This window comes from Sphingomonas rhamnosi (assembly GCF_036663615.1).
Taxonomy (GTDB): domain Bacteria; phylum Pseudomonadota; class Alphaproteobacteria; order Sphingomonadales; family Sphingomonadaceae; genus Sphingomonas.
This window is the reverse complement of record NZ_JAXOJJ010000006.1, coordinates 173,015-226,416: the sequence shown is the minus strand read 5'-3', so window position 1 is coordinate 226,416 and position 53,402 is coordinate 173,015. Positions and strand designations below refer to the sequence as shown.

Annotated in this window: 62 protein-coding genes, 2 tRNA genes and 1 pseudogene (2 of these 65 running past the window's edge); 32 read left to right on the top strand and 33 right to left on the bottom strand. The window is 66.8% G+C overall.

Translation table 11 applies throughout. From position 1 onward, the window contains the following. The 4 genes from recA to U1701_RS14390 all read right to left on the bottom strand — a co-directional run. Positions 1–335: the 5' portion of a recombinase RecA gene (gene recA / locus U1701_RS14405; protein WP_332783258.1), read on the bottom strand. It extends 739 nt beyond the left edge of the window; the window shows 335 of its 1,074 coding nt (coding positions 1–335); its start codon is at positions 333–335; the stop codon falls past the left edge of the window. Between the two features lie 242 nt (positions 336–577). Next, positions 578–1,402 carry a 4-(cytidine 5'-diphospho)-2-C-methyl-D-erythritol kinase gene (locus tag U1701_RS14400; protein WP_332783257.1) on the bottom strand — a complete coding sequence of 275 codons (825 nt, stop codon included), beginning with the start codon at positions 1,400–1,402 and terminating at the stop codon, positions 578–580. Further along, a complete protein-coding gene (locus tag U1701_RS14395) occupies positions 1,399–2,982 on the bottom strand; it encodes a tetratricopeptide repeat protein (RefSeq protein ID WP_332783256.1) in 1,584 nt (527 codons plus the stop codon). The genes U1701_RS14400 and U1701_RS14395 overlap by 4 nt, the downstream gene beginning before the upstream one ends. A 191-nt stretch (positions 2,983–3,173) precedes the next feature. Next, a complete protein-coding gene (locus tag U1701_RS14390; RefSeq protein WP_332783255.1) occupies positions 3,174–4,835 on the bottom strand; it encodes an electron transfer flavoprotein-ubiquinone oxidoreductase in 1,662 nt (553 codons plus the stop codon). 119 nt (positions 4,836–4,954) lie between these two features. On the opposite strand from U1701_RS14390, the gene U1701_RS14385 reads away from it, so the two are divergent. The 4 genes from U1701_RS14385 (at position 4,955) to U1701_RS14370 (ending at position 9,265) form a co-directional block, all read left to right on the top strand. Beyond that, the gene (locus tag U1701_RS14385) at positions 4,955–5,686 is read left to right on the top strand and encodes a uracil-DNA glycosylase (RefSeq protein ID WP_332783254.1); all 732 of its coding nucleotides are present in this window, start codon (positions 4,955–4,957) and stop codon (positions 5,684–5,686) included. After that, positions 5,683–7,533 carry a lytic transglycosylase domain-containing protein gene (locus U1701_RS14380; protein WP_332783253.1) on the top strand — a complete coding sequence of 617 codons (1,851 nt, stop codon included), beginning with the start codon at positions 5,683–5,685 and terminating at the stop codon, positions 7,531–7,533. Before U1701_RS14385 ends, U1701_RS14380 begins: the two co-directional genes overlap by 4 nt. Further along, entirely contained in the window at positions 7,523–8,050 is a 528-nt protein-coding gene (moaB, locus tag U1701_RS14375; RefSeq protein WP_332783252.1) for a molybdenum cofactor biosynthesis protein B, read from the top strand. Before U1701_RS14380 ends, moaB begins: the two co-directional genes overlap by 11 nt. 144 nt (positions 8,051–8,194) lie before the next feature. Further along, positions 8,195–9,265, top strand: coding sequence for a PA0069 family radical SAM protein (locus U1701_RS14370; protein ID WP_332783251.1), 1,071 nt, complete (start codon positions 8,195–8,197; stop codon positions 9,263–9,265). Positions 9,266–9,282: 17 nt separating this feature from the next. On the opposite strand, the gene U1701_RS14365 is transcribed toward U1701_RS14370, so the two are convergent. After that, positions 9,283–10,272, bottom strand: a complete 990-nt coding sequence (locus U1701_RS14365; protein WP_332783250.1) for an NADP-dependent oxidoreductase — start codon at positions 10,270–10,272, stop codon at positions 9,283–9,285. Positions 10,273–10,395: 123 nt separating this feature from the next. After that, positions 10,396–11,310, bottom strand: coding sequence for a DUF2171 domain-containing protein (locus tag U1701_RS14360; RefSeq protein WP_332783249.1), 915 nt, complete (start codon positions 11,308–11,310; stop codon positions 10,396–10,398). A gap of 212 nt (positions 11,311–11,522) precedes the next feature. Between U1701_RS14360 and U1701_RS14355 the strand changes: the two genes are divergently transcribed. Continuing rightward, positions 11,523–11,598 (top strand) — tRNA-Ala (locus tag U1701_RS14355). Between the two features lie 33 nt (positions 11,599–11,631). Here the strand turns inward: U1701_RS14355 and U1701_RS14350 are convergent. Continuing rightward, positions 11,632–12,237: a hypothetical protein gene (locus U1701_RS14350; RefSeq protein WP_332783248.1), complete on the bottom strand. Its 606-nt coding sequence runs from the start codon at positions 12,235–12,237 to the stop codon at positions 11,632–11,634. Between the two features lie 93 nt (positions 12,238–12,330). On the opposite strand from U1701_RS14350, the gene arfB reads away from it, so the two are divergent. After that, positions 12,331–12,753 (top strand): alternative ribosome rescue aminoacyl-tRNA hydrolase ArfB, encoded by a 423-nt coding sequence (gene arfB, locus U1701_RS14345; protein WP_332783247.1) that lies wholly within the window; start codon positions 12,331–12,333, stop codon positions 12,751–12,753. Between the two features lie 166 nt (positions 12,754–12,919). On the opposite strand, the gene U1701_RS14340 is transcribed toward arfB, so the two are convergent. Next, on the bottom strand, positions 12,920–13,654 hold the full coding sequence (locus tag U1701_RS14340; RefSeq protein WP_332783246.1) for an RluA family pseudouridine synthase: 735 nt from the start codon (positions 13,652–13,654) through the stop codon (positions 12,920–12,922). Between the two features lie 45 nt (positions 13,655–13,699). On the opposite strand from U1701_RS14340, the gene U1701_RS14335 reads away from it, so the two are divergent. Next, on the top strand, positions 13,700–14,440 hold the full coding sequence (locus tag U1701_RS14335) for a M15 family metallopeptidase (protein WP_332783245.1): 741 nt from the start codon (positions 13,700–13,702) through the stop codon (positions 14,438–14,440). A 116-nt stretch (positions 14,441–14,556) separates the two neighbouring features. Here U1701_RS14335 and wrbA read toward each other — a convergent pair whose 3' ends face one another. Together wrbA and U1701_RS14325 are read right to left on the bottom strand one after the other, a co-directional pair. Continuing rightward, positions 14,557–15,159 (bottom strand): NAD(P)H:quinone oxidoreductase, encoded by a 603-nt coding sequence (wrbA, locus tag U1701_RS14330; protein ID WP_332783244.1) that lies wholly within the window; start codon positions 15,157–15,159, stop codon positions 14,557–14,559. 151 nt (positions 15,160–15,310) lie between these two features. Next, the gene (locus U1701_RS14325) at positions 15,311–16,027 is read right to left on the bottom strand and encodes a pirin family protein (protein WP_332783243.1); all 717 of its coding nucleotides are present in this window, start codon (positions 16,025–16,027) and stop codon (positions 15,311–15,313) included. A gap of 181 nt (positions 16,028–16,208) precedes the next feature. Here U1701_RS14325 and U1701_RS14320 point away from each other — a divergent pair, with 181 nt between their 5' ends. Next, on the top strand, positions 16,209–17,099 hold the full coding sequence (locus U1701_RS14320; protein WP_332783242.1) for a LysR family transcriptional regulator: 891 nt from the start codon (positions 16,209–16,211) through the stop codon (positions 17,097–17,099). 54 nt (positions 17,100–17,153) lie between these two features. Here the strand turns inward: U1701_RS14320 and U1701_RS14315 are convergent. After that, positions 17,154–17,243 (bottom strand) — tRNA-Ser (locus U1701_RS14315). Between the two features lie 135 nt (positions 17,244–17,378). Here U1701_RS14315 and hspQ point away from each other — a divergent pair. Then, positions 17,379–17,756: a heat shock protein HspQ gene (hspQ, locus tag U1701_RS14310; protein ID WP_332783241.1), complete on the top strand. Its 378-nt coding sequence runs from the start codon at positions 17,379–17,381 to the stop codon at positions 17,754–17,756. Positions 17,757–17,958: 202 nt separating this feature from the next. Here hspQ and rplS read toward each other — a convergent pair whose 3' ends face one another. Genes rplS through U1701_RS14290 form a run of 4 tightly spaced genes read right to left on the bottom strand, consistent with a single transcriptional unit; the run spans position 17,959 to position 19,785 of the window. After that, the gene (rplS, locus tag U1701_RS14305; protein WP_332783240.1) at positions 17,959–18,351 is read right to left on the bottom strand and encodes a 50S ribosomal protein L19; all 393 of its coding nucleotides are present in this window, start codon (positions 18,349–18,351) and stop codon (positions 17,959–17,961) included. Further along, positions 18,348–19,079, bottom strand: a complete 732-nt coding sequence (gene trmD, locus U1701_RS14300; RefSeq protein ID WP_332783239.1) for a tRNA (guanosine(37)-N1)-methyltransferase TrmD — start codon at positions 19,077–19,079, stop codon at positions 18,348–18,350. The genes rplS and trmD overlap by 4 nt, the downstream gene beginning before the upstream one ends. After that, positions 19,076–19,441 carry a type II toxin-antitoxin system VapC family toxin gene (locus tag U1701_RS14295; RefSeq protein ID WP_332783285.1) on the bottom strand — a complete coding sequence of 122 codons (366 nt, stop codon included), beginning with the start codon at positions 19,439–19,441 and terminating at the stop codon, positions 19,076–19,078. Before U1701_RS14295 ends, trmD begins: the two co-directional genes overlap by 4 nt. 5 nt (positions 19,442–19,446) lie before the next feature. Next, a complete protein-coding gene (locus tag U1701_RS14290) occupies positions 19,447–19,785 on the bottom strand; it encodes an AbrB/MazE/SpoVT family DNA-binding domain-containing protein (RefSeq protein ID WP_332783238.1) in 339 nt (112 codons plus the stop codon). Positions 19,786–19,891: 106 nt separating this feature from the next. On the opposite strand from U1701_RS14290, the gene U1701_RS14285 reads away from it, so the two are divergent. Continuing rightward, positions 19,892–20,797 carry an NAD(P)/FAD-dependent oxidoreductase gene (locus tag U1701_RS14285; RefSeq protein ID WP_332783237.1) on the top strand — a complete coding sequence of 302 codons (906 nt, stop codon included), beginning with the start codon at positions 19,892–19,894 and terminating at the stop codon, positions 20,795–20,797. Between the two features lie 99 nt (positions 20,798–20,896). Here U1701_RS14285 and rimM read toward each other — a convergent pair whose 3' ends face one another. The 3 genes from rimM to ffh all read right to left on the bottom strand — a co-directional run bounded on the left by rimM (position 20,897) and on the right by ffh (position 23,661). Next, entirely contained in the window at positions 20,897–21,502 is a 606-nt protein-coding gene (gene rimM / locus U1701_RS14280) for a ribosome maturation factor RimM (RefSeq protein WP_332783236.1), read from the bottom strand. 85 nt (positions 21,503–21,587) lie between these two features. Then, complete coding sequence (gene rpsP / locus U1701_RS14275; protein WP_332783235.1) at positions 21,588–22,034, bottom strand: 30S ribosomal protein S16; 447 nt, start codon at positions 22,032–22,034, stop codon at positions 21,588–21,590. A gap of 112 nt (positions 22,035–22,146) precedes the next feature. Further along, complete coding sequence (gene ffh, locus U1701_RS14270) at positions 22,147–23,661, bottom strand: signal recognition particle protein (RefSeq protein ID WP_332783234.1); 1,515 nt, start codon at positions 23,659–23,661, stop codon at positions 22,147–22,149. A 298-nt stretch (positions 23,662–23,959) separates the two neighbouring features. Here ffh and U1701_RS14265 point away from each other — a divergent pair, with 298 nt between their 5' ends. From U1701_RS14265 to U1701_RS14250, 4 genes are all read left to right on the top strand, one after another. Further along, a complete protein-coding gene (locus tag U1701_RS14265; RefSeq protein WP_332783233.1) occupies positions 23,960–25,573 on the top strand; it encodes a putative bifunctional diguanylate cyclase/phosphodiesterase in 1,614 nt (537 codons plus the stop codon). Positions 25,574–25,723: 150 nt separating this feature from the next. Then, positions 25,724–26,977, top strand: coding sequence for a tRNA (N(6)-L-threonylcarbamoyladenosine(37)-C(2))-methylthiotransferase MtaB (gene mtaB, locus U1701_RS14260; protein WP_332783232.1), 1,254 nt, complete (start codon positions 25,724–25,726; stop codon positions 26,975–26,977). Next, a complete protein-coding gene (gene ftsY / locus U1701_RS14255) occupies positions 26,974–27,909 on the top strand; it encodes a signal recognition particle-docking protein FtsY (RefSeq protein ID WP_332783231.1) in 936 nt (311 codons plus the stop codon). The genes mtaB and ftsY overlap by 4 nt, the downstream gene beginning before the upstream one ends. A gap of 79 nt (positions 27,910–27,988) precedes the next feature. Continuing rightward, a complete protein-coding gene (locus tag U1701_RS14250) occupies positions 27,989–28,603 on the top strand; it encodes a septation protein A (protein ID WP_332783230.1) in 615 nt (204 codons plus the stop codon). A gap of 114 nt (positions 28,604–28,717) precedes the next feature. On the opposite strand, the gene U1701_RS14245 is transcribed toward U1701_RS14250, so the two are convergent. Next, complete coding sequence (locus tag U1701_RS14245; RefSeq protein ID WP_332783229.1) at positions 28,718–29,329, bottom strand: superoxide dismutase; 612 nt, start codon at positions 29,327–29,329, stop codon at positions 28,718–28,720. Between the two features lie 197 nt (positions 29,330–29,526). Next, positions 29,527–30,552, bottom strand: a complete 1,026-nt coding sequence (gene pspF / locus U1701_RS14240) for a phage shock protein operon transcriptional activator (RefSeq protein WP_332783228.1) — start codon at positions 30,550–30,552, stop codon at positions 29,527–29,529. Between the two features lie 174 nt (positions 30,553–30,726). On the opposite strand from pspF, the gene U1701_RS14235 reads away from it, so the two are divergent. The 8 genes from U1701_RS14235 to U1701_RS14200 are packed head-to-tail and all read left to right on the top strand — an operon-like array spanning position 30,727 to position 33,349. Continuing rightward, positions 30,727–30,861: a hypothetical protein gene (locus tag U1701_RS14235; RefSeq protein ID WP_332783227.1), complete on the top strand. Its 135-nt coding sequence runs from the start codon at positions 30,727–30,729 to the stop codon at positions 30,859–30,861. Positions 30,862–30,896: 35 nt separating this feature from the next. Then, a complete protein-coding gene (pspA, locus tag U1701_RS14230; RefSeq protein WP_332783226.1) occupies positions 30,897–31,562 on the top strand; it encodes a phage shock protein PspA in 666 nt (221 codons plus the stop codon). Position 31,563: 1 nt separating this feature from the next. Beyond that, on the top strand, positions 31,564–31,854 hold the full coding sequence (pspB, locus tag U1701_RS14225; RefSeq protein ID WP_332783225.1) for an envelope stress response membrane protein PspB: 291 nt from the start codon (positions 31,564–31,566) through the stop codon (positions 31,852–31,854). A gap of 1 nt (position 31,855) precedes the next feature. Next, on the top strand, positions 31,856–32,239 hold the full coding sequence (gene pspC, locus U1701_RS14220) for an envelope stress response membrane protein PspC (protein WP_332783224.1): 384 nt from the start codon (positions 31,856–31,858) through the stop codon (positions 32,237–32,239). 25 nt (positions 32,240–32,264) lie between these two features. Next, the gene (locus U1701_RS14215; RefSeq protein WP_332783223.1) at positions 32,265–32,561 is read left to right on the top strand and encodes a hypothetical protein; all 297 of its coding nucleotides are present in this window, start codon (positions 32,265–32,267) and stop codon (positions 32,559–32,561) included. Between the two features lie 12 nt (positions 32,562–32,573). After that, positions 32,574–32,849: a hypothetical protein gene (locus U1701_RS14210; RefSeq protein ID WP_443026061.1), complete on the top strand. Its 276-nt coding sequence runs from the start codon at positions 32,574–32,576 to the stop codon at positions 32,847–32,849. A 27-nt stretch (positions 32,850–32,876) separates the two neighbouring features. Beyond that, a complete protein-coding gene (locus tag U1701_RS14205) occupies positions 32,877–33,101 on the top strand; it encodes a hypothetical protein (RefSeq protein ID WP_332783222.1) in 225 nt (74 codons plus the stop codon). Positions 33,102–33,112: 11 nt separating this feature from the next. After that, positions 33,113–33,349 carry a hypothetical protein gene (locus U1701_RS14200; protein WP_332783221.1) on the top strand — a complete coding sequence of 79 codons (237 nt, stop codon included), beginning with the start codon at positions 33,113–33,115 and terminating at the stop codon, positions 33,347–33,349. A gap of 97 nt (positions 33,350–33,446) precedes the next feature. Here U1701_RS14200 and U1701_RS14195 read toward each other — a convergent pair whose 3' ends face one another. Continuing rightward, complete coding sequence (locus U1701_RS14195; RefSeq protein ID WP_332783220.1) at positions 33,447–34,367, bottom strand: right-handed parallel beta-helix repeat-containing protein; 921 nt, start codon at positions 34,365–34,367, stop codon at positions 33,447–33,449. Positions 34,368–34,606: 239 nt separating this feature from the next. Here U1701_RS14195 and U1701_RS14190 point away from each other — a divergent pair, with 239 nt between their 5' ends. Then, the gene (locus U1701_RS14190) at positions 34,607–35,806 is read left to right on the top strand and encodes a cation:proton antiporter (protein ID WP_332783219.1); all 1,200 of its coding nucleotides are present in this window, start codon (positions 34,607–34,609) and stop codon (positions 35,804–35,806) included. A gap of 105 nt (positions 35,807–35,911) precedes the next feature. Here U1701_RS14190 and metH read toward each other — a convergent pair. From metH to U1701_RS14170, 4 genes and pseudogenes are all read right to left on the bottom strand, one after another. Next, positions 35,912–38,542, bottom strand: a pseudogene (gene metH, locus U1701_RS14185) (methionine synthase); the annotation flags it as partial. Between the two features lie 118 nt (positions 38,543–38,660). Next, the gene (locus U1701_RS14180; protein ID WP_332783217.1) at positions 38,661–39,719 is read right to left on the bottom strand and encodes a homocysteine S-methyltransferase family protein; all 1,059 of its coding nucleotides are present in this window, start codon (positions 39,717–39,719) and stop codon (positions 38,661–38,663) included. A 128-nt stretch (positions 39,720–39,847) separates the two neighbouring features. Beyond that, positions 39,848–40,789, bottom strand: coding sequence for a methylenetetrahydrofolate reductase [NAD(P)H] (gene metF / locus U1701_RS14175; protein ID WP_332783216.1), 942 nt, complete (start codon positions 40,787–40,789; stop codon positions 39,848–39,850). Next, positions 40,786–41,739 carry an ArsR/SmtB family transcription factor gene (locus tag U1701_RS14170; protein WP_332783215.1) on the bottom strand — a complete coding sequence of 318 codons (954 nt, stop codon included), beginning with the start codon at positions 41,737–41,739 and terminating at the stop codon, positions 40,786–40,788. The genes metF and U1701_RS14170 overlap by 4 nt, the downstream gene beginning before the upstream one ends. 134 nt (positions 41,740–41,873) lie before the next feature. On the opposite strand from U1701_RS14170, the gene U1701_RS14165 reads away from it, so the two are divergent. The 3 genes from U1701_RS14165 to U1701_RS14155 are packed head-to-tail and all read left to right on the top strand — an operon-like array spanning position 41,874 to position 43,353. Further along, positions 41,874–42,218 carry a hypothetical protein gene (locus tag U1701_RS14165; RefSeq protein WP_332783214.1) on the top strand — a complete coding sequence of 115 codons (345 nt, stop codon included), beginning with the start codon at positions 41,874–41,876 and terminating at the stop codon, positions 42,216–42,218. A gap of 2 nt (positions 42,219–42,220) precedes the next feature. Then, positions 42,221–42,409, top strand: a complete 189-nt coding sequence (locus U1701_RS14160) for a hypothetical protein (RefSeq protein ID WP_332783213.1) — start codon at positions 42,221–42,223, stop codon at positions 42,407–42,409. Next, entirely contained in the window at positions 42,406–43,353 is a 948-nt protein-coding gene (locus tag U1701_RS14155) for an aldo/keto reductase (RefSeq protein WP_332783212.1), read from the top strand. The genes U1701_RS14160 and U1701_RS14155 overlap by 4 nt, the downstream gene beginning before the upstream one ends. A gap of 36 nt (positions 43,354–43,389) precedes the next feature. Here the strand turns inward: U1701_RS14155 and U1701_RS14150 are convergent, their stop codons facing one another. Together U1701_RS14150 and U1701_RS14145 are read right to left on the bottom strand one after the other, a co-directional pair. Then, positions 43,390–43,737, bottom strand: a complete 348-nt coding sequence (locus tag U1701_RS14150; protein WP_332783211.1) for a response regulator — start codon at positions 43,735–43,737, stop codon at positions 43,390–43,392. Positions 43,738–43,911: 174 nt separating this feature from the next. Further along, positions 43,912–45,294, bottom strand: a complete 1,383-nt coding sequence (locus U1701_RS14145) for a helix-turn-helix domain-containing protein (RefSeq protein WP_332783210.1) — start codon at positions 45,292–45,294, stop codon at positions 43,912–43,914. A 167-nt stretch (positions 45,295–45,461) separates the two neighbouring features. Between U1701_RS14145 and U1701_RS14140 the strand changes: the two genes are divergently transcribed. Together U1701_RS14140 and U1701_RS14135 are read left to right on the top strand one after the other, a co-directional pair. Beyond that, entirely contained in the window at positions 45,462–45,620 is a 159-nt protein-coding gene (locus tag U1701_RS14140) for a hypothetical protein (RefSeq protein WP_332783209.1), read from the top strand. 92 nt (positions 45,621–45,712) lie between these two features. After that, positions 45,713–46,663, top strand: a complete 951-nt coding sequence (locus tag U1701_RS14135; protein WP_332783208.1) for a cation diffusion facilitator family transporter — start codon at positions 45,713–45,715, stop codon at positions 46,661–46,663. A 23-nt stretch (positions 46,664–46,686) separates the two neighbouring features. Here the strand turns inward: U1701_RS14135 and U1701_RS14130 are convergent, their stop codons facing one another. Genes U1701_RS14130 through U1701_RS14120 form a run of 3 tightly spaced genes read right to left on the bottom strand, consistent with a single transcriptional unit; the run spans position 46,687 to position 49,322 of the window. Continuing rightward, the gene (locus tag U1701_RS14130; RefSeq protein ID WP_332783207.1) at positions 46,687–47,307 is read right to left on the bottom strand and encodes a DUF4893 domain-containing protein; all 621 of its coding nucleotides are present in this window, start codon (positions 47,305–47,307) and stop codon (positions 46,687–46,689) included. A 58-nt stretch (positions 47,308–47,365) separates the two neighbouring features. Beyond that, positions 47,366–48,151 carry a 3-hydroxybutyrate dehydrogenase gene (locus U1701_RS14125; RefSeq protein WP_332783206.1) on the bottom strand — a complete coding sequence of 262 codons (786 nt, stop codon included), beginning with the start codon at positions 48,149–48,151 and terminating at the stop codon, positions 47,366–47,368. A gap of 34 nt (positions 48,152–48,185) precedes the next feature. Then, positions 48,186–49,322, bottom strand: a complete 1,137-nt coding sequence (locus U1701_RS14120) for a DUF3734 domain-containing protein (protein ID WP_332783205.1) — start codon at positions 49,320–49,322, stop codon at positions 48,186–48,188. Between the two features lie 121 nt (positions 49,323–49,443). On the opposite strand from U1701_RS14120, the gene ypfJ reads away from it, so the two are divergent. Both ypfJ and U1701_RS14110 read left to right on the top strand, forming a co-directional pair. After that, positions 49,444–50,358: a KPN_02809 family neutral zinc metallopeptidase gene (gene ypfJ, locus U1701_RS14115; protein ID WP_332783283.1), complete on the top strand. Its 915-nt coding sequence runs from the start codon at positions 49,444–49,446 to the stop codon at positions 50,356–50,358. Positions 50,359–50,482: 124 nt separating this feature from the next. Continuing rightward, the gene (locus tag U1701_RS14110; RefSeq protein WP_332783204.1) at positions 50,483–50,704 is read left to right on the top strand and encodes a hypothetical protein; all 222 of its coding nucleotides are present in this window, start codon (positions 50,483–50,485) and stop codon (positions 50,702–50,704) included. Between the two features lie 34 nt (positions 50,705–50,738). Here U1701_RS14110 and U1701_RS14105 read toward each other — a convergent pair whose 3' ends face one another. From U1701_RS14105 to thiS, 3 genes are all read right to left on the bottom strand, one after another. Next, on the bottom strand, positions 50,739–51,398 hold the full coding sequence (locus tag U1701_RS14105; RefSeq protein ID WP_332783203.1) for an HAD-IA family hydrolase: 660 nt from the start codon (positions 51,396–51,398) through the stop codon (positions 50,739–50,741). A 96-nt stretch (positions 51,399–51,494) separates the two neighbouring features. Further along, the gene (locus U1701_RS14100) at positions 51,495–51,677 is read right to left on the bottom strand and encodes a CsbD family protein (RefSeq protein WP_332783202.1); all 183 of its coding nucleotides are present in this window, start codon (positions 51,675–51,677) and stop codon (positions 51,495–51,497) included. 98 nt (positions 51,678–51,775) lie between these two features. Next, positions 51,776–52,783 (bottom strand): sulfur carrier protein ThiS, encoded by a 1,008-nt coding sequence (gene thiS, locus U1701_RS14095; RefSeq protein ID WP_332783201.1) that lies wholly within the window; start codon positions 52,781–52,783, stop codon positions 51,776–51,778. 117 nt (positions 52,784–52,900) lie between these two features. Between thiS and aroQ the strand changes: the two genes are divergently transcribed. Continuing rightward, positions 52,901–53,335 carry a type II 3-dehydroquinate dehydratase gene (aroQ, locus tag U1701_RS14090; protein WP_332783200.1) on the top strand — a complete coding sequence of 145 codons (435 nt, stop codon included), beginning with the start codon at positions 52,901–52,903 and terminating at the stop codon, positions 53,333–53,335. Between the two features lie 14 nt (positions 53,336–53,349). Continuing rightward, positions 53,350–53,402: the 5' portion of an acetyl-CoA carboxylase biotin carboxyl carrier protein gene (gene accB, locus U1701_RS14085; protein ID WP_332783199.1), read on the top strand. Its footprint extends 430 nt past the window's final position; the window shows 53 of its 483 coding nt (coding positions 1–53); it begins with the start codon at positions 53,350–53,352; its stop codon lies off the right edge, out of view.

The window sequence follows — 53,402 nt, the reverse complement described above, 5'->3', positions numbered from 1 at the left end:
AGCGCATGCTCGGCGTCGACGAACGCGGCGGTGCCGCCGCCCTTCTGCGCCTCGGCGATGACGTGAAGCGCGAGCGTGGTCTTGCCCGAGCTTTCCGGCCCATAAATCTCGATCACGCGGCCACGCGGCAGACCGCCGACGCCGAGCGCGATGTCGAGGCCGAGCGAGCCGGTCGAGATCACCTCTACCTGCATCGTTTCCTTGGAGCCCAGGCGCATTGCCGAACCCTTGCCGAACGCGCGGTCGATCTGGGCCAGCGCGGCGTCGAGCGCCTTCTGGCGGTCTGTGGTGGCTGTTGCCATACCGGTATCGATCACTTTCAGACTTGCGGCCATCGGGAAGCTCCTTCGCTAGACCAAGCGCGCGATCCGTTCAACGCGTCCCAGCCTGTGTACCGCGTTTGTTCTACAGGAACAAGAGCGGAACATCGGTTTTGGACCAGAAAAAGGGGCGGCCGGAATGCGGCCGCCCCTTCCGTCGGGAGCGTCTTGGGAACGCGGGACGCGCGAGCGGGTGACTGCGCGATCCCGACTGTACCAAAAACCAGATGCGCGCGTCGGGTTCAAGCCCTGGCCGCTCAGGCGAGTTCCGTTTCGAGACACCACCAGCCGCGCGACCGCGCCGCGGCGGCGGCATCGCCGCCGCGTCCGGCGTCATCGAACAGCGCGAAACAGGTCGCGCCCGAGCCCGACATGCGCGACAGGATCGCGCCCGGCGCGGCGTCGAGCAGTGTGCGGACCGCGCCGATCACCGGCGCGAGCGCCAGCGCGGGCATTTCGAGGTCGTTGCGCCCCGCGCGGGCGCGTTCGAGTAGGTCACCCTCGGCGATGCCACCACGATCGGTACCGTCCCAGGCGCGGAAAACCGCTGCGGTCGATACGCCAACGCCGGGGTTCACGAGCAGCAAGGGCGTTCCCGGCAGCCCCGCGATCGGTACCAGCGCATCGCCCTTGCCGGTGCCGATCGTGGTGCGGCCGTCCAGGCAAGCGGGAACGTCCGCGCCGAGCTCGGCCGCGATCGCATGCAGGCGCGGATCGTCGAGCGGGATCGCGTGCAGCCGCGCAAGCGCGCGCAACGTCGCCGCGGCATCGGCCGATCCGCCGCCGATCCCCGACGCAATCGGCAGGCGCTTGTCGAGTGTGATCGCGTGCCCGCCAGCGAAGCCGAACGCCGCGACGAACTTGGACGCAGCGCGCGTGACGAGATTGTCGCCTTCTGCCTCCAGCCCGGCGGCAAACGGCCCGGTGATCACGAATCGATCGTACTCTGCAGGTTCGACCGACACCACATCGCCATCCCGCGCGAACGCGAACAGCGTCTCGATGTCGTGATAGCCATCTGCCCGTCGGCGCCGCACGTGGAGCGCGAGGTTGATCTTCGCGGGCGCGGTCTCGACGATCATCGCCGTGCCCCCGCGGCAAGGCCACCCGCCAGCTTCTTCGCCAGCCGCGGCGCATCGTCGCCCGCGGCGGTCACCTGTGCCGCGCGCCACGCGTAGCGCGCCTCGTAACGACGGCCGAGCGTCCAATAGACGTCGCCGAGATGTTCGCCGATCTCGGTGTTGGTCGGCTCGGCGGCCGCAGCGCGTTCGAGCAGCGGCAGCGCGCGCGGCGTATTGCCGCTCAGATGATAGGCCCAGCCGAGCGAATCGACGATCGACGCGTTGTCGGGGTCGAGCGCCGCCGCGCGCGCGAGCATCCGCGTCGCCCCCGCGATATCCTCACCATGTTCGACCCGCGCGAAGCCCAGATAATTGAGCGCCAACGCCTGTCGCGGCGCACGCGCGACCGCCTTTTCGAGCGCCTCGCGCGCCTCGGGCCAGCGCCCCGCCTGATCGAGCGCGCCGCCATATTGCAGCCAGGCCGCCCAGCCATCACCCTGCTCGCCGGTGTCGATCACGCGGCGGTAATAGGGCACTGCGTCGGCGGCGCGGTCGGCGGTCACCAGCAAGTCGGCATAGCGCTGCCAGTCATAGGCGTTCGCCTCGGCGCGGCCGGCCCGCGCGGCGGCGACCGCCAACGCCTCGGCGTCGCGATCGGCGCCGGTGAGCACGATGATGCGCTCCGCCGCGGCGGCGCTGGCGAACGGGCTCTTGGCCCCCACCCCGTCGAGCACCGCGAGCGCCCGGTCCGGTGCGCCGCCCTTCCCCAACGCATCGCCCAGCAGCACGCGCGCCCGGTCATAATCGGGGTCGGCGAGCAAGGCGGCCTGCGTCAGCACAATCGACAAGGGCGTCGGCGAACCGCTTGCCAGGTCGCTTGCGAGTTCCGACAGCAGCCGCGACACGCCGAAGCCGAGCGTCGGCTTGGCGGAGGCGCCCTCGCGCAACGCGACGAAGGTCGGGTCGCGGCCCGCCAGCAGCGTCCGGGCGCTGTCGTCCTTGCCCCGGCCGAACAACAGTTGTGCGGCGGCGACGCGCAGGTCGGTCGGCATGCGCGGCTCGGTCGTCAGCGCGACGATGCCTTCGTCGGTCCGGCCCGCGGCGATCAGCAGCAGCGCGTGGGTTTCGCTCGCGAACCGGCGCGCGACCGGGTCGCCGGCGTCGGTCTTCGGCGCCGCGGGATCGCCGTCGCGTGCGAACGCGGTCCAGGCCGACAGCGCGGGGACAAGCATCGCAAGCGGGCCCGTGGCCAACCTGGCGGTCGCCGCCTCCATCGCCTTGATGTCGCCGCGCCGCGCCGCCTGCGCCAACGGTAACAATGCAGCGTCCGCGGGCGCAACGCCGGCGGCATCGAGCACCGCGGCCGCACGCGTCGTCAGCGCGATGTCGCCCGCTTGCAGCGCTTCGCGGTAAGCCCGGATCGCGATCACGGGGCTGTCGGGGGCGTCGGCGAGCGCGCGGGCGTAGTTGCTTGACGCTATTTCCACCGCGCCGTCCGCCTCGGCAGCGCGGGCTTTGACATAGGCCGAGAGGTCGCCGGTATCGGCGAATGCGGCGGTGGGGGTGAGCGTCATCGCGAGAATCAGGAGCGATCGGTACAACGTCAGACGCCTAACCGCCCGCTTTCCGGTTGTGCCAAACCGATCCCCGGCGAAGGCCGGGGCCCAGTCCGGCGACGTTCGGGGCGAAGTGCGGCCCTCCATTACTCTGACTTTCTCACCTGGGCCCCGGCCTTCGCCGGGGAACTCGTTCGTTGCGCGCCGCGCGCGTGACATCGTTCCCCCTGGCCGCCTTACATATTCGGATAGTTCGGGCCGCCGCCGCCCTCGGGCACGACCCAGTTGATGTTCTGCGTCGGGTCCTTGATGTCGCAGGTTTTGCAGTGGACGCAGTTCTGCGCGTTGATCACGAACTTCGGGTCGCCGACATCCTCGCCGACGATCTCGTACACCCCCGCCGGGCAATAACGCTGCGCCGGCTCGTCGTACATCGGCAGGTCGTATTCGACCGGCACCTTCGGGTCCTTGAGCGTCAGGTGGACCGGCTGGTCCTCCTCATGGTTGGTGTTCGACACGAACACCGACGACAGCCGGTCGAAGGTCAGCACGCCGTCGGGCTTGGGATAGACGATCGGCTTGACCAAGTCCTTGCGCCACAGGCTTTCGTGATCGGGGTGATGATGCAGCGTGAACGGCATCTTGATGCCCCAATGCTCGAGCCACATCGTGATCCCAGACAATGCCGAGCCCAGCATGTCGCCGAACTTCTTGACCAACGGCGCGACGTTGCGGACGACCGACAGCTCCTTCTTGACCCAGCTAGCGTCGAACGCCGCCGGATAGGCCGCCAGCTCGTCATGCTGGCGCTGCGACAGGATCGCGTCGACCGCGGCTTCGGCGGCCATCATCCCCGACTTCATCGCGGTATGCGTGCCCTTGATCCGCGGCACGTTGAGGAAGCCCGCGCTGTCGCCGATCAGCGCCGCGCCCGGCATCACCAGCTTCGGGATCGACTGCAGCCCGCCGTCGGAGATCGCGCGCGCGCCGTACGACACCCGCTTGGCGCCCTTCAGCAGCGCGGCGACCTGCGGGTGCGTCTTCCAGCGCTGCATCTCCTGGAACGGCGACAAATAGGGGTTGGTGTAGCTCAGCCACGTCACGAACCCGATCGACACCTGTCCGTTCGCCTGGTGATAGATCCAACCGCCGCCATTCGATCCGTCGGTCTCGCTGAGCGGCCAGCCCTGCGTATGGATCACCCGGCCGGGCGAATGCAGCGCGGGGTCGATATCCCACAATTCCTTCACGCCCAGGCCGTAAACCTGCGGATCGCTGTCCTTGGCCAGGTCAAAGGTGCGGATCAGTTCCTTGGTCAGATGCCCGCGCACGCCTTCGCTGAGGAACGTGTATTTGGCGTGCAGTTCGAGCCCCGGCGTATAGTCGGCCTTGTGCGTGCCGTCGCGCGCGACGCCCATGTCGCCGGTCGCGACGCCCTTCACCGAGCCGTCGTCGTTGAACAGTATTTCGGCGGCCGCGAAGCCCGGGAATATCTCGACGCCGAGTTCGTCGGCCTTGCTCGCGAGCCAGCGGCACAGATTGCCGAGGCTGCCTGTGTACGTGCCCTTGTTGTGCATGAACGACGGTGTCAGGAAGTGCGGGACATTGGTCTTGCCCGACTTGCTCAGCACCCAATGATGGTTCTCGGTCACCGGTACCTCGGCCAGCGGGCAGCCATCGTCGCGCCAGTCGGGCAGCAGCTCGTCGAGGCTCTTCGGGTCGATCACCGCACCCGACAGGATGTGCGCGCCGACCTCGGAGCCCTTTTCCAGCACGCAGACTGAAATCTCTGCGTCCCTCTCGGCCGCCACCTGTTTCAGCCGGATCGCTGCCGACAGGCCCGCCGGGCCAGCCCCGACGATCACCACGTCATACGGCATCGATTCACGGTCACTCATCATCGTCTCCCGGGACGCGGGCGGCACACCGTTCGTTCGGGCGCGAGCCAGCACCATATTGTCCAATAAGGCGATTGCGCGAGTTGACCGCCACGTCAACCGCACAGCATAGGTGCCCCATGGGGGCAGACCAGCATATAGGGTGGCACGCGCTCGCCGCCAGCACGCTCGAATGGTGGCACGACGCCGGCGTCGACACGCTGGTCGACGATCTTCCGCGCGACTGGCTCGCCCCGCCCGCCCCCCTCCCCGCTGCCGCGAATCCTGCTGCCGTGGCTGCGCTTCCGGCAGCGGCGTCGAGCGAAATGCCCGCGCTGCTCGCCGACTTCCTGAACTGGCGGACCGGCCCCGCAATGCCCGAGTCCAGCTGGGGCGGCGTGTCCTTTGCCGCTACGGGTCCTGCGACTGCCGACCTCATGGTGCTGGTCGATTGCCCCGAGCGCGACGATGGCGAGACCTTGCTGTCGGGGCCCGCAGGCCGGCTGTTCGACCGGATGCTCGCCGCGATCGGACTGACGCGCGACGCGGTCCACTTGGCCTCGGTCTGTGCGAAACGTCCGACCGCCGGGCGCGTGCAACAGGATGTCGAGGCACAGCTTGCTGCGATCGCGCAGCATCACGTCGGACTGGTCGCGCCCAAGCGGTTGCTCGTGCTCGGCAATGCGGCGAGCCGTGCGATCCTCGCGACGGATTTGTCGCAGGCGCGCGGGCGTTTACACGCATTTAACCATAAGGCTGGACAGTCGGCGACGGTCGCGAGCTTCCATCCGCGGTTCTTGTTGGAAAAGCCCGCCGCCAAGGCCGAAGCCTGGAGAGATTTGCAGATGTTGATGCGGGATCTGGACGCATGAAGCGGATCATAATTGCAGGAGCGTTAGCGGCGCTGAGTTCCCCGGTCCTCGCCGCCGCCGCGCCGGCCGAACCGGCAGCGGAAGCGCGCTTCGCCGCGGGCGCGAAGGCCGACGTGATCCCGCCCCAACTCGACCCTACGCAGCGCGACGCCTATCGTCAGGTCTTCGCCGCGATCCGCGACCAGAAATGGACCGACGCGCAGATCCGGCTCGACACGATGGCGCCGGGCCCGCTGCACGCGATCGCCCGCGCCGAGATCTATACCGCAAAGGGCTCGCCGCGGGTCGAGATGGAGCCGCTGACCGCGTTGCTGACCGAAGCGCCCGACTTGCCGCAGGCCGCCGACATCGCCCGCCTGGCGAAGGTTCGCGGCGCGATCGACCTGCCGGTGCTGCCCGAAGCGCAGCGGCTGATCTGGCAGGACGGCGCGCCGCGGCGCCTGCACGCCAGAAGCGTAAAGAGCGACCTGATCGCCGCCGATCTCGCGACCAAGATGCAGCCCTTCGTCAAGGCGGACATGGGCCAAGAGGCGCAGGCGCTGCTCGACGGCACGCCGGGCCTGTCCCCCGAGGCGCTGACCGAATGGCAGCAGCGCGTCGCGTGGATCTATTTCCTGCGCGGCGACGATGCGAACGCGCGCACTATGGCCGCCAAGGCCGAGAACGGCAGCGGCGACTGGGCGATCCAGGCACGCTGGGTCGGCGCGCTGTCGGCGTGGCGGCAGAATGACTGCGCCGCTGCCGAAGCCGGGTTCGAGGGCGTCGCCGGGCGAGCGGCCGACGTCGATATGCGCAGCGCCGCGCTCTACTGGGCGTCGCGCGCCGACATGGCGTGCGGCCGCCCCGACAAGATCGAGGGCCGGCTCAAGGCCGCGGCGCAATTCTCCGAAAGCTTCTACGGCCAGCTCGCGCGCCAGGCGCTGTCGATCAAGGATCGCGCCGCGCGGCCGATCGGCCCGGTCGCCGCCGACTGGCTGATGCTCGACAAGCGCCAGAACGTGAAGGTCGCCGCCGCGCTGGTCGAGATCGGCGAGACCGACCTCGCCGACGACGTCCTCCGTCAGCAGGCCAAGATCGGCCCGCCGCGCGAATTCCCGAGCCTGGTCCGCGTCGCCGAGGCACTGAGCCTGCCCGCGACCACCGTGTGGCTCGCGCACAATTGTCCGCAGGGCTTCATGGCCACCGCCGAATCGCGCTATCCGACGCCCGACTGGACCCCCGACAGCGGCTGGCGCGTCGAAAAGGCGCTGGTCTATGCGCATACGCTCGAGGAATCGCGGTTCCGCAACAGCGTGACCAGCCCCGCCGGCGCCTACGGCCTCATGCAGATCATGCCCGCCGCCGCGACCGATTTCGCGCGCGAACGCGGCACCTACATCGACAAGGCGGCGCTGACCAAGCCCTCCACCAACATGGACATCGGCCAGCGCCATCTGGAGCGGCTGCGCGACATGGCCGGCGTCACCGGCGGGCTGCTGCCCAAGGTGATCGCTGCGTACAATGCCGGCCCCCGCCCGGTCGGCGACTGGAACGCGATCGTCCACGACAATGGCGATCCGCTACTCTATATCGAGAGTATCCCCTATTGGGAGACGCGCGGCTACGTCACCACGGTGATGCGCAACTATTGGATGTACGAGGCGCAGGGCGGCAAGAAAGCCTCGGTCAGCCGCTCCGCACTCGCACAGGGCATGTGGCCGCGCTTCCCGGGCCTGCCCGGCGCCCCGATGGTCCGCATGAACGCCTCGCCCAACGCGCGCGCCAGCGCCAGCATCGCCCCGCTTCACACCGTGGCCGTGAACGCCAGCGTCAGCCCGCAGTCGACGTCCGTTACCAATGCCAATTGACCTCAACGCCGAGTTCCTGCCCGTCCGCATCGCCGTCCTGACCGTGTCGGACACGCGCGGGCTGGCCGACGATCGATCGGGCGACACGCTCGTCGCGCGGCTGACCGAAGCCGGCCACATCCTCGCCGACCGCCGGATCGAGAAGGACGACGCCGACGTCATCGTCACCCGGCTGCACAGCTGGATCGACGATCCCGAGATCGACGTGATCATCACCACCGGCGGCACCGGCGTGACCGGGCGCGACGTGACCCCCGAGGCGATCGAGCGCATCGCCGACAAGATGATCCCCGGCTTTGGCGAGCTGTTCCGCATGCTCAGCTACCAGACGATCGGCACCTCGACCGTCCAGTCGCGCGCCTGCGCCTGCGTCACCCGCGGCACCTACATCTTCGCGCTGCCGGGCTCGACCGGTGCGGTAAAGGACGGCTGGGACGGCATCCTCAAGGACCAGCTCGATAACCGGCACAAGCCCTGCAACTTCGTCGAGCTGATGCCGCGCCTGCTGGAGAAATAACTCTCTCTTCTCCCGCGAAAGCGGGAGTCCAGGGTTTCAAACGGTACGCCTGCGACTCCTGGGCTCCCGCTTTCGCGGGAGAACGGAGTGCTTGAAGGACAGTTCGTTCTTTATCTGTTCCGCGAATCCGCATACCCTCCCCCAATGTCCAAGCCCCGACCCATCCGCGGCGCAACGCTCAACGGCGCGAGCACCCGCTTCAACCTGCCCCAGACCGAAGCCGACGGCGACTGGCTCGACGCCCGCGGCGAAATCGACGGCGAGCCCGCCCGCCTCCGCACCACGGTAACGGTCGAACACCCGCGCACGATCATCTCGCGCAACACCTCCCCCGACATCGGTTTCGATCGCTCGATCAACCCCTATCGTGGCTGCGAACATGGCTGCATCTATTGCTTCGCCCGGCCGAGCCACGCGTTCCACGATCTCTCCCCCGGCCTCGATTTCGAGAGCAAGCTGTTCGCCAAACCCGACGCTGCCGCGCTGCTCCGCGCCGAACTCGCAAAGCCCGGCTATGTCGTCGCGCCGATGGCGCTGGGTACGAACACCGACCCCTATCAGCCGATCGAAACCGACTGGCGTGTGACGCGCAGCGTGATCGAAGTGCTTGCGGAAACCAGCCATCCACTCGGCATCACCACCAAGTCCGACCGCGTCGTCCGCGACCTCGCCCTGCTGGCGCCGATGGCGGCGAAGGGGCTTGCCTCGGTGACGCTTTCGATCACAACACTCGACCCGAAGATCGCCGCGACACTCGAACCCCGCGCGCCGCACCCCGAACGCCGGCTGGCCGCGGTGGGCCGGCTCGCCGACGCGGGCGTGCCCGTCAACGTCTCGATCGCGCCCGTCATCCCCGCAATCACCGACCACGAGATCGAACACCTCGTCGCGCGCGCCGCCGAAGCGGGCGCGCACTGTGTCTTCTTCCTGCCGGTCCGGCTTCCGTGGGAAGTCGCGCCGCTATTCCGCGCCTGGCTCGACGACCATTTCCCCGACCGCGCGGGCAAAGTAATGGCGACGATCCAGTCGCTACGCGGCGGCCGCGACAACGATTCCAACTTCTTCACCCGCATGCAGGGCCAGGGTCCCTGGGCCGATCTGATGCGCACCCGCTTCTCGATCGCGGTCCGCAAGCACGGCCTCAACCGCGACCGCGTGCCGCTCCGCCGCGATTTGTTCCGCCCGCCACGCGGACCGCAGGGCGAGCTGTTCTGACGGGGAGAACCCGCGCCTCACACCCGAACCAGCATCTTGCCCCGGTTGCCGCCCGAAAACAGCCCCAGGAACGCATCCGGCATCGCGTCGAGCCCGTCGTGCACGGTCTCCTCACGCGTCAACGTCCCCGCCGCGAGCATCACGCCCATGTCGTGGAAGAACGCGTCACGCTTGTCGAAGAAATCGCTGACGATGAAGCCACGGATATTGATGCGGTTGCCGATCACGCGCGCCAGATACCGCAGCTCGGTAGCCGCGCCGCTGTTGTACACCTCGATCATCCCGCAAATTGCGAACCGCGCGCGCACCCGCGCCGCGCTCAGCGCCGCGTCGAAATGCTCGCCGCCGACATTGTCGAAATACACGTCGATGCCCTTCGGTGCGGCCTCGGCGAGCGCCTTCACCAGCGGCACGCCCGCCTTGTAGTCGATCACCGCATCCGCGCCCAGGCTCTTGACCCACGCACATTTCTCCGCGCCGCCCGCCGAACCGATTACCGTCATACCGCGCGCCTTGGCGATCTGCACGACGGTCGATCCGACCGCGCCCGCCGCCGCCGAGACGAACACGACGTCGCCCGCCTTCGCGCCAGCGACCTCGGTCAGGCCGAAATACGCGGTCATCCCCGGCATGCCGAGTTGCCCCAGGAACGCCTGTTCGGGCACGTCGAGCACGGGCAGCTTCTGCGCCTCCGCGGCAGGCAGCACCGCCTCGTCGCGCCAGCCGAGCATGTGCTGCACGCGGTCGCCGACCGCGATGCCCTCGGCTTTGCTCTCGATCACCTCACCGATCGCGCCGCCCTGCATCGCCTCGCCCAGCACGAATGGCGGAACGTAGCTTTTCACGTCGTTCATCCGCCCGCGCATATAGGGGTCGACCGACAACCAGCGGTTCGCAACGCGGATCTCGCCGGCGCCGAGCGGCTGCGTCGGCAACGCGATCATCGCAAAGTCGGTATGCTTGGGCATGCCCTGCGGGCGTGCCTTGAGGCTCCATGCGCGTGCCATTGCTCTGTTTCCTTGCGGTCATGATTCGTACGGAGGGTATGGCGAAACCGGCGGCGACCGCAACCGCGAAAACGCCCGAGCGTTTCCACCCGGGCGTCGTCGAGGTTCAGGATGCCGGATCGCTCAGTCGGTACCAGTGAAGCGGCGATCGGGCGTCGCGCGTTGGGGGCGCGCGCTATCAGCGGGCCCGCCCGGCTGGTCCCCGTAGTGCGAAGCCGCGGCGTTGCGCTGTTCTTCGCGCCACGCTGTCTTCGCGTCGTCGGCCGACTTGGCCAGCACGACATGCGTATCGACGGTCTGGATCCATCGCGACGGGATGGAATGGTGGACGCCGCCGGCATCCTTGTCGGTGCGCGTCAGCAGGATGCGATCGCCGCGCACCGCGTCGACGGTGCCGACATGCGCGCCGTCCGACCCGACCACCTCCATATGTTCATCGACACGTGACAAGGCGGTGCGCTGGCCCTCCCGTTCGGTCCGCCATGCGCCGAACTCGTTGTCGAACTTGGCGCGGTTCTCCTGCCGGTATTCGGCGTAGTCGGCGTCCAGCGCGGCAATCTGGCTGGCCCGCCAGCTGCGATAATGGTCGTCGCGCTCGTGGACCGCGCGCGAGCGCTGGTCTTCCTCATCGTAGCGCGCATCCTGCTCGCGGCGGTGTTCGGCCTCATCGTCGCCGAACCATGATCGTACTTCGTCGCCGGCGCGTGCGATGAAGCCGCGATCGTCATGGTCGCCGCGCTGCGCCGGCCGTGCCTGGCTGCGACGGCGGTCGTCGTACTGGCTCCGCCCGTCGGCATAGGTCCCATGATATCCGCTCTCGCGATCGCCGCGAGGGGGCTGCGTGTCGCGTTCGCCGTGCGGCTGGTTGCCGTAATAATCGCGGCCACGCTGGCTGTGCGGGTCGGGGCCCCGCCCGTGTTCGCGCCCGTGTTCGCCCGACCGATGATCGCGTCCGGTGGCATATTCGCGGTCATCCGGTCCGCCGCGTCCGTCGGGATACCCCGCGTTGCGGGTGCGCGAATCGCGTTGGTCGCCCATCGAAACCTCCGAATTTGGCGCATCCGGTGTCGTTCGTAGGCTGACCCACCGTGCGCTGGCTTCGTCGAAAAAATGGCTGGACGGCGGGATTGTTCCGATGACCGGAACCGGCGGACGGCGGCGCGCGGCCCGGCCGAGCGCGCCGTGTCGAAAAGTTGACGGACTATGTTGCAAGCCCAGAACCGAGCCGCTACGGGCGTTTTTGGACGCGCGGGGCCGTAGCTCAGATGGGAGAGCGCTGCAATCGCACTGCAGAGGTCAAGGGTTCGATTCCCTTCGGCTCCACCAGCGCGCCCTCTGCCGGTGGCTCCCACGTGCGGCTTACACGGCGTAGGGCTCAACCGCCCCCGATACGACGATCAACACGATCAGTACCACCAGCATCGCGACGTTCCAGCGGCGCGCCTTGACGATCAGCAACGCGACCAGCAGCCCCAGAATCCCGAATCCGCTGATCAGGTAGATCGCCATCGCCAGGTCGCCGCCCGCAGTCGCCGGCACTTCAGGCGATGCGTGCACGATCTCGAGCGCGATCACCCCGATCCAGCTCGTCACGTTCGCGGTCAGCAACCCGCCGACCACCAACCGGTTCTGCTTGTCGTACCAGTCGTCAAAGTCGGGCCATTCCTCGGGCGTGTCCGGAAAGATCAGCGTTGCCGCCAGATAATAGATGCCGACCATCGTCAGCACGCCGATCAGCGTGACGTAATTGGCATCGATCTGCTCACGCGCATCCCAGGCGACCATCCAGAAGCTGGTGAGATCGAACATCACCAGCAACCCGAGGAGCGGCGTCAGCCATCCGACCCGCACCGGCCGCGTTCCGCGCTTGAGCTTCACCGCGCGCGAGAAACCGCCGAGCACTTCCGCGAGCGCCAGGCCGAGCAACAGGCCGAACACCGCAAACACCAGTTCGAATGGACTCAACGCCGCCCCCCATCAGGTCAGCCGGGATCGCCCTTCCGCGCCCGCCGACCGCCTGTTCTTGAATTCGTCCCCCGCCCGCTTAAGGCTCCGACGATGGTATGGATTCCGATCACCCGGTCAATCGCTATCGACGACACCGAAATCAGCGAGACGACGACGCGGTCGGGCGGGCCCGGCGGGCAGCACGTCAACACCACCGACAGCGCAGTGATTCTGCGGTTCGACGTCGCCGGGTCGCCGAACCTGCCCGAGATGGTCAAGGATCGGCTCGCGGTGCTGGCCGGGTCGCGGCTGACGCGCGACGGGGTGCTGGTGCTGCGCAGCGAGGGATCGCGATCGCAATTGCTCAACCGGGCGGAGGTACGCGAACGCCTGGTCGCGCTGATCCGCGATGCGACGATCGTCCCGAAGAAGCGGCGGCCGACCAAACCCACCAAGGGCAGCCAGACGCGGCGGGTCGATTCGAAGGTCAAGCGATCCGCGGTGAAACAAGGACGCGGGAAGGTTCGGGAGTAGCCGTCTTACCCATCACCACCCGGCGAAGGCCGGGGCCAATTGCGAAGGTCGTGGTAACGGCGCACGCGCTGCATTACATCCGTCCCCCTTTGGACCCCGGCCTCCGCCGGGGTAGCGGCTATGGGGAGGGTTGCGCTACCGATCTCCCGCGAAGGCGGGAGAACGGTTAGGCCTCGCGGTCCGCCGTGCCGTTGTCCGCCGGGTTCGCAGCCGGGTCAGCGACTGAAGCGCCCGCCACGTCATCGCCAAACCCCGCCGCCGCAAACCGCTCGGGCATCGGCGCTTCGCCGATGACGTCGGGCTTGCCCGCGCGCGGCACGATCAGCTTCTGCGCGTGCAGCATCATGCCGAGCGAATCCGCGGTGCCATAGACCGCGTCGCCCACCACCGGCGCGCCGAGCCCGATCGCCGCATGCACGCGGATCTGGTGTGTCCGGCCGGTCTCGGGCAGGAACTCGACCAGCGATCGCCCGCCCTCGACGCGCAACACGCGCCACGCGGTGCGCGACGCCTTGCCCTGGAGCTTGCCGTCGACGTCCTCGATCATCCGCCAGCCGGTTTCGGCAGTGCTGACCTTACCGAGCACCATCTCGATCCGCCCCGACTCCTCCGTCGGCACGCCCTCGAGCAGAGCGACATAGCGTTTGGTCACCAGTCCCTGTTCGAACGCCTGCTGCAGCCGGGCATGCGCCTTGGGGTTGCGCGACAACAGCAGGCAGCCGCTGGTATCGCGGTCAAGCCGGTGGACCGGCTTGGGCCAGCGCTGGAACCCGAATTTCAAGCTCTCGAGATGGTTCTCGAGGCTGAGCGAGCCATCGCGGGGGGGATCGACCGGCAAGCCCGTGGGCTTATCGATCACCAAGGCCTCGCCGTCGAGGAAGAGTACGCGGTCACCATGCATCCGCTGCCCTTGCCAGTATCGGCGCGCGCATGCCAGAGGCAGGTCATGCTGCGACGCACACTTCTTCTCGCTCTGGCGTTCACGCCTGCCGTTGCGGAGGCCCAATTGTGCGCCGGGCAGAGCGCCGCGATCGCACCTGACGGCCGCGCGTTCGGCCATCTTCCCTATGGCGACGCGCCCGAGAGCGAACTCGTCACGCTACCCGCTGACGATTCGGTCGGTGGCGCCTGCGTGATCCGTCGTGATGCGCTGCCGGATCTCATGCGGCTATTCGATGCGGCGCGCACCGATCCGGTGGTGATGGGGCAGTTGAAGGCGATGTCGTGCCATCGCTCGATCGAGCGCCAGCGTGGAGTGTTCTGTCGCGGCACCGATTCGCCCGCCGACCGCGCGATCTCGGTCGCTCCGCCGGGCTATAGCGAGCATGCCACGGGCTATGTGCTCGACTTCGCGGTGCGCCCGCGGGGGGACTGCCCCGATGCCGAAGCCTGCATGGCGGCGACTCCGGCGGCGAAATGGCTGCGCGCGAATGCCCCGCGGTTCGGATTCGAACAGAGCTTTCCCGGCGGCAACAAGCAGAACGTCAAATGGGAACCGTGGCACTGGCGCTGGGTCGGCGTCGCCTCCGCCGCACCGGGCGCGGCCCGCGCGCGCTTCGTGTTCGCGCGCGCGCGGCGGGCGTATCCGGCCAATCCGGGGATCGACCCGGTGGTCGTGCGCGTCGCCCCACCGCCGCCGAAGCTGTTTCTCAAGCTGCCGGTACTCGACGCCAAGAAACGCCACTAAGCTTGGCAACGGCACGTCTTCCTGGTTCCTCCGCGATGGCGGGGGCCCAGGATCACAAACGGTATAGCCCGTAACCCTGGACTCCCGCCTTCGCGGAACGGCCTGACGACGAGGCGTTACGCTGCCAACTTCGCCGCCGTCTCCGCGATCCGCTGGCCCTGATACCGGGCACCAGCCAGTTCCTCAGCATGCGGCTGGCGCGAGCCATCGCCGTCGGCGATCGTCGTCGCGCCGTAGGGCGATCCGCCGAGCACCTCGGCGACGCCCATCTGCCCCTTGAAGCCATAGTCGAGCCCGACGATCGTCATGCCGTGATGCAGCAGGTTGGTGATGATCGAGAACAGCGTCGTCTCCTGCCCGCCATGCTGGCTGGCGGTCGCGGTGAACGCGCCGCCGACCTTGCCGATCAGAGCGCCGCTGAACCATAGGCCGCCGGTTGTGTCCCAGAACTGCGCCATCTGCGCGGGCATCCGACCGAACCGCGTCGGCGCGCCGACGATGATCGCGTCATAGTTCTTGAGCGCGTCGGGGCCTTCGATGACGGGATGCGCGGTATCGGTCTTGAAATGCGCTGCGGCGACGACTTCGGGCGGCGCGGTTTCGGCCACGCGGCGGATGTCGACTTCGGCTCCGCCAGCGCGCGCGCCCTCGGCGACGGCGTCCGCCATCTGCTCGAGATGGCCGTAAGACGAGTAATAGAGAACGAGGACCTTGGTCATGGGACACTCCTGAGAAGAGGGGGAAGAATGATTCATTGGAAACAGTCCGTCATCCCAGCGAAGGCTGGGATCTCCCTGTGGCGGACGCTGCGGCCCGAACCGGGGGATGCCAGCCTACGCTGGCATGACGGGCAGTTGGCTTGCGAAACGCTTACTCCGAATCGACGAGAACGATCTCGGCATCCTGGATCGCCCTGATCGCGACCGTCTGGCCGCCCGACAACGCCGCACCGTCGCGCGCGTCGAAACGCTCACCGTCGATCTCGATGGCACCGGTCGCGGGCACCAGATACGCGTGACGCCCCTCGCCGACGGTATGCGTGACGCTCTCGCCCGCCTTCACCGTCGCCGCGAGCACCCGCGCATTCGCCCGGATCGGCAAGGCATCGCCATCATCCGCGAACCCGCTCGCGAGCGTCACGAATGCGCCGGACCGCTCGCCTTTCGGAAACGGCTTGGCACCCCAGCTCGGGCTGCCACCCTTGCGCGTCGGTTCGATCCAAATCTGGAAGATCGTCGTCGTCTCGGGCTCGAGATTATACTCGGCGTGCCGCACGCCGCTGCCCGCGCTCATCACCTGAACGTCGCCGGCTTCGGTCCGTCCCTTGTTGCCGAGCGAGTCCTGATGCGTGATAGCGCCGGTGCGGACATAAGTGATGATCTCCATGTCCTGGTGCGGATGCGGCGGGAAGCCGTTGTTGGCGGCGATCTCGTCGTCGTTCCACACCCGGATCGCGCCCCACCCCATCCGGGCGGGATCATAATAGCTCGCGAACGAGAAATGATGCCGTGCGTTGAGCCAGCCGTGGTTGGCATGACCCAGGCTGTCGAAAGCGCGGCGTTCTACTTTGGTCTTGGTGTCGATCATGGACTGTCTCCAATCGTGTTGAAGCTAAGATAGGCGATCAGATTGCGCGGTAAATAGAAACGCTGGAAACCGATCGTTTCATCTCTTATCGTTCTCCCGCGAAGGCGGGAGTCCAGGGTTACGGGCGCAACGCTGCTCAGCACTGGATTCCTGCCTTCGCGGGAGAACGAAGAGGTCCATCATGCGCTTGCCCGATCTCGAAGCCTGGGCGATCTTCGCCAGCGTCGTCGAGCACAAGTCCTTCAGCGCCGCCGCCGACACGATCGGCCTCAGCAAGGCGACCGTCTCGAAGGCGATCACGCGCCTGGAAGCACATCTCGGCCAGTCGCTGTTCCACCGTACCTCGCGCCGTCTTGCGCTCACCGAAGCCGGCAAGCCCCTCGCCGAACACGCCGCACGCATCCTGGCTGAAGCGCGCGCCGCCGAAGAATCCGCCAACGACGCCGCCAGCGCCCCCACCGGCCGGGTCCGGCTCGCGGCACCGATGAGCTTCGGAATCTCGAACGTCGCGCCGCTTCTCGCTGAGTTCCTCGCCGCACACCCTGGGATCGAGATCGAGCTCCACCTCTCCGACGCGCGCATCGACATCGTCGCGGAAGGGTTCGACGTCGCGCTGCGCATTGCGTCGCTACCCGACAGTTCGCTCCGCGCGCGGCGGCTGTGCGGCATCACCACGCACATCGTCGCTTCGCCCGCCTATCTCGCGCAGCGCGGTACCCCCACGCACCCCGCGCAGCTCGGCGAACACGCGCTGTTCGGCTATACCAACGTCACCGGCCCGTGGCGCTTCCATCGCGGCGACGAAGATGTCTCGATCCGTCCGCGCGGCCAGCTGTCCGCCAACAGCGGCGAGGCGCTGATGCCCGCGCTGGTCGGCGGGCTCGGAATCGCGCTGTTGCCGACCTTCATCATCGCCGACCATCTCGCCCAGGGCACACTGGTCGAGATCCTCGCCGACTGGGCGCCGCCCCCGATCGGTCTGCATTTGCTGACTCCGCCCAGCGCATTGCGCCCCGCGCGCGTCGAAGCGCTGATCGCGTTCCTCAGCCGCCGGCTGCGCGACGGAAACTGAGCGAAGCCATCCAACCGAGTGGGATTGCCCTCGGGCGTGTCAGAACAAGGAAATTGGCGGAGAGGGTGGGATTCGAACCCACGGTACCCGCGAGGGCACGCCGCATTTCGAGTGCGGTACATTCGACCACTCTGCCACCTCTCCGCGAGGTCATCGGGCGCTGCCAAAACAGCGCTATCGATCGGTCGAGGGGCGCCTCTAACGCAATGATCCGGCGGGCACAAGCGCGTCCTGCCGCGTTCTGCTTGTGTGGACAAAAAGAACCATTAGATTGCGTACATGCCCCGCCACGACATCCCCGACAGCCACGCCCCCACCGTCGCCGCGCCGCCCGTTTCGCATGCTAATTTCTCGATCGGCGATATCGTCCGCCACCGCGTGTTCGATTTCCGCGGCGTGATCTTCGACGTGGATCCGGTCTTCGCAAACAGCGACGAATGGTATGAGGCGATCCCCGAACAGATCCGCCCGAAGAAGGACCAGCCCTTCTATCACCTGCTCGCCGAGAACCGGGAGTCGAGCTACGTCGCCTATGTCAGCCAGCAGAACCTGGTGCCTGACGACAGCGACGAACCGGTCGATCATCCGGGGATCGCGGGGCTCTTCACCGGCCTGGAGGACGGGCGCTACCGGCTGAAGCATCAGCACCGGCACTAGCCGAAGTCAGCGCGGTATCGTCACCCCAGCGCAGGCCGGGGTCTCTTGCGTGTCTGCGGTACATCTGCCTCGGGAGATCCCAGCCTTCGCTGGGATGACGATGAGGTGGACGCCGTATTCGTGGGCACGATACACAACCAAACAAAAAAGGGCGCGGAGACCTTGGTCCCCGCGCCTTTTCCGCGTGCGATTCCCGGACCGATTACTCGGCGGCGGCAGTGCCCTTGGCAGGGCGCGTGTCGCGACGCTCGGCGATACGCGCTGCCTTACCGGTGCGGCCACGCAGATAGTACAGCTTCGCGCGACGCACGGCGCCCTTGCGGACGACCTCGATCGAATCGACGTTGGGCGAATAAAGCGGGAAGACGCGCTCGACGCCCTCGCCGAAGCTGATCTTCCGCACGGTGAAGTTCGAGCCCATACCCTTGTTCGAACGCGCGATGCACACGCCTTCGTAGTTCTGAATACGGGTGCGCTCGCCCTCGACGACCTTCACGCCGACCTTCAGCGTATCGCCAGGGCGGAATTCGGGGATCGACTTGGTGGCGAGGAACTTGGCAATGTTCTCGGCTTCGATCGTCTGCAACAGGTTCATGTCTTCGTCCTCGTACGCTGCGCGCCAGAGGGCGACCCGACCCGAGCGCCCTCATGGCGCTCCCAAAGGTCCGGCCGCCTTAGCCGTGTATCGGTCTCCGCCATGGCCTTGCGCCAGGCGGCGATCCTCGCATGATCCCCCGATCGCAGCACTTGCGGGATCGTGCGCCCTTCCCACAATTGCGGTCGGGTATATTGCGGGTATTCGAGAAGGCCGCTTTCGAAGCTCTCGTCATCCCCACTTGAAGCCGCGCCCATTACGCCGGGGAGCAGCCGAATGCAAGCATCGAGCAGCACCAGCGCGCCCATCTCGCCGCCCGACAGGACGTAGTCGCCGATAGACACCTCTTCGATGTCGCGCGCGTCGAACAGGCGTTCGTCGAAGCCTTCGAAACGGCCGCAGAGGATCGTGACGCCTGGGCCGGCCGCGAGGTCGCGGACGCGCGCCTGGGTGAGCGGCGCGCCGCGCGGGGTCATCGCGAGAACCGGTCGGCCCGGCGCCTGAGCATCGATTGCCGCGGCAAGCACGTCGACCCGGAGCACCATCCCCGCCCCGCCCCCCGCCGGGGTGTCGTCGACCGAGCGATGCTTGTCGGTCGTATAGTCGCGGATCTGCACGGCGTCGCACGACCACCGCCCCTCGCCCAGCGCCCGGCCGGCGAGTGAGGTGCCGAGCGGACCGGGGAACATCTCCGGGTACAGCGTCAATATGGTGGCGGCGAAGGTCATTGCGTCCAGTTCTCGACCTTCAGATGGGTGATATCGGTAAAATGCTTCCTATTGTCCGTCACTAGGATCAAGTCGTGCGACAAGGCGTGGGCGGCAATCAGACGATCATAACTTGCGCGTTTAACGGGCAACGTCGCATAGGCGAGTGCCGCCTTGTAGTCGAAATCGAGCACTGGCACTTCTTCCACGAAAGCACGGAGTTGATCGACGGCGGGCGGTTTTGCCTGCATCGACCCATAGACGACTTCGGCGAACGCCACCGCGCTGGTGACGAGGTCGCTGTCGTCGCACTCGCCAGCGCGCGCCACAAGGCGAGGGCTACTACCCATCACCAGCGTGATGATCGCATTGCTGTCGAGCATGTATTTCACGCCGCATCATCCGATCCGTCGCCTTTCGGACATGCCAATGGGCGCTCCTCAAACAGCCGATCGTCATCGACCAGCGGTTGGAGATCGGTCGCCGAGCCGCAAACTTTTGCCACATTGAACTTACGCTTCGGCTGATCGGGGTTTGAGAAACTGAAATACTGACCGTCTTGGACGTCCATATCCACTTCCATTCCCGCCCTCAGACCGAGGCTCGCCGGCAACCTGAGCGCAAGCGAGTTCCCCGATTTGAAAATCTTAACACGGAAACGCTGTTTGTCGGGCAGCTTCATCCAGGGGGCTGAGCCCCATAGCCGATCCAGCACCTGTTCGCGCATATCGCCTCCAGCGTTCACAAATTTCGCTCTGTATATACATGCGGTGCATACATCAGCTTCGGTTCCTTCGCAAGGAACAGGATCGCGTGACACGCGCTTTGAGGCGATGGACGATTGCATCATCATCGGCGCCGGCCCCGCAGGCCTCACCGCGGCGATCTATCTCGCGCGGTTTCACCTCTCCATCCGGCTGCTCGACTGCGGCAGCAGCCGCGCCGCGCTGATCCCGCTGACGCGTAATCATGCAGGCTATCCGGACGGCATATCCGGCAAGGATCTGCTCGCCGATATGCTCACGCAGGCCGAGAAATATGGCGCGGTGCGCGAGTGCGTGACCGTCGAGGCGATCGAGCCACTGGAGGCGGGGTTCGCGGTGATTGCCGACGGACGGAGGATGCTGGCGCGCAGCGTGCTGCTGGCGACCGGCGTGGTCAACAACCGGCCGGAGGGAATGGCGGACGATCTCCACGATGCGGCGCTGGCGAAGGGCCTATTGCGCTATTGCCCGATCTGCGACGCGTACGAAGTCACCGACAAGCGCGTCGGAGTAATCGGCACGGGCGACCATGGGATGCGCGAGGCGCTGTTCCTGCGCGGCTACACGCGCGACCTGACGCTGATCGCACCGGGAGTCCACGATCTCGACCCAGCCTGCGCGGCAGCGCTAGACGAGGCAGGAATCGCGCGCGTCGATGGCCCTGCCGCCGGGTTCGCCATCGAGGGCGACCAGTTTGCGGTCGATACCGCGCAAGGACGGATGCGGTTCGACAGCGTCTATCCGGCGCTGGGATCGGTGATCCGGTCGAAACTGGCGGTAGCGGCCGGCGCGCGCGGGACCGCCGAAGGGTGTCTGGAGGTCGACGACCACCAACGCACGTCCATTCCCGGATTGTTCGCCGCGGGCGACGTGGTGAAGGGGCTCGACCAGATATCCCATGCGATGGGCGAAGCCGGCGTCGCCGCGACAACGATTCGCAACATGCTGGCAGAGCAGGCGCCGTTGCGGCGGTAACCCACCGCATCGTGCTCCTGCGCAGGCAGGAGCCCAGGGTTGCTGGCGTTGCGTTCCGTTACCCTGGGCTCCTGCCTTCGCAGGAGCACGGGCGGCAGATCAGATCTCGATGAACTCTGTTGCCACGACCAGGCGCTCGGCGTTCCATTCGGGCACCGCTTCGGCGCGCATCGGTACCATGAAGCGTTTGCCGGGCTTGCCGTCGTCGGTCGCCGGGCGTTCGATCTCGATCACGTCGCCCGCGCCGAAATCGTCGATCGCAACGATGCGGCCGATCGCCGTGCCGTCGCTGGAGATGACCGCAAGGCCCATCAGGTCCGCGTGATAATATTCGCCCTCTTCGAGCGGCGGCAGAGACGCACGCGGCACCGTTAGTTCCGTACCGCGCAGCGCCTCGGCGGCGTTGCGATCGGCCACTTCGGCGAAGCGCGCGATGGTGCCGTTGCTGCCGACGCGGGCAGACTTCAACGTCAGCGTACCGCCGTTGAAGCTCTGATACCCGCTCAGGCTGTCGCCAAAGACCTTCAGCCGCACCTCGCCGCCCACGCCGTGCGCGCCGATGACGGCGGCCAGCGTAACGGTCGGTTCACCCCTGGGCAGAGCCGGTATCGGGTTCGTCGTCGACGCCTTCTGCTGGCTCGTTGGCGGAGACGCCTTGGTTGGACGCGCCGTCGGCGGGCCCTTTGGTCGTGGCGTCTGCGTCATCGGGTGCGGTTCTCGTATCGGGATCTTGGGTCATCATGCGCTCCTCGGTTGCACCCGAAGAACGCATGACGATCCGATCGGGTGCTTACGATGTGGACGTCGCGTCCTCGACCTCGGCAGCGACGACCTGCTCGGTCTCTTCGTTGCTGCCGGTCTCGGGCGGAGCGTTCGCAGCAGCAGCTGCCTCTGCGGCTTCTGCAGCCTTGGTCGCCCGCTCTTCGGCGCGCTCGGTGGCCTTCTCGCCGGGCTTGCCCTTGTTCGGGTTGTTGCGCGCCGAACGCTCAAGGATGCCGGCTGCGTCGAGGAAGCGTGCGACACGGTCGGTCGGCTGCGCTCCGACGCTCAGCCAATGCTTGGCACGGTCGCCGTCGAGCTGGATGCGCTGCTCGTTGTCCTTGGCGAGAAGCGGGTTGTAGTTGCCGATCTTTTCGATGAACTTGCCGTCACGCGGGCTGCGCGCATCGGCGACGACGATCTTGTAATAGGGACGCTTCTTGGAGCCGCCGCGAGCGAGGCGAATGCTGATAGCCATTTTAGTCTTCCTTCTAGAATTTTGTCACCCAGCGTAGGCTGGGGTCTTGTGGTTGATGTCGCGCCCTAGCCGCCTGAGACCCCAGCCTGCGCTGGGGTGACGAATGGGGCAGTTATTTCTTCTTCAGAAAATCGTCGAACCCAGCGGGCATCTGCGGCATCTTGCCGCCGCCCAGTCCCGGAAGGCCCCCACCCGCCTGGTTCATCATCTCGCCCATCTGTGGGCCGCCGAGTGCGTTGCCGATGCCGCCGAGACCGCCGCCGAGGCCGCCCTTGCCGAGCATCGCCATCATCCCCTTCATGCCGCCCATCTTCTTGATCTTCTTCATGGCACCGGCCATTTCCTGGTGCATCTTCAACAGCTTGTTGACCTCCTGCACCGTCGTGCCCGACCCCTTGGCGATGCGGATCTTGCGCTTCGCGTTGATCAGCTCGGGCTTGCCCCGCTCCTTGATCGTCATCGACCCGATCATCGCGTCCATATGGACGAGGACCTTGTCGCCACCGGCGCCGGCCACCGCGTTCTGCGCCTTCTTCATGCCGGGGATCATGCCGGCGAGCGCGCCAAGCCCGCCCATCCGCTGCATCTGCGCCAGCTGCGCGCGCAGGTCGTTCATGTCGAACTGACCCTTGGCCATCTTGGCGGCCATGCGCTCGGCGTCTTCGACCTGGATCGATTCCGCCGCCCGCTCGACCAGGCTGACGACGTCGCCCATGCCAAGGATGCGACCCGCGACACGCTCGGCGTGGAACGCCTCGAGCGCATCGAGCTTCTCGCCGGTACCCGCGAACTTGATCGGCTTGCCGGTGACCGCGCGCATCGACAGCGCCGCGCCGCCCCGCGCGTCGCCGTCCATCCGGGTCAGCACGACGCCGGTCAGCGGTACCTGATCGGAGAAGTTCTGCGCGACGTTGACCGCGTCCTGGCCGGTGAGCGAATCGACCACCAGCAGGATTTCCGCCGGGTTCGCGACCTCGGCGACCGCCTGCATCTCCGCCATCAACGCAGCGTCGACGTGCAGACGCCCCGCAGTGTCGAGCATCAGGACGTCATAGCCCTGCAGCTTGGCGGCCTGCAGCGCCCGCCGCGCGATATCGACCGGCTGCTGGCCCTGGATGATCGGCAGCGTCGCGACGTCGATCTGCGTGCCGAGCGTCGCCAGCTGCTCCTGCGCGTTCGGGCGATTGACGTCGAGCGACGCCATCAGCACCTTCTTGCGATCGCGGCCCATCTGGCCTGCCGACAGGCGCTTGGCGATCTTCGCCGTGGTGGTAGTCTTGCCCGAGCCCTGAAGCCCGACCATCATGATCACCGCCGGCGGCGTGACGCCCAGTTCGAGCTCGGCGGTCGCCGCCCCTTCGCCGCCGCCGAGCATCTCGACCAGCGCGTCGTTGACGATCTTGACGACCTGCTGGCCGGGCGTGATCGACCGCAGGACGTTCTGCCCGACCGCGGTCTCGGTGATCTTGTCGACGAACGCACGCGCGACGGGCAGCGCGACGTCGGCTTCGAGCAGCGCGACGCGCACCTCGCGCATCGCCGCGCGCACGTCCGCCTCGGTCAGCGCGCCGCGGCCGCGCAGACGGTCGAAGACGCCGCCAAGACGATCGCTCAAGCTGTCGAACATAGCCAAAACCCTTTCGTGTCACCAAACGCAAAAGCGCCGGCGGGCGAAACCTCGCCGGCCAGCGTGCATCCTTGGATGCTCGTCATCTGCATTCCGCAACGGAACTGCGTGGACGCTTAGGCGAATTACCGCGCAACTGCAAGCTGGTGACCCGCACGACACGAGAATAAGTCAAAACGGTCGCGTTCCGCGACAAACTGCAACCGATCCGCAATCCATTACCCGCGGCTTAACATCTCTTATACCTTCGTTATGCGACATAGGAGATCCATTCGCAGTTGCAGGGGTCGCGAAGCCGATGACAATCACGCCGGCCACCGCTCCACCCGCCAAGCTGGACAGCGAGTTCCTGACCGGCGCGGTGACGGGCGCTGCGCTCCTGCTGTTCGTCGGCACCGGCGGCATGGTGCTGTGGCAGGTCATGCAGACGATCGGCAGCGGGACGATGGTCGATCGCACCTTGCTGGTCGCGATGCTGCTGAACATCGCGCTGATCCTGATCGGCTGGTTCCGCTACCGGGCGATGACGCTGGCGCTCACCGCGCTCAATGACGCGGGCGAGCAGGCCCGGCATCTGGCGCGGCATGATTCGCTCAGCGGTTTCCTGAACCGCCGCAGTTTTGCAGAGGATGCCGCCGTTCTGCTGGCCGCGACGCAGCGCCGTGGCAAGGCGATCGCGTTGCTCACGATCGACATCGATCATTTCAAGATCGTCAACGACATGCACGGCCATGCGATCGGCGACATGCTGCTGCAGCTTATCGCCGACACGATCAAGCGCGCCGCGCCGTCGAGCGCTCTGGTCGCGCGGCTCGGCGCCGACGAATTCGCCTGTGCGTTCGCGTTCGACGCCGCGCATTCGGCGCCTGTCGATGTGGTCGCCGAACGGCTGATCAGCGAATTGTCGCTGCCGTTCCGCACCGGCGACATCGAAATCCATACCAGTGCGTCGATCGGCATCGCGCGTTCCGACATTGATTGCGCGTCGATCGACGCCTTGCTGCGCACCGCCGATATCGCGCTGCATGCGGCCAAGTCCGCCGGGCGCAACCGCTACGCCTGGTTCGACCGCGCGATGGAACGATCGATCCAGGCCCGCGCCGAGCTCGAGTCGGGGTTGCGCGTCGCCATCCCGCAGCATCAGATCGCGCCGTATTTCGAGCAGCAGGTCGATCTTTCGAGCGGTCGGATCACCGGGTTCGAGGTGCTCGCCCGGTGGGAGCATCCGACGCGCGGCCTGATCATGCCCGACACCTTCATCCCGGTCGCCGAGGAAACCGGGATGATCGGCGAGCTCTCGCTGTCGGTGATGCGCCAGGCGTTCACCGCGGCGCGCGACTGGGACCCGCGGCTGACGCTGTCGGTCAACGTCTCGCCGATCCAGCTGCGCGATGCGTGGCTGGCGCAAAAGATCATCAAGACGCTGGTCGAGACCGGCTTCCCCGCCAGCCGGCTCGAGATCGAGATCACAGAGAGCGCGCTGTTCGACAATCTGCCGCTCGCGCAGTCGATCATCGGCAGCCTGAAGAACCAGGGGATCGCGCTGGCGCTTGACGATTTCGGCACCGGCTATTCGAGCCTCGCGCATCTGCGCGCGCTGCCGTTCGACCGGATCAAGATCGACCGCAGCTTCGTCACCTCGATCCTCGACAATCCGGAGAGCGCGGCGATCGTCAACACGATCGTCCGGCTCGGCGACAGCCTCAACCTGCCGATCACCGCCGAAGGGATCGAGGATAGCGGCGTCGAGGCACGGCTGCGCGGAATCGGGTGCGCCAAGGGTCAGGGCTATCTCTACGGCCGCCCGCTCGGCGTCGCCCAGGTCCGCCGGTTGCTCGCGGAAAAGCGGCTGCTGGCGCAGCATCCGGAGGCCGCGCGGCCGGCTTCGACGGTGGTACGTCTGGCGCGCTAAGTACGTCATGCCGTTCTCCCGCGGAAGCGGGAGTCCAGGGTTACGGGACGCAGCAATCGAGACTCCTGCTCTCCCGCCTTCGCGGGAGAGCAGTGAGCGGCGTCGCGCACGCAATGGACATCCCCCGCCCCCGCCCCTAGATCGCAAGCCATGTCGTCTGCCCCCGCGCCGGCGGTGATCAGCCTGGGTTGCCGCCTCAACATCGCCGAAAGCGAGACCATCCGCACGCTCGTCGCCGGGCGGGACATGGTGGTGGTCAACAGCTGCGCGGTCACCAACGCCGCGGTGAAGGCCACGCGGGTCGCGATCCGCCGGGCAAAGCGCGACCGGCCGGACGCGCAGATCGTCGTCACCGGATGCGCCGCGCAGATCGATCCGGCAAGCTTCGCGGCGATGCCCGAGGTCGACCGGGTGATTGGCAATGCCGACAAGCTGACCCCCGCCGCCTGGGCCACAGCGGCGCCGGTGGTGGTCAGCGACATCATGCAGGTTCGCGAGACAGCGCCGCACCTCGCCGCGAGCTTTTCCGCGCATGCCCGCGCGTTCGTCGAGGTTCAGAATGGCTGCGACCATCGCTGCACCTTTTGCGCGATCCCGTTTGCGCGCGGGCCCAGCCGATCGGTGCCCGCCGGCGCGGTCGTCGAGCGGATCGCAGGATTGGTCGAGGCCGGCCACCGCGAGATCGTACTGACGGGGGTCGACCTGACGAGTTATGGGCCTGATCTGCCGGGCAGCCCGACGCTGGGTCAGCTGGTCGAAAGGATCCTGACGCATGTCCCCCGGCTGGAACGACTGCGGCTGTCGTCGCTCGACGGAATCGAGATAGATGACCGATTGTTCGACCTGCTCACGGGCGAGCCGCGGATCATGCCGCACGTCCATCTCTCGCTGCAGGCCGGCGACGACATGATCCTGAAGCGGATGAAGCGCCGCCATTCGCGCGCCGACAGCGTCGCGCTGGTCGCGCGCCTGAAGGTGGCGCGGCCAGAGATCGCGATCGGCGCAGATCTGATCGCCGGCTTCCCGACCGAGACCGAGGCGATGGCGGCGAACACCCGCGCGCTGATCGCCGATTGCGCGATCGTGCACGCGCACATCTTTCCCTATTCGCCGCGCGCCGGCACCCCCGCCGCGCGGATGCCGCAGGTCGAGCCCGAAGTCCGCCGCCAGCGCGCCGCGCAATTGCGTGAGGTCGCAGCAGGCGCACGTGACACGTGGCTCGCCAGCCTGGTCGGGACGACGCAGGACGTGCTTATCGAAAGCCCGGGCGACCGCGGTCATGCACCGAACTTCGCCGACATACGCTTCCCCCCGATCCGCAGCGACACGAACACGGTAGGGGATATCATCGCCGTGACTGTGACCGCCGCCACCGCCACCCATCTGACAGGCACGCCCCTATGAGCACGACCCCAACCTGGCACGACAAGCTGATCGGTGGCTTCAAGCGCACCTCGGATCGTCTGGTCGGCAATCTGGCCGGCCTGGGCGGCGCGCGGCTCGACGACGAGACGCTCGACGATATCGAGGAAGCGCTGATCGCCTCCGACCTCGGCCCCGAGACCGCGGGCCGGATCCGCACGCGGCTGGCGGAAGGCACGTTCGAGCGCAACATGGAGGAGCTCGGCATCCGCGTGATCGTCGCGGAAGAGGTCGAGAAGGTGCTGGCGCGCGTCGCCGTGCCGCTCGAGGTCACCGCCTTTCCGCGCCCACAGGTGATCCTAGTGATCGGCGTCAACGGCTCCGGCAAGACGACCACGATCGCCAAGCTCGCGCATCTGCTGATGGAGCAGGATTACGGCGTGATGCTCGCCGCGGGCGACACCTTCCGCGCGGCCGCGATCGGCCAGCTGCGCACTTGGGCCGACCGCGTCGGCGTCCCGATCGTCACCGGTCCCGAGGGCGGCGACGCCGCCGGCGTGGTTTGGGACGCGGTCAAGAAGGCGACCGAGACCGGCATCGACGTGCTGATCGTCGACACCGCCGGCCGCCTGCAGAACAAGCGCGAGCTGATGGACGAACTGGCGAAGATCCGCCGGGTGCTCGGCCGCATCAACCCCGCCAGCCCGCATGATATCGTCCTCGTGCTCGATGCGACCACCGGACAGAACGCGCTGCAGCAGATCGAGGTGTTCAAGGAGGTGGCGGGCGTCACCGGTCTGGTCATGACCAAACTCGACGGCACCGCGCGCGGCGGCGTGCTGGTCGCCGCGGCGGAGAAATACGGCCTGCCGATCCACGCCATCGGGATCGGCGAGGGGATGACCGACCTGCGCCCGTTCGACGCGAACGAGGTGAGCCGGATCATTGCCGGGGTGGAGGGCGTTCGGAAGTGACCCGTTCTCCCGCGCAGGCGGGAGTCCAGCCCCTCCGTAGAACTGGACCCCCGCCTTCGCGGGGGAACAAGGATTCCATATGACGACCAATAGCAAACCCACCCTTCCCCCCGGTCTCCGCATGGCGATCGACTACGGCCCGCTCGCGATCTTCTTCGCGGTGAATTTCCTGACCCCCGGGCTGCCGATCGTCCGCGTCGTCGCAGCGACCACCGCGTTCATCATCGCGACGGTGATCGCGATGATCGTGTCGAAGGTGAAGGCCGGGCACATCTCGCCGATGCTGTGGATGTCGGGCGCGCTTGTCGTCGTGTTCGGCGGGCTGACGATCTATTTCCACGACGAGCGCTTCATCAAGATGAAGCCGACGATCGTCTATGCGATGTTCTCGGCGATCCTGACGTTCGGTCTGCTGACCGGCCGGCCGCTGCTGCAGTCGTTGCTGGAGACCGCCTATCCGGGGCTGACCGCGGACGGCTGGCGTAAGCTGACGCGCAACTGGGCGATCTTCTTCGCCGTCATGGCGGTGCTGAACGAAGCGGTGTGGCGCAATACGACCTGGGATTTCTGGGTCGGATTCAAGCTGTGGGGCGCGATCCCGCTCACCCTGCTGTTCGCGTTCGCCAACATCCCGATGCTGTTGAAACACGGATTGCAAACGGGCGACACGCCAGACGTGCCCCCCGCAGCATAAGTATCTTCCTTCCCGCCTGCGGCGGTCGGGGGTGGGCTCCAGCTATCGTTGGTAGCTGTCGTCGATAGCACGAGCCCACCCCTAGCCCTCCCGCAAGAGGGGTCGGGATTTAGGTCAGCCCTTGGCCTTGGCGTAGCGCTCGGACACGACGTCCCAGTTCACGATGTCCCACCAGGCCTTCAGATAGCCGGGACGATCGTTCTTGTACGTCAGGTAATAGGCGTGCTCCCAGACGTCGTTGCCGAGCAGCGGCGTGCCGGGCTCCTTGGCATCGTCCATCAGCGGGTTGTCCTGGTTCGGCGTGCTCGTGACCTTCAGCGCACCGCTGGCGTCGACGATCAGCCACGCCCAGCCCGAACCGAACTGCCCTGCACCCTTGGTGTTGAAGTCTTCCTTCAACTTGTCGAGCCCGCCATAGGCGTCGACAGCGTCCTTGAGCGGGCCGGACAGCGTCGCCGAACCCTTCGGCCCCATCGTCTTCCAGAAGAAGTCGTGGTTCCAGAACCCGCCGCCATTGTTGCGAACGAGCGGCGGCTGCGACGAGATGATCCCGAGGATGTCCTCGATCGTCTTGCCGGCGAGTGCGGAGTCTTTCTCGACACCCTCGTTCAGCTTGGCGGTATAGGCGGCGTGATGCTTGTCGTGGTGGAAGTGCATCGTCTCCTTGTCGATCACCGGCTCGAGCGCGTCATAGGCGTAAGGCAGCGGTGGGAGTTCGAAAGCCATGCAGGGTCTCCTTGATGGGGTCGGATGTGTAACGTCCGCGCAGCGACAAATGGCCCCGTGGGAGTCGTTGCGCAAGCGTGGCGGGATAGTCGGGCGCCCCCTCGTCATCCCAGCGAAGGCTGGGATCTTTCTGGGGCGGGTGCTGCGGCCTGAGCGAGAGACCCCAGCCTTCGCTGGGGTGACGAGAGTGGGAAGGCTCAGGCCCCCACCCCAAGTAGTTCATGCCGCCGCAACGCATGCCGCAACTGGTCATAGGTCAGCCCTAGCGCCTCCGCGGTCGCGCGCTGGTTGAAGCGGTGTTCGGCCATCGCGCGCGCTAGCAGGTCGCGTTCGAACCGTGACACGCGCGACTTGAAGTCCGACGGCCCCTCCTCGCACGCGACCACCGGATCGTTCGCTTCCGCGACCGTCGCGGTCGGGACGACAAGGCTTGGCTTGCCCGCCCCCGGCCGATGTGGCGACTGGAACGGGTCGATCTCGATCGCGTCGATCGGCCCTTCGCGTTCCCAACGATACACCGCGCGTTCAACGACGTTGCGCAGCTCGCGGACGTTGCCCGGCCAGTCATAGGTCGTCAGCGCATCGAGCGCAGAGGGGCCGAACCCCTCCCATCGCTCGCGCCCCAGCTCGGATGCCATCCGCCGTCCAAAATGATCCGCCAGCACGACGACATCGCCCGCGCGCGCGCGCAGCGGCGGCAAGGTCACCACCTCGAACGACAGCCGGTCGAGCAGATCGGCGCGAAACTCGTGCCGCATCACCTTGTCCGGCAGATGCTCGTTGGTCGCCGCGACGATCCGGACGTCGACGCGCATCGGCCGCGACGATCCGATCCGCGTGATCTCGCCATATTCCACCGCGCGCAACAGCCGGTCCTGCGCCGCCATCGACAGCGTGCCCAGCTCGTCCAGAAACAGTGTGCCGCCGTCCGCCTCCTCGAACCGCCCGGCGCGCGCCTTGGTCGCGCCGGTAAACGCGCCCGCTTCATGCCCAAACAATTCCGCTTCGATCAGCGTCTCGGGAAGCGCCGCGCAGTTCATGATCACGAGCGGCTGATCCCATCGCGGCGACAGGCGATGGAGTCGCTCGGCGACAAGCTCCTTGCCGGTCCCGCGCTCGCCGATCACCAGCACCGGACGGTCGAGCGCCGCGGCGCGGCTGGCGCGTTCAAGCGCCCCCATGAAGGTGTGCGACTGGCCGATGACCTGCGTGGTGCGCTCCATCCACTAAGTTTGGCGCGAAATCCCAACTCTTGGCAAGTATCCAATAGTATGAGGCCCGGCCTGCCAAGCCAACATACTGTATTTGCTCGATTACTGAAACTGGCACAACAGATGCAAAGCCTGTGGCAACCCGCCGATAACGGCGGAACGCAACCAGGACCAAGGAGCCACGCCATGTTCAAGACCGACTTCGCCCGCACCGTTACCGCCGCCCTCTGCACCATCGTCGTCAGCGCCACCTGCGTGCTCGGCGCGGTCGCTCCGGCGGTGTCGGCACCGGTGGCGGGCATCACCCACATCGTGGCATAAGGCGGCAACGCCGACCCTCCGGAGCAAGGATTACCATGGGCATCTTTTCCCGCACCCGCGACATCGTCGCCGCCAACTTCGCCGACCTGCTGGAGAAGGCCGAAGACCCCGCGAAGATGATCCGCATGATCATCCTCGAGATGGAGGAGACATTGGTCGAGGTTCGCGCCTCCGCCGCGCGCACCATTGCCGACCAGAAGGAAATGCGCCGGCACATTTCGAAGCTCGACCAGTTGCAGGACAATTGGACCGAGAAGGCCGAACTGGCGCTGTCAAAGGACCGCGAGGACCTGGCCAAGGCGGCGCTGGTCGAACGCCAGAAGGCGGTCGACATGGCCGACCAGCTGAAGGCCGAGGTCGGCGTGCTCGACGATGCGCTGCGCGCGTCGGAGGAGGACATTGCCAAGCTGCAGACCAAGCTGCGCGAGGCGCGCACCAAGCAGAACGCGGTGCAGACCCGGCTTGAGACCGCGAACAATCGCACCCGCCTGCGCGAGATGTACAACGGCCCGAAGACGCACGAGGCATTCAGCCGCTTCGACATCCTCGACCGCCGCGTCGACGAGGCCGAGGGTCGCGCGGACGCGATGGGCCTGGGGTCGGTCAAGACGCTGGAGGAGGAAATCTCTGAACTGCGCGCCGGCGACAAGGTCGATGCGGAACTCGCGGCGCTCAAGGCGCGCATGAAGAAGGACGGCTGACATGGAAGACGCCTTTGTACCGGTGATCGCGATCACCTCGATCTTCATCGGGCTGCCTTGGGTCATCCTGCACTACATCACCCGGTGGAAGCAGGCACCACGGATCACCGAGGAGGATGAACGCCTGCTCGACGAACTGCAGGCGCTGGCCCGCCGACTCGAGGACCGGGTCGTGACCGTCGAGCGGATCATTGCCGCCGACAATCCCGACTGGAAGCCCGGGCTGACCAGCCAGCAATCCTATCAGAGCGATCGCCTGACCGACCGCACCCCTTTCGAACGGAGGAATTGAGATGTCCGCCAGCCGTACCAAATTCTACCTCGACAAGCAGAACGCCAAGTACAAGGGCGTCTGCGCGGGGATCGCCGACTATACCGGGGTCGAAGTGCTCTGGGTCCGCGTCGCGATGGTCCTGCTGACCTTTGCCGGCGGCTTCCCCTGGACCTTGGTCGCCTATTGGCTGGTCGCCTGGATGGGCGAGGTCAAGCCGATCGGGCTGTACGAGACGCCCGACGACGCCAAATTCTGGCAGGGCGTGCGATCGAACCCGAAGCGCTCGACCGCCGAGGTCCGCAGCAAGTTCCGCGACATCGACCGCCGGCTCGCCGACATCGAGACGCACTACACCAGCCGCAGCAGCAACAGCCTGGCGGCGGAAATCGACAGCCTGCGCTGAGACGCGGGCCAACAGGGGACGGATTATGAGTTGGGGTGGACCGGGCTTCGTCATCGCGATCATCGCGATCTCGACGCTGGGATGGGTGATCAACACCTGGATCCGGGCAAAGCATGGCTATGCGCTCGAAGACGAGTGGACCGGCAAGACGCACAAGCCCAATCCGGACGGCGATCGCAAAGTGCAGTTGCTCTCCAGCGAGAACGAGCGCCTCACCGGCCAGGTCTCGCGGCTGGAGGAGCGGATCGCGGTGCTCGAACGCATCGCCACCGACCCCGCCGAGCGCACCGCACGCGAAATCGACGCCCTGCGCGACCGCTGAGGGAGAGCGACGATGAACGGATTTACGATCTTCATGCTCGCACTCGTCGTTATCGGCTTGCCGGTCACGCTCGGGATCGGCAGCGACATGTTCAAGCGCTGGATGAAGCACAAGGAAACCATGGCGACCGCGCTCAACGCGCAGACCGCCGAGAAGGCGGCGCAGTACGCCGCGCACACCGAACGGCTCGAACAGCGCGTGCGCGTGCTGGAACGGCTCGCCACCGACCGCGGCATCGCGGTTGCCGAAGACATCGAGCGGCTGCGCGACGAGCGCCCGCTGAACTAGAGGATACGACCGATGAACCCCTTTACGATGACCGTCTGTATCGTGCTGATCATCGCGGTCGCGAAGGTGCTGCGCGAACGCTACCGCACGATGGGTCGGCAGATCGCCCCCGCCGAGAGCGTCGACACGCTGCGGCTGCGCGACGAAGTGCGGCAGATGAAGGACCGCATCCAGGTGCTGGAACGCGTCATCACCGACAACCACAAGAGCGTCGATCTCGACCGAGAGATCGAGCAGCTCCGCGACCGCTGAGGGAGGCGGACATGACCGACCCGAACGTCTATATCACCCTGGCGCTGTCCGGCCTCGCGGGGCTGGCGATGGTGGTCGCAGGCGGGCTCGCCGGATGGCGAGGTTGGCTGGCGCTGCGGCGGATGGAATTGACCGCGCACGACGGTGGCGCGCCGATAGTACCGACCGCGGGCGCGCGGATCGAGATCGCCGACCTCAAGGAGCGGATCAAGAAGCTGGAAGCGATCGCCGCCGGGGTGGATCTCTGACCTTCCCGTCACCCCGGGCTCGCCCCGGGGTCCCGCTAAATTTCAGTGGAGGAAAGAAGTGGCCCCCGGGTTAAGCCCGGCGTGACGCAAAAGTGATCTACCGCGTCTCGAACGCGCGCAGCCCCGGCCCAAGCCGGTTCGTCCCGAGCGCCAGCCGATCATGGCTGTAATCCGCGACGAACGCCGGGCTGGTCTTGTCCCCAGGCGACAGGCGAGCGTCATTATCCTCGACGCGCAGGCCGGTCGACCGAAAGGTCTTCGCTTCCGCCGCAACCACGACCAGCCCGGTATGGTTCTCCTTCGCGGTCCCCTGAACAAACGCGTTGCGCGCGATCAGTCCGGTCGCGCCTTCGGGCAGGTCGATCATGTAGTTGGTCTTCTTGCCGCCGGTGTCGTCGAAACTATTGTCGGTGATCGACACGGTGGGCACGCGCAGCTTGACGTAATGGCCGCCGGTGCCGCGTTCGAAGCGCGAATGGGTGATCGTCACGCTACCCTTGTTCGCGAGGTAGATGGCGTGCGAGCAGCTCGGCGATTCGTCGCACTGGCCAAGGCCGGAAAAGGTCGAGCGGTCGATCGTGATCCGCTGGCCGGTCGGCTCCCCACCCAAGATGCCCTCCTGGCTGGTCAGGAACATCGAATTGGTGACCGCCAGATCGCCCATCTCCGTGCGGATCCCGGCGCCGTTGCCGTCGCTGACGCGCAGATTGCGGAAGACGATGCCGTCGACCACCGACCCCTGTCCGCGCAGCACCAGCACCGCCTTGTCCTCGCACGCCACGCCGTCGAAGATCACGCTGCCAGGGTTGGCCGCCTTGAAGGTGATGTGCCCGCCCGCCTGCACCGCGCATTCGCGGTAGGTGCCCGGCGCGATCAGGATCGTCGCGGTGCCCATGCGGACCGAGTCCACCGCGGCCTGCAATGTCGGGAACCCCTGCCCCCCGATCGTGAACGGCGCAACCCCGTGGGCGAACGCGGGAGCGGCGAACAGCGTCAGCGCGAGCAACGATCGTTTCATGGAATACATCCTTTCATACGCGACCTGCACAAGTCGCCGTTCGATAGGCTAGACAAAATCGCGGTTAATCGCTGCGGCGATCACCGCAAGCGGTTGCCGCAAGGCGCACCTGTCCCACGATGGCGCATCTTGTCACCGCGTCGGAAGCGATTGCCGCCCCTGCCCGCGAGTTGTATCGCAGGCGCAACAAAGCCGGCGGGTTCTCCGACCGAGCGCGACGGGGGACGCACGTGCACGCCATGACGCCGACGGAGGTCTTCCTCCTCGCGATGCTGATCATCTTCACCATGCCCTATCTGGTCTGGCGGGTATTCCGCACCGACTATTGGGCGCCGCTTGTCGTCGTGCAGATCGTTGGCGGCATTCTGCTCGGGCCGGGCGTGCTAGGCGCGCTCTATCCGGACTATTACGCGACCGTCTTCACGCCTGCGACGTTGGGGTCGCTAAACGGCGTCGCCTGGTGGGCCGTAATGATGTTCGTGTGGGTCGCCGGCATCGAACTCGACATCGGCGAGGCCTGGGCGCGGCGTGGCGAGACCGGGGTCACCGCCGGTCTTGCGCTCGCGGTGCCGCTGGTCACCGGCAGCATCGCCGCGGTGCTGATGTTGCGCTATCCCGGCTGGCGCGGGCCCGACGGCGCGACCTGGCAGGTGGTCCTGGGCATCGGCATGGCGTGCGCCGTCACCGCGCTGCCGATCCTGGTGCTGTTCCTCGAAAAGCTGGAGATCCTGCGCCAGCCGATCGGCCAGCGTATCCTGCGCTATGCCAGCCTCGACGACATCGCGATCTGGGGCGTGCTGGCGCTGATCCTGCTCGACTGGGAACGTGTCGGGCGACAGGGCGGGTTCCTGATCGGCTTCGCGGTGGCGACGGTGCTGATCCGCAAGCTGATGGCACGCATTCCGGAAAGCGACCGCTGGTATGTCAGCCTGATCTGGCTCGCAGGGTGCGGATTCGCCGCCGACTGGGCGGGGTTGCATTTCATGGTCGGCGCGTTCCTGTCGGGCGCGGTGCTCGACGCGAAATGGTTCACGCTCGCGAAGATGGACCAGTTCCGCCACTTCGTGCTGCTCGCGGTGATGCCGGTGTTCTTCCTGTCGACCGGCCTCAAGACTCAGTGGGCGGTCGGCGGCGTCGCGGTGTTTGCCGCTGCGGCGCTGCTGTTGCTCGCTTCGGTCGGCGGCAAGCTCGTCGGGGTTCACGCCGCGGGACGTATCCTGAAGTGGCGGCCGGGCGAGGCCTCGGCGATCGGCTGGTTGCTGCAGACCAAGGCGCTGATCATGATCATCTTCGTCAACATCCTGCTCGACAAGAAGATCATCACCAACGAGACCTTCACCGCGCTGCTGCTGATGGCACTGGCGAGCACGATGCTGACGGTGCCGATGGTCGCGCCGAAATTGCGGAAGCTCGGGGCGTTGGTGGGGCGTAGCCACTAACTCTACGTCACCCCGGACTTGTTCCGGGGTCCACCGGGCCGCAAACTCACCGGCCTGAGAATTTGCCGCCCGGTGGATGCCGGACCAAGTCCGGCATGACGGGGGTTAGTCCAGATTGGGCCGCAGCCAGCGTTCGGCGGTCGGCAGGTCGACACCGCGGCGGGTTGCGTATTCCTCGAGCTGGTCGCGCCCGACCCGCGCCACCCCGAAATACTCTGCCTGCGGGTGACCGAAATAGAAGCCCGACACCGCTGCGGTCGGGGCCATCGCGAAGCTCTCGGTCAGTTCAAGCCCGGTCGCGGTTTCGGCATCGAGCAGGTCGAACAGGATCGGCTTCAGACTGTGGTCCGGACACGCAGGATAGCCGGGCGCCGGACGGATGCCGCGATATTGTTCCTTGATCAGCGCGTCGTTGGTCAGCTGCTCCTCGGGGGCATAGCCCCACAATTCCTGGCGGACATACTTGTGGAGTCGCTCGGCGAAAGCCTCGGCGAATCGATCCGCCAGCGCCTTCAGCAGAATGTCGTTGTAATCGTCATGCCCGGCCTTGAACCGCGCGATATGCTCGTCGATGCCGTGGATACCGACCGCGAACCCGCCGAACCAGTCGTCAGTGGTGTCGACGAAATCGGCGAGACACATGTTCGCGCGACCCTCGCGCTTGGCGATCTGCTGGCGAAGCATGGGCAGACGTACCTCCGTCTTCCCAGACACGACGACATCGTCCCCCTCGCGCCACGCGGGCCAAAGCCCCGCCACGCCGCGCGGCGTCAGCCATTTCTCGGCAACTATCGTATCCAGCATCGCCTGCGCATCCGCGTACAGCGAACTTGCGCTCTCGCCGACCACCTCGTCGGTCAGGATCGCCGGAAAATTGCCCGCCAGTTCCCACGCACGGAAGAACGGTGTCCAGTCGATATAGTCGCGCAGGTCGGTCAGGTCCCAGTCCGCGAACACGTGCACGCCCGGCTTGACCGGCGCGGCGGGCTTCATCGAGAAGTCCGCCACGAACTTGCGCTCGCGCGCGGTCTCCAGCGGCAACAGCTCGCTCTGCCCCTTGTTCGCGCGCGCGAACCGTACCGCCTCATATTCGTCCGCAGTCTTCGCCACGAACTCGTCGCGAATCGTGTCCGATACCAGGGTCGACGCGACACCCACCGCCCGGCTCGCGTCGAGGACATGCACCACCGGCCCGTCATAGGCCGGCGCAATACGCAGTGCGGTGTGGACCTTCGACGTCGTCGCGCCGCCGATCAGCAGCGGCATCGTCATGCCGCTCCGCTTCATCTCTTCGGCGACGGTCACCATCTCGTCCAGGCTCGGCGTGATCAGCCCCGATAGCCCGATCATGTCCGCGTCGTTCTCGTTCGCCGCCTCGATGATCTTCGACCACGGCACCATCACGCCCAGATCGACCACGTCGAAGCCGTTGCACTGCAGCACCACGCCGACGATATTCTTGCCGATATCGTGCACGTCGCCCTTGACGGTCGCCATGATGATCTTGCCCTTGCCGCGCGCGCCGGGCTCCTTCGCCGCCTCGATATAGGGCAGCAGATGCGCGACCGCCTTCTTCATCACGCGGGCTGACTTCACGACCTGCGGCAGAAACATCTTGCCCGATCCGAACAGGTCGCCGACGACGTTCATGCCGTCCATCAATGGCCCTTCGATCACCTCGATCGGGCGACCGCCATTGCCGGCGATGATCAGCCGCGCTTCCTCGGTATCCTCGACGACATGCAGGTCGATGCCCTTTACCAGCGCATATTCAAGCCGCTTGTTGACGCCCAGCGACCGCCATTCCGCCGCGGCCTTCTCGGCGACCACGTCGGTCCCGCGATAGCGTTCGGCGAGCGCGACCAGCCGGTCGCCTGCCTCGGGGTCGGTGTTGAGCACGACGTCCTCGACGGCCTGACGCAGTTCGAGATCGATATCGTCGTAGATGTCGAGCTGGCCGGCATTGACGATCGCCATGTCCATGCCCGCGGGGATCGCGTAATACAGGAACACGCTGTGCATCGCGCGGCGCACGGGCTCGTTGCCGCGGAACGAGAAGCTGAAGTTCGAGAGCCCGCCCGAGATGTGGCAATGCGGGCAGCGCGCCTTGATCTCCTTGCACGCCTCGATGAAGTCCATGCCGTAATTGTTATGCTCCTCGATCCCCGTCGCGACCGCGAACACGTTGGGATCGAAGATGATGTCCTCAGGGGGAAAACCGATCCCGACGAGCAGCTTGTAGGCGCGCTCGCAGATCTCGACCTTGCGGTCCTTGGTGTCCGCCTGTCCGACCTCGTCGAACGCCATCACGACCACCGCGGCGCCGTACGCCATGCACTTCTTGGCCTGCGCCAGGAACTGCTCCTCGCCCTCCTTCATGCTGATCGAATTGACGATCGGCTTGCCGGAGACGCACTTCAGCCCCGCCTCGATCACGCTCCATTTCGAGCTGTCGACCATGAACGGGATGCGGGCGATGTCGGGTTCGGCGGCGATGAGCTTCAGGAACGTCGTCATCGCGTGGTGCGCGTCGAGCAGCCCCTCGTCCATGTTGACGTCGAGCACCTGCGCGCCGCTCTCGACCTGCTGGCGCGCGACCTCGACCGCGGCGGGATAGTCGCCGGCCATGATCAGCTTCTTGAAGCGCGCCGAGCCAGTGACGTTGGTGCGTTCGCCGATGTTGACGAAATTGGTCGAGGAGGTTGTGGTCATGGTCATTCCAATTCCTCCCCGGCACGGGGAGGGGGACCGCTCGCAGAGCGGTGGAGGGGGCTCTCCACAAACGGTGCGCCTGGTGGAGAGCCCCCTCCACCACGCCTTTCAGGCGCGGTCCCCCTCCCCGTTCCGGGGAGGATTACGCCGCCATCGTGAACGGTTCGAGGCCCGCAAGCTTGGTCCGCACTTCGGGCTTGGCCACCGCCCGCGGTTCGAGCCCGCGAACGCCGTCCGCCATCGCCTTGATATGCGCCGGCGTCGATCCGCAGCAGCCGCCGAGTACGTTGACCTGCTTGGCCACCGCCCACTCGCCGACCAGTCCGGCGGTCGTCGCCGGCATCTCGTCATACTCACCAAGCTCGTTCGGCAGCCCGGCGTTCGGATAGATCATGATCAGCGTGTCCGCGATGGCCGACAGTGTCTTCACATGCGGTCGCAGCTGCTCCGCGCCGAACGAGCAGTTCAGCCCGATCGTGATCGGCCTGGCGTGGCGCACCGCGTGCCAGAACGCCTCGACGGTGTGCCCCGACAGGTTGCGCCCCGACAGATCGGTCAGCGTCATCGACAGCATGATCGGGACGTCGCGCCCCAGTTCGTCGCCCGCCTCGATCGCGGCCATGATCCCGGCCTTGGCGTTCAGCGTATCGAACACCGTCTCGATCAGGATGAAGTCGACGCCGACCCCCTCGCCGCCTTCGAGCAACGCGTCGATCTGCTCGCGGTACACGCCCTTCAGATAGTCGAAATCGATTTCGCGGTAGCCGGGATCGTTGACGTCCGGGCTCAGCGACAGCGTCTTGTTGGTCGGCCCGATCGCGCCCGCGACGAAGCGCGGACGGCCGTCCTTCGCTTCATATTCGGTCGCAAGCCGCCGCGCGATCTTCGCGCTCTCCACGTTGATCGCGCGGACCAGATGCTCGGCGCCGTAATCCGCCTGGCTGATGACGTTCGCGCTGAACGTGTTGGTCGAGACGATGTCCGACCCGGCGTCGAGATATTCGCGCGTGATCGTCTCAGGCACTTCCGGCTTGGTGATCGCCAGGATGTCGTTGTTGCCCTTCTGGTCGTGGCTCAGCTTGAGGTCGCCGGCATAGGCTGCCTCGTCGAGCTTCCAGTTCTGGATCTCGGTCCCGAACGCGCCGTCGGTGATCAGGATGCGCTTGGCGGCTTCGGCGTTGAAACGGTCACGTACGTTCATTGTGTTCACTCCCCCCTCCCGCAAGCGGGAGGGGCCGGGGGTGGGCTCCGTTCTCCGCAAGCGATTGCATTCGAGGGTGAGCGCCAGCTCACCCTCTGCCCCCTCCCGCAAGCGGGAGGGGGAATTCGTCAGGCCGCCGCGACTTTCGCCACCGGCTTCGCACGAACGCCGAGCATGTGGCAGATCGCGTAGGCCAGCTCTGCACGGTTCAGCGTGTAGAAGTGGAAATCCTTCACGCCCCCCGCATAGAGCCGCCGGCACATCTCGGCCGCGATCGTCGCCGCGACCAGCTGCCGCGCGGCGGGGTGATCGTCGAGCCCTTCGAACAGCCGGTCCATCCACGCCGGGATCTCCGCACCGCACGCGCCAGCGAACTTCCGCGTCTGCGCCACGTTGGAAACGGGAAGGATACCGGGCAGGATTTGCGCGGTGATCCCCGCCGCCGCGACCCGGTCGCGGAACCGGAAATAGGCCTCGGGCGAGAAGAAGAACTGCGTGATCGCGCGCGTCGCGCCCGCATCCAGCTTGCGCTTCAGGTTATCGAGATCGGCGTCATGCCCGCCCGATTCAGGATGGCATTCGGGATAGGCCGCGACCGAAATGTCGAACGGGTGCAGTTTCGTCAGCCCCGCGACCAGCGCGGCCGCATTCTCATACCCGCCCGGATGCGGCGCGTAGGGCTGCCCCAGCGTCGGCATGTCGCCGCGCAGCGCGACGATGTGGCGCACACCCGCCGCCCAATATTCCTCTGCGACCTGATCGATCTCCGCCTTGGTCGCCTCGACGCAGGTCAGATGCGCCGCGGCGTTCATCGACGTCTCGCGCTGGATCCGCGCCACCGTCGCGTGCGTACGCTCGCGCGTCGATCCACCTGCGCCGTACGTCACCGACACGAAATCGGGGCTGAGCGGCTCGAGCGTCCGCACCGCGTCCCACAATTGCGCATCCATCTTGTCGCTCTTGGGCGGGAAGAATTCGAAGCTGATCCCGACATCGCCCGCGAGATCCGCGAACAACGGTTCCTCGAGCGCGCGCCGCGCCTCGCCCAATTGGGTAATCGAAATGCTCATGCCGCCTTCACCTCACGCAAGCTCACGCCGGGCCGACGCCCCAGCCATAATTTCACCGTCAGTTCGCCGCCTTCGAGCGTCGTCACCACCGGATGGCCAAGCCCCGCGGCGGCGAACCAGGTCGCGATCTGCGCATCCGCAAAGCCGAGTCGCGTATGCGCGTCGGTGACGCGCAAATCCTCGCGGTCATGCGCGTCGAAATCGGCGATCAGCAGCCGCCCACCCGGTCCCAGCACGCGCGCCGCCTCGCCGATCGCCGCACCCGGCTGCTGCGCGAAATGCAGCACGTGATGCAGGATCGCGACATCGGCGGCGCCGTCCGCCATCGGCAGCGCGTAGAGGTCCGCCTGACGGAGTTCGGTATTGGCGCGGCCCTGCAGCTTGGCGCGCGCCAGCCGCAGCATTTCCGAGCTCCGATCGATCCCGAGCGCAGATTGCGCGCGGCCGGCGAACAATTCGAGCATCCGGCCGGTGCCCGTCCCGATATCGATCAGCGTCCCGACCGGCCCCTCGCCCAGCACCGATGCCATCGCCGCCTCGACCTCGCTCTCGGCGACGTGGAGCGATCGGATCGCGTCCCATTCGTCGGCATGCCCTTCGAACCATGCCGCCGCGCTCGCTGCACGATCGGCGCGCACCGCCGCTAGCCGCGCGGCATCGGCGGTCGCCCAATGATCGGGCTCCGCCTGCGCCCAGCTGTCGATCGCCGCCGCTGCGGGCGCGACCTTGTCGGGCCGGCCGAGCGCGACGAACACCCAACTGCCCTCCTTGCGCCGTTCCGCCAGGCCCGCGTCGCACAGGATCTTGACGTGGCGACTGACGCGCGGCTGGCTCTGCCCCAGCACCTGGGCGAGTTCGCCGACCGACAGCTCCATCCGGCGCAGCAGCGCCAGAATGCGCAGCCGGGTCGCGTCGGCAAGCGCGCGGAAGATGTCGAGGGCGATCGTCATGACGCAACATATAAAGAATTCTTTATATGAGGTCAACGGATCGTGACGGACCCGAACGTGCGCCGCTGCGTTCGTTTGGGCTATGGATTGGAGGCATCCCGGTCCAGACTGACGATGCTAATCGGAGACCGTTCATGAAAAAGACCCTTGCCCCCGTGCTTGCTATCGCTTTGGCCGCGGGCCTCGCCGCGTGCAGCAATAGCGCGCAGAACGAAACGTCTGAAGCCGCCGACGCGATCGCCGCGGATGCCAATGCCACGACGCAGAATGCGATCAGCGACGTCGACGCGGCCAGCGATCGCGCGTTGGGCGCAGCGGAAGCGTCGATGGACAACGCCGCGGTGCGTACCGACGACGTCGGAGACAACCTGGAGGCCCGCGCCGACCGCGCCGGTGCGACTATCAGCAACGGTGCAGACGACGCCGCAGACGCGACGGGCAACGCGCTTGAGCGTGCCGGCAAGTCGCTGAAGGACTAAGCGTGCGCCTGTCCGCACTGGCGGCGCTCGTGCTGCTCCTCGCCGCCTGTTCCGCGCAGCCCGGCGCGCCCGGCGCGGTCACGGCGGACGAGGCGCAGCTGCTCAACGAGGCTGCGGCGATGCTCGACGCCAACAGCGTCGATGCCAACACGCTCGACGCCCAATCCAACACCATCGAAAGCGACCAATGACCCTTCGCCGTCTCGGTTCGACCGACCTCAAGATCGCCCCGCTCGTGCTGGGCGGCAACGTCTTCGGCTGGACCGCCGATCGCACCGCGAGCTTCGCGGTGCTCGACGCCTTCGTCGCCGGCGGCGGTACGATGATCGACACCGCCGACGTCTATTCAGCCTGGGTCGACGGCCATAACGGCGGCGAATCCGAAACGATGATCGGCGAATGGCTGAAAGCGAGCGGTAAGCGCGACGACGTGCTGATCGCCACCAAGGTCGGGATGTTGCCCGGCGAGGGCGGCGAGAAACTGGCGCCCGCGCGGATCGTGGCCGCCGCCGAGGCGTCGCTGCGCCGGCTCGGCACCGACCGCATCGATCTGTATTACGCGCATCAGGACGACGAATCGGTGCCGCAGGACGCGGTGCTGGCGGCGTTCGGCTCTCTGGTGGAGGCGGGCAAGATCCGTGTCGTCGGTGCGTCCAACTTCCACGCCGCGCGACTGAAATCCGCGGTCGAGGCAGCGAAGGATGCCGGCTTGCCGCGCTATCACGTGCTGCAGCCCGAGTATAACCTCGTCAGCCGTCACAAATTCGAGGGCGAGCTCCAGGATTACTGCGTGACCGAGAATATCGGCGTGCTCCCCTATTACGGGCTGGCGTCGGGTTTCCTGACCGGCAAATATCGCGGTGCAGACGATCTCGGGCAGAGCGTCAGGGGTGGCCGGATGGGCGATCTGCTCGTGGGCAACGGTCCCGCGGTGCTGGCCGCGATGGACGCGGTGGCAGCTGAGACCGGCGCGACGCTCGCCCAGATCGCGCTGGCCTGGCTGATCGCGCAGCCCGGCGTTACTGCGCCGATCGCCAGCGCGACCAGCGTCGATCAGATCGAAGATCTGCTGCCGGCAATGACGTTGGAGCTGAGCGCAGCACAACTGGAGGCGCTCACCAACGCCGGCGCGTGACGATGGCGATCGTCCCGGTGCGCCGGGGCGATCGCGCTACGCCGCGTCGCCGAGCAATTCGCCGATCACATTGGCATATTCATAGGGCTTGCGCAGGAACGCCACGCCGCACGGCAGGCATGTGTCCTCGGGCAGCTGGTCGCCGGATGTGACCACCAGTTGGATGTCCGGCCAGCGCTGGCGGACCACCTGCGCGAGGGCCACCCCGTCCATCGACCCGGGCATCGACACGTCGGTGAACACGGCGTGGATATCGTCGCGCGATGTGAGGATATCGAGCGCAGCGTCGGCATCGGCCGCGACCACCGTCGCCATACCGGCGTCCTCGATCAGCACGGACGCGGTGATTTGGACGAGCGGGTGGTCTTCTACGATCAGAACCACGTCGCGCGGGTGCATTTTAATTAGGGGGGCCATAAACTTTCGTCACAAATCTTGTCCGGGAGTCCGCTCGCGGCCACGTACAGCGGTGCGAGAGGACGTCGGTGCTGAACGGCCGACCACTGAAATATCTCCATAAAATGGGCATCTTGGTTTAGGTATGATAGTTAACGCGCGTTAATCACCCGCGAACGTCAGCGCGGATGTGCGTCGTTCGCGTTCGTTGACCAACAATGCACGCCCGGCCGGCGCGGCGGATCGCTGCGGGCAGTCGCTGCGGAAACAGGCACGGCAGCCCAGACCGATCGCCATCGCGGCACCGCGCAGGTCGATCCCGCGCGCCACCGCAAGCGTGCCCGCCAGCGCCGCCTCGACCCCCAGTCCGACCGCGAACTCCGCGTGGATCTCGCCATAGCGGCGGCCTTGCGGCATCACCGTCCGCGCCATCGTCAGCCAACGCGCGCCGTCCTCAAGCTCGACCAGCTGCACCATCAGGCTGCCCGGCCGATCGAACGCATGATGCAGCCGCCACAGCGGACAGCGCCCGTCGGCCTCGGCCAGCGCCGCGCCGCTCGCGCCCGGATAGCGTTTCGACGCCTGCCCGGCGCGATCGATGCGGATCATGAAGAACGGCAGTCCGCGCGCGCCGACGCGCTGCAACGTCGTCAGCCGGTGCGCGACCTGTTCGAACCCCGCGCCGAAGCGGCGCTGGAGCAGCTCGATGTCGTATCCGGTCGCCTCGCAGCCGCGCAGGAACCGCGCGTACGGCATCATCACCGCGGCAGCGAAATAGCTCAGCAGGTGTCGGCGATACAGGCGTTCGGCGGACCGATCGGTGAACCCCGCGCCCTTGGCCAGCGCGTCGACCTCGGCACGCGCCTCGATCTGGCCGAGCTGGAACGCAACGGCAAAAGTACGCGATGCGGGATCGAGCACCTCGCTTAGCTGCAGCTGCCGCGCGTGAAGGTCGAGCCGCCGCAGCACGTCGGGCAGCACGTCGGCGGGCAGCACGCGAATCGTCAGCCCGTGCTTGGCGCGCAACCGCTCGGCGATCGCGCCGTACAGGTCGCCCGCGCCCATCCGCAGTTCGTCCGCGAGCGCCTCCGCCGCGGCGTCGAGATCGGCGAAATGGTTGCGCCAGCGCTCGATCTCGCGGCGAACCAGCGTGACCGGATCGTCGCCGACCTCGATCACAGCGCCGCCGCCGAGCCGATCGAACACGCGCGCGAACGCTTCCGCGCCACCCGGCGCGCTCGCCAGCCATTCCTCGACCTCGTTGCGGTCGATCTCGAGGTCGGCGAACATCGGATCGCCGAGCCGCCGGCGAATCGCATCCGCGCCGCCGCCGGGTTCGCCCGCCGCCAGCGCGCGTGGATCGAAGTCGAAGCTTTCGGCGAGCTTGACGATCAGCGTGGCTGATACCGGCCGCTGGTTGCGCTCGACGAGATTGAGATAGCTCGGGCTGATCGCGAGCATCTCGGCCATCGCCGCCTGCGTCAGCCCGACCCGCCGCCGCAACCGCCGGATCGCGTGCCCCGCCAGCAATTTGCGTTCCGCCATCCGCGTCGCCCTCCTGTAAAGACCTTACAAGACCACATCACGGAGACAAGCTTTCGCTACGCCGCGACGCTGGCAAGCGACTGAGGCGGCTAACGCGTGTGACCTTTACGACCCTAAACCGGGGCCGTCGCACCAACCTGTCAATCCGACGACGCCTGGAGGCCCCGATGACCGAACCTAGCCGTGCCCGTGCCGTCTTCTCGACCGAGGATTTCGCGCTGTTGAAGGAAGCGCTCGGCGAGATGATCAGCAAGATCTCGATCGACGACACCCGCCTGACCAAGCTCAGCGCACTTTACCATCGCCTCGGCCGCGTCGGCGGCTAGTCGATCCATCATTTCATCGTCGCCCCGACGGTCGTCGGGGTGACGGTGGCGGCGCGTCTTCCCAAGCCCGCCCCCTCGTGTACGACGGCGCAATGGGACTGAACATCAAGGATAACATCGTCCTCTACGGGGCACTGGCGGCCAATCTCGGGATCGGCGTCGCCAAGTTCGTCGCGGCCGGGATGACCGGGTCGTCGTCGATGTTGACCGAGGGATTCCACTCAGTCGTCGACAGCTTCAACCAGGTGCTGTTGCTACACGGCCAGCGCCGCGCGAAGCGGCCGGCGGACGAGGCGCATCCGTTCGGCTATGGCCGCGAGCTGTACTTCTGGGCGTTCGTGGTCGCGATCCTGATCTTCGCGATCGGCGCCGGCATCTCGGTCTATGAAGGCTGGCGCCACATCCTGGCGCCCGAACCGCTGACGAGCCCGACGATCAACTATGTCGTCCTCGCCATCTCGTTCCTGCTCGAAGGCAGCAGTTGGACGCTCGCAGTGCGCGAGTTCTCGGCATCGAAGGGCGACGAGGGCTGGTGGCGCGCGATCCGACGGTCGAAGGACCCGGCGGGGTTCATCGTGCTGTTCGAGGATTCGGCGGCGCTGGCGGGGCTGCTCATCGCCGGCGCCGGCATCTGGGCAAGCCACGCGTTCGGCGATCCGCGAATCGACGGGGTCGCGTCGATCGCGATCGGCCTGATCCTCGGGCTCGTCGCGGTGCTGCTGGCGCGCGAATCGATGGGACTGCTGATCGGTGAGCGCGCCGACCCGGCGGTGATCGAGACGATCCGCCGCATCGTCGCCGACCACCCCGCGGTGGTTTCGGTCAACCATGTCCGCACCATCCACACCGCACCGCAGAGCATCTTCGCCGCGATCAGTGCGGACTTCGAGGACAGCATCACGATGGGCGCGGGCGAGACGATGATCGAGGACATCGAGACCAAATTGCGCGCCGCGGTGCCGATGCTGGCGTCGATCTACATCCGGCCGGAAAAGCGGGCGGATGCGGCGGTGATCGTCGAGCACGCCTCCATCGATCCGTAATCGCGATCGGCCGCGGGCGGGTCCTACCCCGCCGGCACCAGGTCGACCACGTCGAGCACCGATTCGAACCGCGGATAGGGCAGCACCATCCGCCAGCGCTTCGGCGCGATCCGCTCGATCACCCCGGCCATGTCCCGACCCGCGTCGCGCCCGTAATCGAGCGCACGCGTCTCGTCACCAAGCACCAGCGTGCCCAGGAAGATGCTGCGCGTATCGGTATCGGCGTAGATCCTGCCCACCGGACGCTGCGACCCGCCTGCCTTGTCGAACACCAGCTCCCCGCGCAGGTTGCGATCGATCCGGCACGGGAACCAGCCATAGGCGGTGAAACTCGGCCCGATCCCGTTGCGCGCGCCGAGCTTGAACGTGCGACAGCGATACGCCCCCGCCGGCGGCATCGCGCCCGCGATGCTATGATCGGGATCGAACAAGGCCGGCTCGCGGGCGATCTCTTTCGGATCGGCGTGCGACAGCGCGTTGATCCACGCGCCGCGCCACCCACGCAGACGACCGCGATCGGCCTGGGTCGCCACGCGCCGCCAGTCGAGCGATGCCGCGTTCGACCCCGACGACGCGACGCCCCCGTCACCGCCGCAACCCGCCAACAGCGCGCACGCCAGAATTCCGCTCAGATACGCTCGCATTGGCCATCCCCGATCATCAACCGACGCTACACAGGGGACAGCCGTTGACGCAATGGCTTCACGCCGCGGTCCAGCCGCCGTCCATCGACAGGTTCGCGCCGGTGATCGCCTTCGCCTCGTCGCGGCAGAGGAACAGCGCGAACGCGGCGACCTGCTCCGGCGTGACGAACTGCTTGGTCGGCTGCGCGGCGAGCAGAATATCGTCCATCACCTGTTGCCGGGTCATGCCGCGCGCGCGCATCGTGTCGGGGATCTGGTTCTCGACCAGCGGCGTCCAGACATAGCCGGGCGAGATGCAGTTGACGGTGATGCCGTCGGTCGCGGTTTCCAGCGCGATCGTCTTGGTCAGGCCAGCGAGGCCGTGCTTGGCCATGACATAAGCCGACTTGTTGGGGCTCGCGACCAGCGAATGCGCCGACGCGGTCGAAATGATCCGCCCCCACCCCTTGGCGCGCATGTGCGGCACCGCGGCGCGCATCATGTGCCACGCCGACGACAGATTGATCGCGATGATCGCGTCGAAGGTGTCGATGGGGAATTCGGCGATCGGCGCGACGTGCTGGATACCGGCGTTGTTGACGATGATGTCGCAGCTGCCCGTCTCGGCGACCGCGCGGGCGACCATCGCGGCTATCTCGTCAGGCTTGGTCATGTCGGCGGCATCGTAGAGCGCCGCCGCGCCGCTGGTCGCTGCCAGCGCGGCCCGCTCGGTCTCGATCGCGGTCTCGTCGCCGAACCCGTTGATCACCACCGCCGCGCCTTCGGCGGCAAACGCCTTGGCATAAGCAAGCCCGATGCCCGAGGTGGAGCCGGTGATGACCGCGGTCTTGCCCGTCAGGAACATGCCTTTTCCTTCTTGATGCGCCGAGGCGATACGATCACCCCAGATCGAACGCCGCGGTCCGGCCGGTCAGCACGTTCTGCGCCAGCAACTCGGCGTTGGCCATCGTCTCGTCGACGTCCGCCTGGCCCGCCGCCCAATGTTCGCGCATCGTCCGCGTCGAGAATTCATAGTCGCGCGAACCGCCCTCCCACGCATTCGCGCGGTAGATCAGATGGACGAGGCTGAGCGGCTTTTCCGCCGCCATCGCGGCGAGCGCGGTCACGTCGGCATCGTCGGCCAGTTCGGGAGGAAGCTTGGCGAGCACGCTGCGGATCAGTTCGCGCTCGCGCCGCAGCTTCAACAGCTGGTTGGTCACCGTCCGGGTGCGACTGGAATAGCGGATTTCCTTTTCGCGCGCGATCACGTCCATGATCGTGCGGGGCCGCTCCGCCGCGGCGGCGAACAGGTCGACCTGGAACACCAGCATCGCCTCGGTCTGATGTTCGAGCACATAGGCGAGCGGGGTGTTCGACACGAGCCCGCCATCCCACCACCAGCGCCCGTCGATCTCGATCGGCGGCAGTCCCGGCGGCAACGCACCCGAGGCCATGATGTGGCGCACGTCGATCCGCTGGTGCGCGGTGTCGAAATAGCGGAAATTGCCGCTCTCGACATCGACTGCGCCCACCGAAAGCCGCACCGGACCGCCGTTGAGCAGCTCCCAGTCGATCACCTTGTCCAGAGTCGCCGCCAGCTGCGCCGAATCATAGACGCTGAGCGCGCCGGGCTGTCCCGGCACCGCCATCGCCGGCGGCACCGGGCGAGGCGCGAAGAAGCCCGGTACGCCCGCCAACGCCACATAGCCCGCCGACCATTCGTGCAGGAATTCGCGGATCCGGTCGTCGGGATAGATCGGGAAGCTCGGCAGTCCGGCGGTCAGGATGGTCCAGAACTCGCGCAGCTTGGCGATGCGGTTCTCGGGGTGGTTGCCCGCGAGGATCGCGGCGTTGGCCGCGCCGATCGAGATCCCGGCGACCCAGTCGATCGCGATCCCGCTGTCGTCGAGCGCCTCGATCACGCCCGCCTGATAGCTGCCCAGCGCGCCGCCGCCCTGCAGCACCAGCGCGACCTGGTCTGGCAGCGGCAGCGCCTTCGCCCGGCGGCGCGGCGGTGGCGGATCGGGGTCGGCCATGGCGGGATCATGCGCGCAACGCGGCGCGCACGCAATATGCTGCGACGCAACAAACGCAGCCGATGCAACCACCGGCCGTGCAAAGCATTACGCTACCGACACGAACATGAAGGTAGCGCGCATGCGGCTCGACGATTTCGATCCCAACATCAATGTCGAGGACCAGCGCGGCCAGGGTGGCGGCGGCGGATTTGGCGGCGGTGGGGGCCTGTTGTTCGGGCTGTTGCCGATGATCGGCAGCCGGTTCGGCTGCGGCGGGATCGTCGTGGTGCTGATCCTGATGGCGGTGTTCGGCGGACTTGGCGGTCTCGGCAATCTGGGTGGCATGCTCGGCGGCGGCTCGCAGGTTTCCGCGCCGAGCGGCACGCGACAGGCCGGGACGGACGCGACGTCGAGCTGCAACCTGACGCCCGAGAGCAAGGCGGCGTGCAACGCGTTCAGCTCGGCCGACAATACGTGGGAAGCGATCTTCGCCAAGAGCGGCCAGCAGTTCGTCGCGCCAAAGCTCGTCTTCTTCGGCGGCAATGGACGTTCGGGCTGCGGCGCGGCGCAGTCGGCGATGGGGCCGTTCTACTGCCCGACCGACCAGGGCATCTATCTCGACACCAGCTTCTTTTCGGAGCTTGCCACCAAGTTCGGCGCGCAGGGCGATTTCGCGCAGGATTACGTGATCGCGCATGAATTCGGCCATCACATCCAGAAGCTGCTGGGCACCAACGAACAGGTTCAGCGCGCGCAGCGCCAGGGCAGCGAGACCGAGGGCAACGCGATGTCGGTGCGGCTGGAGCTGCAGGCCGATTGCTATGCCGGCGTCTGGGCCAATGCCAACAAGACCCGGCTCGACCCCGGCGATATCGAGGAAGGCATGACCGCCGCGCAGGCGATCGGCGACGACACGCTGCAGAAGCAGTCGCAGGGCCGCGTCGTTCCGGACAGTTTCACGCACGGCACCTCGGCACAACGTCAGGCTTGGCTGAAGCGCGGACTCGACTCGGGCGATCCGGCGAAGTGCGACACGTTTTCGGGCGCCATCTGATCGAGCGCGGCCCCTGCCCAGATCGGCGGGGGTCCGACCAGTCGTCGTCGATCGCGATCTGGCTGACGGCACGCCGCGGTGTCAGCTTCGGATAGGCGATCCAGAGAATCGTGGCCGGTGCGATGTGGTCAAGCGCGGCGGGCAACGCGCGGTCGAACGCGGCGCGATCGGTAACGAAGAGCAGCACGACGTCGGCTTGCGTGGAGTCGGTTCGGCGCTCGGGCACGCCGATGATAGCATCCAGCCCCTCGGGGGCGTCGATGACCGCCAGGCGACGATCAGCCTTGGCCTGCAGGCGTTCGGCGATGGGCTTGTCGGACATGGCGGCTCCCCGTCGCGCGGATGATGCGCTCGAGCGAAGCCGGTGCCAAGCTATGGGCTCAGGCGCGCTCCGCCAGCGTCAGCCCGTTCGCCGCGACGTTGGCGACCATCGTCGCATAGCCTTCGATCGTCGGATGCGGGGTTGCGAGCGGATGGCCGTGAGTCGCGGTCACGACGAGTACGTCGCATCCGGCGGCTTCCGCTGCCGCGATGCCAGCGGGAGCGTCTTCGAACACCAGGCAGTCTTGCGACGCGACTCCGAGTCGTTTGGCGGCAAGCAGGAAACAGTCGGGGGCGGGCTTGCCGTTCACGGCGTCCTCCGCGCTGATGAGCAATCGGGGCACGGGAATACCGGCGGCGGCGAGACGGACGAGCGCCAGCGCGCGCGGCGCCGAGGTGACGATCGCCCAGCGATCTGCAGGCAGCGCAGCGAGAAACCTGTCGGCGCCCGTGATCGGGGTCACGTCGTCGACGTCCACCATCTCGGCGGCGGTGATCGCCGCGGCCTCCGCGACGGGATCGACGCCGGGCAGGCCCAGGCGGCGGATCGTTTCGACCGACTGGACGCCGTGGATCGTCGGCAGGAACGCCGCGACGTCGAGGCCATGCGCGATCGCCCAGGCGGTCCAGCTACGCTCGGCCGACGCGATCGAGGTGAGGATGGTGCCGTCCATGTCGAACAGGAGGGCGGCATAGGAACGGGTTGGAAGGTTGGTCATGGGCACTCTTTTTAGACCTGACCCCCGAAGGAGCGGCAGACACGAAAAAGCCGCCCCGGTTCCCCGGGACGGCCCAATCGCTTAACGGAGCTTGACTCAGATGTCGTCGCCGAGCGCGCCCTTGACGCTGCCCTTGACGTTCTGCGCAGTGCCCTTGAGCTGCTGCGCTTCGCCTTCGGCGACCAGACGCTCGTTGTCGGTCGCCTTGCCGATGGCTTCCTTGACATTGCCTGCGAGCTTGTTGCCGGCTGCTGCGGTCTTGTCCGTGAATTCGCCCATGATGGCCTCCGCTACCTATTCGCAGATCCGACGATCGGATCGCTCGAAATGATGTAAGTTAAACGGCTTAGGCCCCACGGGGTTCCATGACATCGGTGTTAGATGAGTCCGGCAAGGGGGCTCGACGGGTCGGCGTAACGCCGCTGGCCCATCCGCCCGGCGCGATAGGCGAGGCGCCCGGACTCGACCGCCGCCTTCATCGCCGCGGCCATCATGATCGGGTCCTTGGCTTCGGCGATCGCGGTGTTCATCAACACGCCGTCGCAGCCGAGTTCCATCGCCACCGCCGCGTCGGAGGCGGTGCCGACGCCGGCATCGACCAGCACCGGCACCCCTGCCCCCTCGACGATCAGGCGGATCGTGACGCGGTTCTGGATGCCGAGGCCCGACCCGATCGGCGCGCCCAGCGGCATGATCGCGACCGCGCCGGCATTCTCCAGCCGCTTGGCGGCGATCGGATCATCGACGCAATAGACCATCGGCTTGAAGCCCTCGTTCGCCAGCACCTCGGTCGCGCGCAGCGTCTCGACCATGTCGGGATACAGCGTCTTTGCCTCGCCCAGCACCTCCAGCTTCACCAGATCCCAGCCGCCCGCCTCGCGCGCCAGCCGCAGCGTGCGAATCGCCGACTCGGCGTCGAAACAGCCCGCGGTGTTGGGCAAATAGGTGATCTTCTTGGGATCGATGAAATCGGTCAGCATCGGCGCGTTGCGATCGGACACGTTGACGCGGCGGACCGCGACCGTGACGATCTCCGCGCCGCTTGCCTCCAGCGCGGCAGCGTTCTGCGCGAAGTCCTTGTACTTGCCAGTGCCGACGATCAGCCGCGAGCGAAAGGTCTTGCCGGCCACCGACCAGGTATCGGTGTCGATCGCGGACACATGGTCACCGCCGCCGACGAAATGGACGATCTCCAGGTCGTCGCCATCCTCGACCATAACCTGCGCCAGCGTCGAGCGCGGCACGACCTCGAGATTGCGCTCGACCGCGACCTTTTCGGGCACCAGCCCGAGTTCGCTCGCGAGCGCGGCGAGGCTGAGCCCGGCGGAGACGCGCTTGTGCTCGCCGTTGACGGTGATGGAAACGGTGCCGTCGGTATGGGGCATGGATGGTGTCCAGATGGAGGCGTCTCGACTTCGCGCGACACGAGCTTGTAAGGATGCTGGCATATAGGGGGCCGTTCGTCGGCCCCGCAACCGCCATGCCTATTACGGGAGCCCGATTTGCCCGACACGATTTACGTTCTGAACGGCCCGAACCTCAACCTGCTCGGCACCCGCGAGCCCGAAATCTATGGGGACGAGACGCTCGACGATATCGCGGGGCAACTCGAAGACCGCGCGCGCGAGCTCGACCTGACGATCGACATGCGCCAGTCCAACCATGAGGGGCATCTGGTCGACTGGATCCAAGAAGCACAGGCACGCGGCGCCAAGGCGGTGATCCTCAACGCGGGCGCCTTTACCCACACGTCCGTCGCGGTGCACGACGCGATCAAGGGCGTGAAGACGCCGGTGATCGAGGTGCACCTGTCCAACCCGCACGCCCGCGAGTCCTTCCGCCACGTCAGCCTGGTCGGACAGGCCGCCAAGGGCACGATCGCGGGGTTCGGTGCGCTATCCTATCTGCTCGCGCTTGAAGCCGCCGCCCGGTTCTGACAGGAGACTGCGCCATGACCGAAACGAACGATACCGGGGCGATGCAGGTTGATGTCGCCCTCGTCCG

What these genes read in the sequence shown, in the direction of transcription:
- U1701_RS14400 (WP_332783257.1), bottom strand. Translation starts at nt 1,402, where the DNA reads ATGATCGTCGAGACCGCGCCCGCGAAGATCAACCTCGCGCTCCACGTG.
- U1701_RS14390 (WP_332783255.1), bottom strand. Translation starts at nt 4,835, where the DNA reads ATGAGTGACCGTGAATCGATGCCGTATGACGTGGTGATCGTCGGGGCT.
- U1701_RS14385 (WP_332783254.1), top strand. Translation starts at nt 4,955, where the DNA reads ATGGGGGCAGACCAGCATATAGGGTGGCACGCGCTCGCCGCCAGCACG.
- U1701_RS14380 (WP_332783253.1), top strand. Translation starts at nt 5,683, where the DNA reads ATGAAGCGGATCATAATTGCAGGAGCGTTAGCGGCGCTGAGTTCCCCG.
- moaB (WP_332783252.1), top strand. Translation starts at nt 7,523, where the DNA reads ATGCCAATTGACCTCAACGCCGAGTTCCTGCCCGTCCGCATCGCCGTC.
- U1701_RS14370 (WP_332783251.1), top strand. Translation starts at nt 8,195, where the DNA reads ATGTCCAAGCCCCGACCCATCCGCGGCGCAACGCTCAACGGCGCGAGC.
- U1701_RS14365 (WP_332783250.1), bottom strand. Translation starts at nt 10,272, where the DNA reads ATGGCACGCGCATGGAGCCTCAAGGCACGCCCGCAGGGCATGCCCAAG.
- U1701_RS14360 (WP_332783249.1), bottom strand. Translation starts at nt 11,310, where the DNA reads ATGGGCGACCAACGCGATTCGCGCACCCGCAACGCGGGGTATCCCGAC.
- arfB (WP_332783247.1), top strand. Translation starts at nt 12,331, where the DNA reads ATGGTATGGATTCCGATCACCCGGTCAATCGCTATCGACGACACCGAA.
- U1701_RS14340 (WP_332783246.1), bottom strand. Translation starts at nt 13,654, where the DNA reads ATGCATGGTGACCGCGTACTCTTCCTCGACGGCGAGGCCTTGGTGATC.
- U1701_RS14335 (WP_332783245.1), top strand. Translation starts at nt 13,700, where the DNA reads ATGCTGCGACGCACACTTCTTCTCGCTCTGGCGTTCACGCCTGCCGTT.
- wrbA (WP_332783244.1), bottom strand. Translation starts at nt 15,159, where the DNA reads ATGACCAAGGTCCTCGTTCTCTATTACTCGTCTTACGGCCATCTCGAG.
- U1701_RS14325 (WP_332783243.1), bottom strand. Translation starts at nt 16,027, where the DNA reads ATGATCGACACCAAGACCAAAGTAGAACGCCGCGCTTTCGACAGCCTG.
- U1701_RS14320 (WP_332783242.1), top strand. Translation starts at nt 16,209, where the DNA reads ATGCGCTTGCCCGATCTCGAAGCCTGGGCGATCTTCGCCAGCGTCGTC.
- hspQ (WP_332783241.1), top strand. Translation starts at nt 17,379, where the DNA reads ATGCCCCGCCACGACATCCCCGACAGCCACGCCCCCACCGTCGCCGCG.
- rplS (WP_332783240.1), bottom strand. Translation starts at nt 18,351, where the DNA reads ATGAACCTGTTGCAGACGATCGAAGCCGAGAACATTGCCAAGTTCCTC.
- trmD (WP_332783239.1), bottom strand. Translation starts at nt 19,079, where the DNA reads ATGACCTTCGCCGCCACCATATTGACGCTGTACCCGGAGATGTTCCCC.
- U1701_RS14295 (WP_332783285.1), bottom strand. Translation starts at nt 19,441, where the DNA reads ATGCTCGACAGCAATGCGATCATCACGCTGGTGATGGGTAGTAGCCCT.
- U1701_RS14290 (WP_332783238.1), bottom strand. Translation starts at nt 19,785, where the DNA reads ATGCGCGAACAGGTGCTGGATCGGCTATGGGGCTCAGCCCCCTGGATG.
- U1701_RS14285 (WP_332783237.1), top strand. Translation starts at nt 19,892, where the DNA reads ATGGACGATTGCATCATCATCGGCGCCGGCCCCGCAGGCCTCACCGCG.
- rimM (WP_332783236.1), bottom strand. Translation starts at nt 21,502, where the DNA reads ATGACGCAGACGCCACGACCAAAGGGCCCGCCGACGGCGCGTCCAACC.
- rpsP (WP_332783235.1), bottom strand. Translation starts at nt 22,034, where the DNA reads ATGGCTATCAGCATTCGCCTCGCTCGCGGCGGCTCCAAGAAGCGTCCC.
- ffh (WP_332783234.1), bottom strand. Translation starts at nt 23,661, where the DNA reads ATGTTCGACAGCTTGAGCGATCGTCTTGGCGGCGTCTTCGACCGTCTG.
- U1701_RS14265 (WP_332783233.1), top strand. Translation starts at nt 23,960, where the DNA reads ATGACAATCACGCCGGCCACCGCTCCACCCGCCAAGCTGGACAGCGAG.
- mtaB (WP_332783232.1), top strand. Translation starts at nt 25,724, where the DNA reads ATGTCGTCTGCCCCCGCGCCGGCGGTGATCAGCCTGGGTTGCCGCCTC.
- ftsY (WP_332783231.1), top strand. Translation starts at nt 26,974, where the DNA reads ATGAGCACGACCCCAACCTGGCACGACAAGCTGATCGGTGGCTTCAAG.
- U1701_RS14250 (WP_332783230.1), top strand. Translation starts at nt 27,989, where the DNA reads ATGACGACCAATAGCAAACCCACCCTTCCCCCCGGTCTCCGCATGGCG.
- U1701_RS14245 (WP_332783229.1), bottom strand. Translation starts at nt 29,329, where the DNA reads ATGGCTTTCGAACTCCCACCGCTGCCTTACGCCTATGACGCGCTCGAG.
- pspF (WP_332783228.1), bottom strand. Translation starts at nt 30,552, where the DNA reads ATGGAGCGCACCACGCAGGTCATCGGCCAGTCGCACACCTTCATGGGG.
- U1701_RS14235 (WP_332783227.1), top strand. Translation starts at nt 30,727, where the DNA reads ATGTTCAAGACCGACTTCGCCCGCACCGTTACCGCCGCCCTCTGCACC.
- pspA (WP_332783226.1), top strand. Translation starts at nt 30,897, where the DNA reads ATGGGCATCTTTTCCCGCACCCGCGACATCGTCGCCGCCAACTTCGCC.
- pspB (WP_332783225.1), top strand. Translation starts at nt 31,564, where the DNA reads ATGGAAGACGCCTTTGTACCGGTGATCGCGATCACCTCGATCTTCATC.
- pspC (WP_332783224.1), top strand. Translation starts at nt 31,856, where the DNA reads ATGTCCGCCAGCCGTACCAAATTCTACCTCGACAAGCAGAACGCCAAG.
- U1701_RS14215 (WP_332783223.1), top strand. Translation starts at nt 32,265, where the DNA reads ATGAGTTGGGGTGGACCGGGCTTCGTCATCGCGATCATCGCGATCTCG.
- U1701_RS14210 (WP_443026061.1), top strand. Translation starts at nt 32,574, where the DNA reads ATGAACGGATTTACGATCTTCATGCTCGCACTCGTCGTTATCGGCTTG.
- U1701_RS14205 (WP_332783222.1), top strand. Translation starts at nt 32,877, where the DNA reads ATGACCGTCTGTATCGTGCTGATCATCGCGGTCGCGAAGGTGCTGCGC.
- U1701_RS14200 (WP_332783221.1), top strand. Translation starts at nt 33,113, where the DNA reads ATGACCGACCCGAACGTCTATATCACCCTGGCGCTGTCCGGCCTCGCG.
- U1701_RS14195 (WP_332783220.1), bottom strand. Translation starts at nt 34,367, where the DNA reads ATGAAACGATCGTTGCTCGCGCTGACGCTGTTCGCCGCTCCCGCGTTC.
- U1701_RS14190 (WP_332783219.1), top strand. Translation starts at nt 34,607, where the DNA reads ATGACGCCGACGGAGGTCTTCCTCCTCGCGATGCTGATCATCTTCACC.
- U1701_RS14180 (WP_332783217.1), bottom strand. Translation starts at nt 39,719, where the DNA reads ATGAACGTACGTGACCGTTTCAACGCCGAAGCCGCCAAGCGCATCCTG.
- metF (WP_332783216.1), bottom strand. Translation starts at nt 40,789, where the DNA reads ATGAGCATTTCGATTACCCAATTGGGCGAGGCGCGGCGCGCGCTCGAG.
- U1701_RS14170 (WP_332783215.1), bottom strand. Translation starts at nt 41,739, where the DNA reads ATGACGATCGCCCTCGACATCTTCCGCGCGCTTGCCGACGCGACCCGG.
- U1701_RS14165 (WP_332783214.1), top strand. Translation starts at nt 41,874, where the DNA reads ATGAAAAAGACCCTTGCCCCCGTGCTTGCTATCGCTTTGGCCGCGGGC.
- U1701_RS14155 (WP_332783212.1), top strand. Translation starts at nt 42,406, where the DNA reads ATGACCCTTCGCCGTCTCGGTTCGACCGACCTCAAGATCGCCCCGCTC.
- U1701_RS14145 (WP_332783210.1), bottom strand. Translation starts at nt 45,294, where the DNA reads ATGGCGGAACGCAAATTGCTGGCGGGGCACGCGATCCGGCGGTTGCGG.
- U1701_RS14140 (WP_332783209.1), top strand. Translation starts at nt 45,462, where the DNA reads ATGACCGAACCTAGCCGTGCCCGTGCCGTCTTCTCGACCGAGGATTTC.
- U1701_RS14135 (WP_332783208.1), top strand. Translation starts at nt 45,713, where the DNA reads ATGGGACTGAACATCAAGGATAACATCGTCCTCTACGGGGCACTGGCG.
- U1701_RS14130 (WP_332783207.1), bottom strand. Translation starts at nt 47,307, where the DNA reads ATGCGAGCGTATCTGAGCGGAATTCTGGCGTGCGCGCTGTTGGCGGGT.
- U1701_RS14125 (WP_332783206.1), bottom strand. Translation starts at nt 48,151, where the DNA reads ATGTTCCTGACGGGCAAGACCGCGGTCATCACCGGCTCCACCTCGGGC.
- U1701_RS14120 (WP_332783205.1), bottom strand. Translation starts at nt 49,322, where the DNA reads ATGGCCGACCCCGATCCGCCACCGCCGCGCCGCCGGGCGAAGGCGCTG.
- ypfJ (WP_332783283.1), top strand. Translation starts at nt 49,444, where the DNA reads ATGCGGCTCGACGATTTCGATCCCAACATCAATGTCGAGGACCAGCGC.
- U1701_RS14105 (WP_332783203.1), bottom strand. Translation starts at nt 51,398, where the DNA reads ATGACCAACCTTCCAACCCGTTCCTATGCCGCCCTCCTGTTCGACATG.
- U1701_RS14100 (WP_332783202.1), bottom strand. Translation starts at nt 51,677, where the DNA reads ATGGGCGAATTCACGGACAAGACCGCAGCAGCCGGCAACAAGCTCGCA.
- thiS (WP_332783201.1), bottom strand. Translation starts at nt 52,783, where the DNA reads ATGCCCCATACCGACGGCACCGTTTCCATCACCGTCAACGGCGAGCAC.